Source organism: Anaerobiospirillum thomasii (assembly GCF_900445255.1).
Lineage (GTDB): Bacteria > Pseudomonadota > Gammaproteobacteria > Enterobacterales > Succinivibrionaceae > Anaerobiospirillum_A > Anaerobiospirillum_A thomasii.
The window spans coordinates 230,001-287,154 of the sequence record NZ_UAPU01000007.1 but is presented as its reverse complement, the minus strand read 5'-3'; the positions used below and the strand labels follow the sequence as shown (position 1 = coordinate 287,154).

The window sequence follows — 57,154 nt, the reverse complement described above, 5'->3', positions numbered from 1 at the left end:
GCTTCCCACGTTACTCGTATGCAGACGTGGAGACCGTGAGGGAGATTATCAGCAACCATGCAAGAGGCAAAATTTTTAACAATTAAGATTACCTTTAAACAGGACGATGCGACAGGTATGCGAGTGTTTTTTAACCACAAAATAAAGCCGAACACTCCATATGAGAAAAAGGAAATTGAAGTGCTAGGGTTGCCCTTGGTGCTAAAGGTAACGGCAGGCGCTGTCTATTTTAAAAGTCTAGGTGTCTGTATTGATTGCCAAATTAGAGAGGTTAAAAAATGGATTTACCATCATATATTGTGAGGCCTTATGTAAGAAGAGGGCGCTATAAGCAGACTAAAAGGGAGATGCAGGAGTGCAAACGTAACGAAGCTATTAAAAAGAAAATTGAAGAGTTGGAATTTAAGCTCAAGGCCAAGCGAGCTGACAACGGACTGTATGACTAAACATAAGGCTAAAGGCGCAGGCCCTTAGCCCTAACACTAAACAAACACTTGCATCTTAACAAACACTTAAGTGCAAGTAAAGGAAAATAAAATGAAGGGAATTACCATAAAAAACTTCATAAAGATACTTGGCAAGTATAACCAAGAGGCCCTTATCAGCCTAACAGCCCTCACCCCTGACGGCAATTATGAAGAGTGGTGTCTAGGTAAAGGCACAATCAAAGAGCACGACAACGGAGCAATCGTATCTTTACTGACCGTACGTTTAGCACGTGTAACCAACGAACGCATTTTAAGAAGCACCAAAATGGCCTGCGTGGAGTCTTTACGGTGCACCGTGGACGAGGTGCTAGACCGAGTAAAAGAGCGCTATGACCTAAAGGTTCTGCACGACACTTTTGGCACCGACAGCTTAACAGATGAGCAGGCATATGGCTTTTTAAAAACCATCATTGAACAAGACATAGAAGATCTAGTGATCTTGCTAGAGGATTTAAAGAGATTAAAGAGGGATTAATTATGAAACCAAATGAACATGACATTGCATTCAAATATGAGCTTATAAACGATACCACCGCCTATCTATACATAGGGAACGATAAAGAACCTTTTACATCTGTCAAGATAGACAAGGGGACATCACCAATAGGCATGATACTACAGGTGCTTATGTGTGCAAAAGAAGAACTTGATAATGCTGACATTACTATAAATGACAACAAGACCCCTAATCTTAGACTTGCATCTAATTTAAGGACGGTAGAATTTTACCTAAAACTAAAGGCTTTAAAAAACAAAAAAGATCCAATTGAGATAAGAATAGAAACTCCCTTATCTGACGAGGATAACGAAGTTATGTTGCCAAAATTCATGGAGTTAATTACAGATGAGGAGGGGAATGTATGTGCATGTTCCATATAATGGATATTTTTGCCGGCAAGATAAACGACATCATCAGTGAGCATATGTTGCATCAGGACGCAAGGCTAACCTATAGCATTGACAGTCAAGAATTTTATTTAGAGCTTAAAGCAAATACAAAAATTCAAGACGTAATAGATAGCACTGTTAAACAAAACAAGCTTGAGATGTTTGAATTTGAACTATTTACAGAGCGTCCTTACTCCCTAAGGATACACAAGCTCAAGTTTGACGATGAGGCCATCATTATGGGGCATCACTGTTTTACGAATGGCTTTTTTAAGATTGAGCTAACAATCTCAAAAGAGGATTTTATAGCAATAGAGGGCAAGATTAGGGACGCCATATACAAGTTTGTGTTAGAGCAGATGAACTACCACGAGGGAGCTAAGGTTGATTATGAGTAAGACAGACACGCTATACGAACAATTTTGCAATATCAGTGCTGAAATAGATAAGACAGGAGAAAAGCTTAACGAGCTATATCTTTACTACATGACGATTGTTGAGGAGCGTCTTAGCCCTAAAGACCGAATAGCTCACGAGGGGCTAAACGCTTTAGATGACGCTCTCACCAACCTAGAAAAATCTAGCGATTGTGTCAGCAGAATCCTAGAGCGTTGGACGCAAGATGAGGACGACATACACGAGCAAGATGAGGACGAGGGGCACGATAACCCTAATTTTATGAACAGATTTACAAAGATACAGTGAGGTAGCCAAATGAATATAACAACCGTACTTAATCTTATCAGATGCCATGTAGAGGACGATGAGCAAGGATTTAAAGAAAACGCTTTAGACCTCGCAAGGCATTTTGAACAAGAAGGACAAGAGGGCTTGTCAGCATACATTCTTACATTGATGCAGGCAGTGCCTACCCTAGCCCCACTTGATTGATAGATTTATAACCGAATTATAACCGTTTAACAGTTACTAAATCCGATGGATAAGCCATCTGTCGGATTTATAACCGAGGGTATAACCGATTTATAACCAAGGTTAATTAGATGACCTAGCGAAATACGAGGTCACCAAGGCGTAACGAGCCGTTACATCTTAGAACATGTAGCAAAACGCGACAGGTTGAATAAACATAAGGGTGAAGTTAATAGCAACACCCTTATCAAACTAAAGTCATTAAGGAGATAAATTATGACAGACATTATCGTACAGGACAAATTAAACGTGGCAGAAGTTGAAGTTAAAAATATAAACAATCGTCTTGTAACAACTTCTAGAAATATAGCTCAAGTGTTTAATAAAAGACACGCAGACGTTTTAAGAGACGTTAAGAATCTTATTGATAATCAAGGCAATTTTATTGAACGCAATTTTGCGTTGAATGAATATAAGGATCCTATAGGGCGTACATTGCCTGAATATCTTATAACCAAAGACGGCGTAACCCTTTTGGTCATGGGGTATACAGGTGAAAAGGCTATGCAATTTAAGATAGCCTACATTAATAAGTTTAATGATATGGAGAAAGCCTTAAATGGTGGCAGAGTACCAAACTTTGCAGACCCTATAGCCATGGCTAGAGAGTGGGCTGATCAACAGGAGAAACTTCTATTAGCTGAAAAGCAAAGAGACGATGCTATTAAGACTAAAGCATGGATAGGCTCCAAGCGTGAGGCAACTGCCATGAATACAGCATCAAGACTTTCAAGAGAGAATGAGATGTTACTAACCGAGATAGGCAACAGCAAGACCTATAAGACTGTAAAGGCCATACCGTGGCTTAAGAATTACTTTGCCTTGAGCAAGGGAACCTACATACAGATAGGTCGCAAGCTGTCTGCACTGTCCGAGCGTATGGGCGTTAAGACATTACAGATAGAGGATAGTAATTACGGCGAGGTTAAGGGCTACCATGTCTCTGTAATTAACAAGTTCAAAGAGCTTGTAGATAGCGACAACACCTATTTAAACAAATACAGATTAGCTGATTAGGAGATGATATGAGTTTACAAGAACACGAGATAAAAGAGCTAGATGAGCTATGTAAACAAATAACCTTAAAAAACTTTGAGATTAGGCTCTTACACAACAAGGTCAGAATGTTTATTCGTGACAGAGCGCTTGAGAACGATGCCAATATTTATAATGCCGAGTTGATGTTAAGGCAAGGGACAAGGCATATCAATAGAAGCAAAAACTTCTTTCAAGATTTTATTAACAGCAACACAGGAGCAAAAGATGATTAGTGCAGTAGAGGCAAAAGTTACAATTAACATAGACGGCGATCTTTTCTATCACAACTCATTCATAAAATACGATGATGGCGTTTACATAAGACTTGACGACCTGCCACGTATTGCCGAGCATTGGGGCTCAAATTTAGACCTAACCAAGCTTTTTGATTTTAGCCGTTACAGCGGAGGGGAGATATTGTTCTTTGAACTTGAGAACTATAATCAGGTTATCCCTTATCTTAATATCAAGCGAATAGCCATCACTTGTTTACGATGTAACGGTTTTCACCAAGCCTACGGTATAGCCGAGTCTTTTTTTTGGTCTAACTATAAAACAGCTTTTGAAAAGTACGGCAAGCCTGTAAAGCACGTATATTTGAACTAGGAGATGATATGGAGATATTAGGGCTTATCGCTGTATTGATAGGGATGTTCGGCGCCTTGGCTTGTGGAGCATATGGCTTTTATGTGCACTTTATCTCGCACGACTATGAGGTGCCTATAAATCTGCTGACATCATTCACCATGGGAGTAGGCTGTACTTTTATATCATTTATCCTATTTTACGGAGCGATAGCTATGATTTTAATTTTGTATAGCATTATTAAAGATAGTGTGAGATAATCAAGGCGGATTGCAAATTCATTTTTGTAATCCTCTATAATTTGGTTTCTCAAAGCCCCTTACCCTCTAGGGGGCTTTTTTATTTATAGTTGAAAAATAGTCCTTGAAATAAACGGATTGTAAACTATAATTATTCTAAGAATTTTAAAAATCCTATTGACATTTTATAAACAGCGTTCTATGCTCCTATACGACCCTAAGGCGTGGGTCGAGTGCCTGAAAAACACTTTTAACAGAACGCAACCTTTTCTACCCATAGTATAGCTGTAACTATACTGTGCGTCTATGGTAGGTGTCGTGTGATATACCTAAATAAACACGGCTGTCTGTTAGCAGTTTTTCAGCACCTACCACCACCTCTTAGATCTTTTAAAAACTGAAAAATAATCTAACAGGAGACTTTTATGTCTAACGTATCTATATTCAACTTTAATGCCAACAAAGTGCGCACCGCTATCATTAACAACCAAGTATGGTTTTGCAAAAAAGATGTCCTCACAGCACTTAATATATCGTATAAAAGTGACATTAATAAATCCCTAGATCCTAATGGGGTAGTTAATAACTCCCTCGTTACTTCGACAAGGGGTGTGCAGACATTAGCATTTGTTAATGAGCCGAACCTGTACCGTATTATTTTCAAGTCAAGGAAAGCAGAGGCTAGAGCTTTTCAGGATTGGGTATTCAACGAGGTGTTGCCACAAATACGCAAAACAGGGCAGTATGCTGTGCCTAAGATTGACAAGAGCCTGTCCTATGTTAAAAAGCTAGACGTTATCAAGCAGAGCTTGCCTAGTGAAATAGGTGCCACATTAGATGAGATTATAGACAAGGCTAAAAAGCAGGGCTTTATGATAGCGTCTAATCCAAACTGCAAAAACGCCACAAGACTTGATATGAATGTAAATGCCGAGGAGCGCTTGTTTGATATGTTTAACAAGTTGAATTTAAGTGTAGAGGCTAAGGCTGAATTAAAGAGAACCCTAGAGGAGATTAGGGATAACGAGGCTAGCCGTGTGAGAGCGAACGCCTTAGAGGAGCTCAAGCCTATTAAGAAATTCATTGATACGGTCGGTATGTACCAAGATGAACTAAGAGACTTTACTGCTAAATCCCTAAGGCAGTCCGACTGTCCACCCATCATGCCTTTTATATGTGCATCACTGCCACAATTAAGACACAAACTTGGCTAATATTATAACACAAGCCCTCGGAAAGTGAGGGCTTTATTTTTGTCATTAAAGGAAACTTAGCTTATTTGTGACATGTCTAGCAGTGACATTAGGATCAGGGTGAACATCTATATTAAAGATATGGCCACAATTCTTTTTATCAAAGACAGGATAGCCCTGATTAGCGTAAAAGTTATAAACACGGAGCTGATAGTCTAGACTGCTCTCAAAACGATCGCCCCCACCTTGAGCTTTTATAGCATCGTCAAAAGGTTTTTGCAGGATAAAGACATAATCAGCATAAGTCCATAGGCTCAAGTTTTTATGCATAGTCTCAACAAGTGCATAGTTTAGCCGACGCCCTGCGCACTGATAGGCTATTGTTGACATATAGTATCTATCAGATATGACAACCTTTCCATCGGCAAGGGCAGGGCGCACTACATCGTTAAAAAGCTGATGCCGAGCTGTGAGCATTAAGAGGAATTCGCTTGTGGCGTCCATAGGGCAGTTGGACTTGATAATGTCACGCAACCGTTCGCCTAAAGGTGTAGAGCCTATCTCTCGGACGGTTACCACCTCACGTCCCTTAGACTTGATATAGTCCTCTATGTACGGCATCACTGTGCTTTTGCCTACACCGTCCATACCTTCCAATGCTATATATATTCCTTTATTCATATAGTCCTCTAGTTTAATATAACAAACACGCCTGTAAAGGTCATGATAACAAGTGATAGGGCGATAACAGACAGCAGGCGATTAGCGCTATCGGCCTCGTCTTTGTCGCTAGAGAGCGCAGACATAATAAATTCTTTGAGTTTGTTTAGCATAAAAGCCTCCGTACTTAATCCACTTTGAGAAAATCCTGACCGTATTTGTTTATATAGAGCAGAGGGTCGTCATGTACAGCTATATTGCAATTAACGGCCATGAATGACGCATAAAACCCATAGCCTATAGTGCCAAATATAAGGATAAGGAACACTACCACATCTAGGACTTTAATTGCAGGAGCGAGGGCGTCTATAGCCTCTAGGTATGGGAATAGACATAAAAGACCTACAGCCACCAAGAAAGCCTTTATAGCTATGAGTGGTTTTGTCATATAGCACCACATACGGAACGCTACCACCGTCAGCACCACAACATCTTTACTTATCATATAAACTCCTATTTAATTTCCGTCCCACATATCTCGCCATGCCTTGGCTTGCTGTTCAAAAGAATTGTGATTAGAATGCAGTTTTCCTTTTATCCTGTCGTCACAAGCCCTAAAGAATAACCTGTCAGATACATACATAATAAGTCTAGGGATAACAATCAGACTTAAGAGAGTTATAAGCATCATGTCAAGTTACTCCTCTCACCAAAAACCAAAACAGAGACCCTAGGATCATAACAAGTACCATGTCACGCCCATAAGGAAGCCTAGGGTCAAAGTTTTGAAAATCAGAAAAATTTTGGGAGGGGTTATATAGAGTAGGCACCGTATCGCGTGGGGGCAAGGGGTCTAAAAGCGAATGGGGTACCTCTAATTTTTATACGCATTTGAAACCATACAGGTAGTACAGAAACTTGTCTGATTACTCTCAAGGTGACCCACATTTGACCCATACCACGCCCCTGCCCCTGATACTTAAGGCTTTAATCTGATTACCACAATCAGCCCCCAACCATTCAGCCCCATACCGTCACGCCGTGCATACCTATCACCAAAACCCTGCCTATTGGATCCCTTAGCCCTGTAATTCACTTAGTCCAAAGTTTCAAAGTTGTTTGTTTGTGGGTTTACTTATGGCATAATGGCATAACGTCATAAAGCTATATCAGCTTAACGGCGTATCAGGATAACGGCATAACCCTGTACACGTGACATGCATGTACCACCCCTGCCCCTCCCCTGATACTTGATACGATACTAAGATATGTTTGTGTGGTGTGGTGAGGAGGGGTGTGGTGGCGTTAGCCTAAGTTAAGTAGTAGCACTATGTACCGAACTGCAAAGCGCTGAATACGCTGATCGGTCTTTGTAGCACTTGATACTTGATATACTAGATACTAGATAACTATATAATATATATACTAGGACGCGCGCGTGAGATTGTTACCCCTTGAATACAATTAAAACCTTAAAATACAACGCTGTCAATACTTTTAAAACGCTTAGAACAATATCACGGCTTTACGCTACTTTATGCACTGAATAGCATCAAATAAACATACATATCACGCCACTTTGATAGCAGACATAAAAAAAAGGGCATTAAAGCCCCTAAAATCAAATATTTATCTTTAAAACCCTAACAATTCAAGGATCCACCAAACAAAAAACGATATACAAATACATGACGTTACAGGCACAATAATCCACCAAAATACCTGCCCATTAAAGAAATTATAAATTTTATGCTTTAATGTCAGCTTTTTAACCATGTATCTGCATCTATATTCACCAATTACACCAATTTTATAGGCCCATTTAGTAAACTCAATATTGCTCTTTAATTCTGTACCTAGCTTATTGTATTCATCTGTACTTAATGATGTATAGTATTCTAAGGGCTTATAATTCAAAGATGCGTCAAAGTCATACTCTTTATATGTTGGTATACTGTTCCAACGTGGCTTATATTTCATGAAGTCAGATGTCATTTTTAGATCCCCTATGTGTAAAGGGCCGTGAAGCCCTTTATTATTGTTATACTATCCTGATAGTACCACGCTTAAAAGCCAAATTGATCGCCTTAGTCATTTTTTTAGCGATTAGCCATTCATCATAATCTAGATCGCCGTCTATATTGTCAAATTCAACCCCTATACACATTTGTGTGCTTAAGTCATACGCCACAAAAACGATCGCCTCTTTATTTGCGTCAATGTCTTTTTTATCTTTGGTGATATCACTTAGTAGCATGTTTGTCCAAATATAGCGATCGTCACCGTCAGACGGCTCAAACTCATATCCTGCCACAATGTGGCTTAATGCGTTAACACTATACAATCTTTTATCTTTTAATATTGATTTAAATTCCATTTTTTGAGCCTCTTAAATTAAACCCTTTATAGCCCTGATATAAGCATTCTTTGATTTACATTCTTTGATAGTTTGAACGCCTATATACTCAAACAAATTTGAATAGCCCTCTTTAAACAGTTTGATATTTGCCATTTTTTTTAGTATTGATATACAGCTCTTCAATTTCAGCCATGTAGCGATCATTACCATGGTTAAATATTAAATTCATCTTATTAACCCTCTATCTTTTTTTTATTACCTTCAATGTACAGCCAAGCACTAACCAAACTTTGAAACTCAAATGTTTCATTATCGCTATAGTTGTAACTATATAATTCATCTATAAAGTCATTCAATTCTTGCTGTGTGCTTACATCATTGTGGATCATGTCCAAATAATCCAAATAACAAAATAAATCCATTTTTTGAATTTCATGGCTAAACCGTCTACAATCGGTTTCAATAGTTAAATATACAAAATCAAAATTTTTATATAAAAAGTTGTATAGATTATTGTCAGGATTTTGCAAATTCATTAAAACCTTAAGCCCCTCATAGCCGTATACAGTAACGGGCTCTAATCCATCAACCTCTAAATCTATTTTTACATTCATTGTTATACAATCCATTTTTAAAGTCTCCCCATTAATCCAACAGTAAAGGTCTTTTTACATTCATCTTTGACGGCATATATATCAAAGTCTAATTTTTTATATAAAGCTATCAAAATGGCGTCAAATGGGTTTAAATGCGTTTTTATACATAAAGAGCCGTCATTCATGGTTTTACAATCTATAATATGCGCAATTTGTTCAGAATTATAAATTTTTCCATCTAAGAAAAAAGACGCTTTAATTATGTAACGGCAAAATGTTATCTGTTTTATTAATTCAGCTTTTAAAATTGGTTTATCCATGGTACACCTCTATAAATGTGATACAGTTATGTCTTTATAATCAAGGTTAAAATTTTCAGTCAAGGCCTTTAATATCTCAACTTCAGGGGCGTTTGTGCCGTTTATGATTAGTAAAGAATCCTTCATTTTAAACTCACAAATTTCTGCAATTTCATAAGTACGATAGACCTCGCCATTATGGTAAAAATTAGCTTTTATGTATTTTCTAAATCCTGTTTTTGAATACCCACATAAACACCATAATAAAAGGGGTTTATTGTCTATAGGTTTTAAACAATTCATATTTTTATCCCTCTAAAAACTGACTTAAAACTAATATAAAATTTAAGATAAATGCCACTATAAAATATATAAATATCATTCTTATAATTCCTGCTAACATATTAAACCACCCCTGCCTTCCAAGCTCTCTCGGCATTTTCACGACCGTGAAGTCTAATATTCACATATCTAAATACCTGTTTAATCTCCTCTTTACTTTTTATAAAAGCACACTTGATAAAATCATCTTTACGCATGATTGATTTAAATTCAAAACCGTAACGAGGGCTGTAATAAACATCAAAGAAATGTGCGCCTAACTTGATATTGAATTCAACACTTCCACCTTGATATACAGCACTAACATATTGAAAGTCTGCCTTGCTTAACTGTTCTATTCTAAAAACCTCGGCGCTTTCATTTATTGATTTAAATTCTGTATCCAATTCAATTAATGCATCATTATCAAGTTCAATATTTTTGTTTTTTAGTAACTCAATAAAATCATCTAATTTAAAACTATTGTTATAAACCATATTTATATTTATCTCATTAAAATTAATGTCTGCAATAAAGCCATCACGGCTGATTTTAAAAGTTGTATTTAATTTGTTATTTTTCATTTTATAACCCCCTATATAAGTGGTTTCTTTTAAGTTTCTTAGGCGTTTGCCCTTAACATGTTTACAGTATAGCTCGCAAAATCAGGGAAGCAAGCATATTTTTCTAAAATTTATAAATAAATATCTAAGTAAATGAATTTAAAGAGATTTTGTTTTAAAAATTTTCTTGATTGACCGATATATACATCTAAATATATAAATAGTTCAAAAAATTTTTAAAAAAGATATTGACATAAGTTTTCTTATATTCTAATATTTAGACATGTTCAATACACGGAGGGGTGAATGCGAACGAGATTAGAACTATATGGATACAAATTTGATTCTATATCGCATTTATTAAGGGTTTTAGGATATAGCAAGCCTTTATCACTAAATCAAATAAAAAACTTGTATGGTGATATAGACAAATTAATTCAAGCAAAAACACGCGAGACCGATCCTGATAAGGTCAGATCTGAATTAGGGCGCCTGATTGCTAAATACAACGGTGTACCAATTCAGACGCCTGTAAATCAGAATGGGGATCAGGTGTTAAAAGCTGTAAAAAACTTAGCTTTAAATAGATTTATTTTTTCTGAAAGTGTTGATCGTGATATTGATAGTATATTAAAGATGTATGACGATCCACGCAGTGCAGATGAAATAAAAAGGGCTTTATTATCCGATATTTAAGGGGTTTTCTATGATTAAGGAAAATATAACAGACTTGCTCCATGATGGGCGAGCACGCATAAACATAGGCGTTACAGATATAGGCGTATATTTGGCTATTGGTGTGAACACGGTCCTTATAACAATGATTTAAAGGTTCTACAATTGCACACAGGGGATGCGTCTGATTTTCAGGTTGAATTTTACACGGATTTAAACGCTATAGACGATCCAATTATTGAGCGTATGGGCGTGTTTCAATCGTGGATTAAATTCTTGGACGATCAAGGATATACGGCTGATATTGATTTACAGGGCTATAAAGCGCATTTATTCAAGTGCCTGAACGATGAAGACCAAGGAGGGGACTATAGATACGTATTTGCCCTACTTAAGGATTAGGCCCCATAATATGGAATGTTCCATAATAAGGAAAATGTGAGATGTGCCCCATTGTTGACACGATGGGATATTTTGGCACAGGTTATGCTTAGGCAGGCTGTTGCTCCGAGCTAACTGTGACCACGCAGGTGCCCATCTCAAAGAACCTAAAAAAGGCCAAGTGAGTAGGTACGATTTTCAAACTGACGTCCTGCCCCTCTAGTGAGTAGGCACGATTTTAAAACTAAACCAAATTAAAGAGGAATAGGGGGCAGACCCCTAGTTTTGGAGAAATATCATGAGCGATTTTAACTTTACAGCTGACTATAGTTTTAATGACGGCGTTTTGATTGCTGAAACCACTGTTAAAATAAACGATCAGGAATATTATGACGAGATACCTTTCTTTTATGAATATGGATTTTTGCTTGAAAGTGTAACTAATACGATTGATGAAGTTCTAACCGATGAACAGGAATATCAGATACAACTGACTCTTAACAACCTGACAGCAAAAGTAAGAGATGATATTAAAATGGAGCGTGTCTTAGCTAGTATCAGTCTTATAAGCCACGACCATGGCGAGCTTAGGTTTAGATGGAACTTTATGGACTACAGCTTCGCATGCAAGCATTATGATGGTGAGGACAAATTCTACATCTTACAAGAGCAATTGAGCTTTACCAACAATACAGAGCTATGGACTGAATGTGAGTTCCTGACATGGGATGACTTGGTAATTTAATAAGTGAGTAGGCACAAATTAGGCGTCTAAATAAGGCGCCTTTTTTATTTGTGTGATAGAATTAAACTATAGCGTTTATTTGTGGAGCGTATCATGAAAGAGTATGACGGCATATATTATTTCAATTCAGACACATTTGTCCCTCACCAAATTAAAGTGCTATATGGTAGCGTTAGACGCTATGCAGACCTAAATGCAATCCCTTATGTTGACTTAGTTCTTATGTTAAAAGGCGAGGATTATATAACCCCTCGTTATAAGAATATCTTTATTGAGACCTTAGATTTAAAGCACGCAAATTCAAGAGCCAAGTTAAATAAATTCATAGATAGGGCTGATAAAAGGTGCCTGTTAAATAAGATGATGAGCTCGACAGATGTTATATCAAAGTACGAGCTCTTGGAGATGATGAGGTTTTTAAATGCTGATAAGGGCTAATAATTGGTGATGATTAAGGTGTCCTCACCTGCCTGCTTTCTTTTATTCTGATTGAAAGAGAGTGAACTAAAAACTGTGTAAACGAAGATAGATGATTTAAAATATAACCATTATCGGAGTTTACTTAATATGGCAAGAATTAAACATAGCCCAATGGCTGAAAAGATAGCTGACCTTATAATGGAGCACTACAACCCAAAAGATGCCCAGAGTGCTCAAGATGCTATTAAAGAAGCATTTGCACCTGTTTTTGAAAGGATCCTTAATACTGAGCTTGATGCTCATTTAGGCTATAGCAAGAGCAGCACTGATGAGAAGGAGACCACCAACAGGCGCAACGGCTATTCTAAGAAAACCATTCAAGGCTCATTTGGTGAGGCAGAGATCAACACTCCACGTGATCGTGAAGGAACCTTTGAGCCAGTAATTATCCCAAAAAGGGAAAAAGACGTATCTCAGATAGAGCAAAAGGTCCTGGCCATGTATGCAAGAGGCATGAGTCAGAGGGATATAAGCTCAACCATTGAGGAAATCTATGGTTTTAAGCTCTCTCAAGACAAGATCTCCACTATAACGGACCTTATCCTGTCGGATGTTAATGAGTGGCTTAACAGGCCGTTAAAGCCTCTGTATACCTTTGTCTTTGTAGACTGCATCTATGTCAAGATGAAGAATGACAAGGGCTCTACAGAGAATCATGCCGTATATGTAATATTAGGCTTAGATGCTGAGGGGTATAAAGAGGTTTTGGGGCTTTATATATCCCCAACAGAGTCAAAGTCATGTTGGATGAATATATTTGACAATATCAAGAGCAGAGGCGTTAAGGACATACTTTTCCTGTCTATGGACGGTGTCTCTGGTCTTGAAGACGGAGTAAAGTCTATATTCCCGCAGACAGTTGTACAAAGATGCATTGTGCACCTTATACGCAATGCCTGTAAATATGTCCCTTACAAGGATTTAAAGGCTTTCTGTGCCGACTGCAAGGCAATGTATGGAGCTATTAATGCAGAGGCAGCTGAGGAAGCTCTGCTGCACCTTATAGACAAATGGGGTGATAAATACCCTGGAGCTATAAGGGTGTGGGAGAACAATTTCAACCATGTAACACAGCTGTTTAACTATCCATCGGCAATACGCAAAATCATGTACACCACTAATGCTATAGAGGCCGTAAACTCCAGCTTACGTAAGGTCACTAAAATAGGTATGTTTGAGAACAAGAATGCCGTGTTTAAAGTCTTTTATTTAAGAATTACAGGCGACCTGGCCAAGAAATGGGGTGTGAGCAGAGTCAGGAACTGGACATCTGTCTTAAACCAGATGACATGCATTGATAGTCTGGCTGAACGTATAAGGCCATATATAAACTAGTTTTTAAGCGTATAGGAGCAAGCCCGCCGCGCGGATAGGTAATACTACGTATTACCTATGGGTTGTCGCATCCTGTAAAACATAGAGCCAAGGGAGACAAAACGTGATAAACATGGGATTCCTGCCCCCTCAGCCATTTATGGACAAGCCCCTACGGGGTTGGCTACGCCAATCCATAAAAGGCTTTCAGGGGCAGGAAGAGGCAAAATCATGAAATGAGGTATTGAATTGTTGAAAAAAACAAGATAGCATAAATTTAGATTCTAAAATTGCGCAATTAAAGAATAAGAGATCTTAGTTTACACAGATCTCCGTTCCCTCCCGATTGAAACAATAGTGTTTATAATACTTATCCTTAACCTGCCCACCAAACAAGTCCCTCGTTAATTCCGTGCTGTTAATTGTCATGATATATTTAAAAGGCGCAGTGGATAGGTACGATTTTAATCGTATGAAGTCCTGCTCTTTCCATTTTGCGCCGTTACCGTATTTGTTTTCTATACAATTGTACGGAGGATCTAAGAATACAAAATCGTTTTCAGTGGCTGTACTTAGGGCGTCCTGATAGTCAGCACATAAGATCTCGGTTGTCTTAAGGAGCTCTAGGTTCTCATCAAGTAAATAGGCGCCGTGAAACTTGCCTTTAAACCCATAGTGTGAATTAATATCTCCATTCTTTTTATATCTGACAATGCCATGGAAAGCCATTTTGTTTAATGTAAAGAATAGGGCCCACTTGTTAAGGCCTATGAATTGAGACTCAAGCCCATTGACAGCGTCTCTTACCTCATAATAGAAAGCTTTTTTAGCGTCCATGGTCTCAAGGCTATCGTGATATTCTTTTAAGACAGCTATGTCTGCACGAACCTGCTCGGCATTGTGTTTGAGCTCTAAATAAAAGTTAATAATGTTTTCATTAAGGTCGCTAATAACACTGTGAGGTCTTGCTAAGTGCCAAAACACAGCGCCACCACCAAAGAATGGCTCATAGTATCTGTCATAGTGAGTAGGTACTAAATGTTCAAAGTATCTTATCTCAAGTTTCTTTCCACCTAAGTGTTTGAGTATCGGTAGCATGTCGTGTTCCTGTGGTTAATCGTCTAGTTTCTGATGACAACTATTATACACATATTTACAACGCATTAATGAGCCCCTATAATAATCAAGTAAACTTTTCTAACCGTGGTATAAACATATGACAACTAATAATTCAAAAGAGTTTTATATAAACCTTAAAAACAAAGAGCTGTTTGAGATTTTAGGCAGACATGTAAGTGAAAACGACTTGTTACTGCTAAAGGCCGTGTTTAAATTTAACCCTGAAAAGCCTAAGACCGTAGTTAATCTTATGGTTGCCCTGATACCAATTGCAGAGGCTTTAGATGAGTTAGAGGAGACAGGGATTGGTTCAGGTGATGTAGGTTATATCTCTTTTATTAAGGGTAATGCGCTCGAGGCTTACTTTGCTTTAAATGAATTGCGTGCACGTGATGAAAAGCTAGCATTAATTACAACCCCTAATGGATATTTAAATGCCGAGGCTGTGTGTGACGTACACAAAGACAGTAACGAGGACTCCGTAAAAAATATTTTTTCTAAATAAAGTCTTAAAAGGTTGTATGTCTGACAGTGGGGACTGACGCATGCGACCTTTTTTATTTACATATCAGTTGGCAGATGTGCTTTATTAACCTCACTCTCCCATGCCTCTTTGCAGTGGTCTTTGCCAAAAGGCCTGAATAGCAAATCAATAAACCATCTTAACAACTTGCCATACCAATATCCTTTTTGATTTAAACGCCACGCATTAGCGCTGATTGTCATGTCTGCATAGCACTTGTAATCATGCTTAAAGATGCTGATTAGTAACCCTATAAAACACATCAAGACTTGGTCTATAGAGATTAATAACTGCTTTAAATTTCTAAAAAAGTTTCTCATAAATCCTCCTAATATTACTACATATTAACCAAATAAAAGAAAATTCCGTAAGGTATAAGAGCTAACCCTATTAACCCTAGAGCAATACAAATCCTTAAAATATTTGTCCAAAAGGCTCCATTAAAAAGCTTATGCCTCTGCTTGTCTAATTGTGAAATTGACTTATCATTCATTTATTAAACCTTCTCATAAAGCTAGCAATATCTTTAATTAGTTTAAAAATAAAATATAAACCAACCCCATAAGCACAAACAGCAATACCAAATAATAAGAATTGCCCTATAAAATTCATGTTATCCATAAACAGTACCACGTAAAACAACTCATTGACATCAAGAGTAATCTGCATTTATTATATCCTTATCTAACGTATTTTAAAAAGGCACTAAATCATGGTGCCTTTTGTTTTAGTTGATAATAAATCTGTATAAATCAATGGCCGAATAAATAGCAAACAGAACAGCTATAGTTACAATAGACCACTCTAAAATAATTTTAGGTACACCATTCATAAGTTTTAATAACACAAGCAATATCAACGCAATACTGCCTTGAGCCTCCGTATTGTTTGTAAAAACATTCATCATAAATTATAATGTCCTTATAGATGTTTATATATAATAAAAAAAGGCACTGAATTAAGGTGCCTTTTGTTTTATTTAATTGCTAGTCCTATACAAATAATCAAGAATGTAACTCCATTAATTAAGCCAAGAACTGATAAAGCATATAGGTATTTAAACCACTTAAATTGATTAAAAAACATATTCTATCCTTTAAATTTACTGAAAACTTTAGCATTAAATGCTATACTCCTTTTGTGGTCTTTATTGTGTAAATAAAAAAGGCACCTCTTGTGGGTGCCCTTTCTTTTTGTACCTAGCAACTAGGCTGTATAATCTTTCATCTCATATTCAATCTTGATTTTATTTAACTCATCAACTGATTGAGCATTATTAATCTTATCTTGTAATGCCCACTTTTGCTGATAAATGTTAAGACCATTACCAATGTGTTCTGCCAACAGCGTCTTAAGGTTTTCAAGGGTTACCTTTTGTACGTGGTTATCATAGTCACGATAATCAACTGAAGTTTGACCTTGAGAAACAAGGGCAAAAGTTGATATTAAATCCTCTAGGTTGGAGCGAGTACGTCTATCGCCATTACATTTAAAGCCAAGGCTTGATTTAAAGTACATGTTTTTGTTTAAGTTGTCCTCAAACTTAGCCGACCTTGTCTCAAGCTCAAGTAATTTATTCTGCTTAAGCTCGTCTAATGTAAGCAAGCAGTCGCCAATAGGCCAACCATAAAACTTAAGCACGCTGTCTTTTAATTCCTGTACAGTATAGCCATTGTTAATTGATAAGGGTTCATTACCTGCATCAATAAAGGCCTTATAATCTGCATCTGAATTGTCAACAAACTTAAGCTTGTCCTTGTCATACACCTTGCCGTTATCTAACTTGTAGTAAGGGGTGTATGCATTTTCAGTTTCAAAGTCTGTAATGTCGTTTAGGTCTGTCATGTTATCTCCTAAGATATTGATGATGTTTGATCTACCTCGGTAAGGTCGCCTAGATTTAGTGGCTTACCCCTGCCGTTAAATGAAAGGTGTGCTCCCATTCTTACCTCGTACGCTTTGGCTTGTGTTCTAACAGGTGCAGATAACACAGCTTTTCTATCAAAGAGTATTAAAGAATTTAAATGACATCTGAAAAATCCAATTGCATTTAAATTATTTTCAAGTGTAATGTTAGGGGAGCTGTGGAATATTATCTTTCCTTGATATGTACACAAGAATAAAAATATATTGTTAGGGGCTTCTGTCTTAGAGGTTAATGTAACACTGCTTCTATCGTCAAATGTTAGCGTACCATTCCACACTTGAATAATATCTTGTTTAGGACTGTCTGCTAACTCTATCTTGCTGTTCTCTATGATATATACATTAGCCAATGCTGATACGGTTAATACCTCTTGTGTTGCATCTGTCTGTTTAAAGTTAATCCCCTCAAAAGAAAAGTTTCCTAACTGACATAACACTCTACCTAATGTTACATTATGGCCATTAGATCTAAATATCAAGTAGCGACCACATTGTATATGTACTAGCTTAAGATATTCTGAATGCGTGAAGTCGGTTAGGAAATTAATAATCACATGAGTATTGGCTTTAATGTTTTGATAAGCATAAGATACAGCTCTTTGTAAGTCAGCAAAAGGCTTTTGCTCTGTGCCGTCTGCTGTGCTGTCATCGCCATTAGCTGATACGTTAATCGTTACGTTGTCTTTATTTTTCATATAGGTTTTATCTAATAACTTAGTAGCCAAGTCTTTAGATATTTGCTCGGCTACCAAGCCATTGATTTTAATATTACTCATAAAAATACCTCGCCGTTAAATGGTTCTACATATAATGTGTTAGGTTGTTTCTCGCTTGGAGCTGATGCTACAAATTCAACCTTGCCCTTGTTTAATGTCTCTTGAATATTATTAATCTGCTCTGACGGAACAGCTGTTTTAGGGTCAAGCTCATACTTCACCCCTTGTTTTTGCAGTACAATCTTTTTGATAAGTGGCATAACATCTCCTCATGCAATAACAAAATATAATCCGTCTTTGGTAATTTGATTTTCATCTGTGACTGACTGCCACACTACAGCATTTTGTAGCCCCTCGGTTACAGCTGTATCAATCAAGGATTGTGTGTCAGTCTTATTGAGTACAGCATCGGCTGTAGCATTAGCTAGGTCGGCTTGATTAGGTACAGCTACATTACCTGTAAATGTGCCACCTGCTTTTGGCATTAACTTAGATAGCTCCACATCTACATTATCTGCCCTTGTCTCAAGTGCTGTGACCTTGGGTTCAACAATATCAACACGTGCAGTAAGGGCTGTGACCTTATCGTCTACCTTTTCAATCTCCTTAGATGTGGCTGTTGCCTTGTCATCAAGTAATTGATGTAGCTGTTTAGTGTTAATAACTCTTGTATCCTTAACAGCCTTAAGCTCATCAAGGTTCTGTGTTGCAAGGTCGGCTACCTTAACTACGCCTGTAAATTCTGCACCATCTAATCTTGCATAATCCGATAGGTCTACATTAATTCTGTAGTCAGCATAAGTGACCTTGCCATTAGTGCCCTTGACATAGTAACGATAGTAGAATGGAACCTTAGTTGGATCTTCAGGTAAGTTTGTATCGGCGCTAATCTGAATGTACTCTTTAGCCTCGGTCAGCAAGGTGAGGTATCTAGTTCCTACAGTCATAGTGGCTTGATTAAGCTTGATAGAATAATCCACTAACGCAAAAACCACATCACCTTTCTCTTGAGCGTCAAGCCTATGAATCAGCTCCTCAATCTTTTCCTTAACGGACTTATCAAGGTCGGTAATATCCTTTTGAATATCAAGGATATTGTGTACGGTTGCAAGGGCTTTATCATTGTCAGCTGTGAGACTAGGGATACCGCCGTAAACCACTTCCTTAAATGTCTTTGTGCCTCGTATCTCTTGATTGTCTGTAGTATTAACAGCTGTCTTAAGTTTCTCTAAGGCCTCTTCAATCTGCTTGGCTATCTTTACATCAAGGCTACTTGTTATCTCCACAAAGTCTTGTATGCCTTGGTTATATACCCACATCTTATAAGACTTAGTGATGTACACTTTGGTTGTATCTCTAGGCTGTGGTAGCTCCTCTGTGTCTATGAACACAAGCTTGTCATAGATTGATAGGTTGTTCTCGCCTGCATCAAGTGAAGTAATTTCAATGTTCAAGGTGTTGCCAAGTACAGCACCGATACCGCTTGCCTTACCCTGCACTACAGCTTGTAGCAGTTTCTCCTCACGCTTTATGTAGCGTGCATCACCCTCTGCTATCGTCAGTTGGTCTTTAGGTATCTCTGTTTTCTTAGCGTAAAAGTCTTTGATAGATAAACCATCACAATCATACTGCGCTATCTCTGCTATGCCTGCACGGCTTGCATAATCAGCGCTTGGAACTACAGCATCAATGGCTAGCGAGTTTGCTGTTGTGGCTATGTCTGCAAAGTCTGCATTGATGGCTTTAGTTGCTGTGTCGGCTAGCTCTGCATGCTTAGCAAAGTCTGCATTAATAGCCTTGTCGGATAGGTCAGCCTTGTGAGATGTTAGAGCATGGCCTGCTTGGTCAGCTGTGGTAGCTACAGTTGCCTGTGCAGAAGTGCTAGCATGTCCTGCTGTTGTAGCATAGGTAGCATTACCACTAGTGTTTGCAAATGCCACACTGTCAGCTGTCTTTGCATGGTCTGCATTCTCTGCTGTGCGTGCACGGTTCACACTGATAGGAAGCTGTGTTGAATTGCCGTGAGTTGTGAACGAACCTGTAGCGTCTCCTGTTAAGGTCACTGAAAAATTATTTTGAAGTGCAGTTGCTGTATCAGCATTACCTTGTAGGTCGCCTTTAAAGGTTCCCTCAATAACTGTATTCTTATCAAGTAATTGCTGTGTGGATTTAGGTATGTTTGTTGCCATAGAGTCTCCTTACTCGGTTGCTTCTTTAGATGGTTTTGCTTGTGTTAAAGTCATGAATTTATCAAAAGGATCTTCAGGGTTTATATCGCCTTGTAGCCAATCAATCATTGTGCCGATCCACTTAAAAGCAAACGAGGCAGGTGGGATGCCTGATACAAGAGCAAAAGCATAGCCTAGGTCACGCCACTGTCTATGTGTCCACTCCATGTCGGTGCCCTCTGCCATAATGTCGGTTGCAAGTCTAAAGCCCTGTTGTGGGATTGTGATTGTGGCCACGTTGAAGTTAGAGCTTGTGTAAAAGTTTTCATCAAGGAAAGTCTCGTTGTACCATGTGGTCATAAATGCTCCAATGAATGGGATCATGGCTGATACGGTACGGAAAGGGGAGCCAAGGAGCGTGTCAAGTTTATTATCAAATACGGCGTCCTCGTCCTCTTCCTCTTTCCAAGCCTGTGTAAAGACTTTGTTAATAGCATCTGCGATCATGGCAGGGAGCCATATGGTAAAGAAAAACACTCCTAACTGCGCTTGGAATTTTTTCACAAGGTTAGCATCTTTTGTGTTTTTACTTGCCATGGCCGAACGGCTGATAAATAGATTAGCGATTGTCCAAAAGTAGTTTGAAAATTGTGTTAACACCTGCACCCAAGGATGGTCACGTTCAAGTGCAGATGTATCTACCAAGTCAAAACTACTTGAAGTTTCACGCACATTATCGTCAGCAAGTGCCACGGCCTCGGCATGAGCCCTGTCATATTCAGCTGTCCCCTCGACCCATATTTTATTGCCACTGTTCCGTTCAAATTCAGCCTGCCTTTTATTCATGACCTCTGAATATTTGGCGTCCCATGCTATCAAGTCAAGCTGTCTTTGTAATGCCTGCTGTGCAAAATAGGAGTGATTAACAGACAGCTCGGCTATTTGTTTTTTGCGAGCCGATACACTGTCAAGGGAGAATGGGTCAGTGGACGGTAGAATTACATCTCGGCCTATCAACAAGTCCACATTGACGGTGAAGTCCTCAAGTCTAGTTTTCATAAAAGCCGAGTGCTCTAATGCTCGTGCTTTCATGTCCGAGTGATTGGCCACTAAGTTAAATGCCGACTGCATTAACATGGCCTTGTCGGTTGTAGCCATAAGAGGGCCTAGCTGTGACGTGCCCTGTATAGCGTTGTTAAAGTTGCCAAACATAATCATAGCGCTTGACAGCTTTTTAAACTTTATAAGCGCCTCATAAAAGCCCTTCATGTTTTCAGGCTGTTTTGTTTTGGTGTTGTTAGAGATAGCTTTCAGCCAAGGCTCAAATATTTTTTTACGGAGTTCAGGGTGTTTTTTCTCTAGAAATACTCTCACGGCCTCATGGTTTAAAAGTTTCTGTATATGCTTAATGCTCGGCTGTACGTTTGCATAACGGATCACACGATCGGTGCTTGTAATTAACTTTGTAATGTCAGTGCTTATTGAATATGCAGTGTTCCATTTTTTGCGCTCATTCATAAAGCCATGGCTGACCATAGCTCCTACCTTGTCTCTCTCCTCTTCAATATCAAGTATCTGATATTCAGCGCCTGCAATAGCGTCCTCTTCTCTAAGCAGAGGCATGTAGCCACCCCTATAGGTCACGCCCCACGCTGTTTTAAAGCTGTTATGCTCCTGCTTGACGGCGGGGTAACCATTGAGATGGTAAAAAGTTTTCTGCGCCTTTTCAAAAGTCCCCTCATTTAAATCCCATAAGGCCTGTACTGTATCCATTAATGGCTTATCAATGTAGCCTTGTTTCTGCATGGTATCTAGGAAGTCATCAAGCATAGCCTCGTCAAACTTAGAATTACGAAGTCTGATCGTGTCTATTAAACACTGACGGTTGTAATTGTTTCCTACATGCGCAACAATTCCCATAAGCTCTACATAAGGATTGCCTTTATGTTCAGGGTGATTGCCTAGGTCATAGCCCAACCATTTAGCAGTGGCTATAGTTTTTTCTCGTGGCTTGGTTTTAAATTTTTCAGTTAAGGCCTTTCCATAGTTGGACATAATGTCGCTTACTGATTTTTTGTAGAGATTAAGATCGTTAATATAAGAGGTACAGGCCACACGAAGGGGTTGATATATGTACTTCCAAAAAGGCCCATATTCTTTTCCGTCAATGTACTTACATACAGAGCTTACTTTGCCTATATTCATAAGCACGCCCTCAAAAAATCTAGGGACAAGAGATTTAACTAGAGCTTCAGGAAGTTGCTCAAGATTGCCCTCTTTGTTTCGTGAAACATCTAACGAGGCAAGCATCTCCTCGGCTTGTTCGGCTACAGTAGTGTCTCCTAGCTCCTTGATTTTCTGATTGTAAGACGCCTGTGTCTGTAAAGCTGTAAGCTTATTCATGGTGTTGTTAAGGTCGCCTAGCGTCATGTTTCTGTAGAATGTGATGTCGTCAGTCAATAGCTCGGCTACAGAGTTAAAGGTGTCAGGATCATTTTTTTGCAAAAACTCCATTCTCTGTTTGTGCTTTAGTGTATTGCGAGACAGGCCTAAACGGACAAAAGCCTCGTGACCTATAGTGGTGTGCACCATGCTATATTGTTTTTTGTCATTGTTGCCCTTGCCTTTTTTAGAATAGCGATCAAAATAATTTTGTAGCCTTTTTGCCTCACCTCGGAACTTCTTTTCAATATCAACTACCTTTTGCGCCTTATGTATACAGAAGAGCTCCTGCTGTAAAAGCCTGCTAGCCCCTATAATGTCACCTTTTGTAATGGCTTTAGTGGACATGTCACGATACTTACTAGCTTGTCTTAATAAAGCTGTACTGTCTAAGTCAGAGAGTTTTGTATTCAGGACGTCTTTGACTGCCAACATGTTAAGATGAAAAGCAGAGACCTTGCTCTGTTTAGTCATTCGGAGTAACAGGTTAAATTCTTTGGTGGCTATCTTTGCACGCTTTTCTAGCATGTAAGTTTCTACAGGCGCATTAGCTAGCAGATATTTTCTAGCATCTGATTTTAAAAGCGAGATGGCTCTTGAGTTTATGTAAGCTTTTAATTGCTCTTCATTAAAGCTACTTAACAAAAAGTCCTCCATAACTCGCTTGTTAGTAGCTCGGTCGTGGTACACTTCAAAACGAACATCATTAACATCAAAACCATAGTCGGCCACAAGCCCTTGAGACTTTAAATGTCTTATGTTTGTCTTTGACATTCCCTTAGACAATAGGTCTCTTGCGTCCATAACAATGCCTAGCTCTTTAAAGGCGTGCAGTTCGGCTGATTGCAGACGCACTCTAAAGTCAGTGTCAAGCTCTTTGTACAGCTGATCGTATCTAGTAAGCAGTGTGACATCTGCTATGCCGTCACGAGCTCGTACTTTCTTTAATTCAGTTTCTTGTTTTTTCTTTAAATCATCACGGCTTTTAAGAATAGCAGGGTCAAGTGTTGTAAGTTTCTTTTCAATGTTTTGCTGTTCCTTGGTGCCGTCTACAGCAAGCGCATCATAAGAGGCCTGAATGTTTAAAAATTCCTTTACTAAAGTAGGGTCAAGGTTAGGGTTGTCTATAAGGCTAGTGAATATACCTCGGTTAAAACTCTCTCCATAATCAGGCACAGCTTCATCAACAGAAGTGATAGCATTGATAACGTTCCTAAACTGATCGTTTACACCGTCACTCTCAAAACCATAAGCCTCTTTTAATCCATAACGGACAGCCTCTTGGTCGGATAGCTCTTTAATGTTCTTAATAGCATCAGGGTCGCCCTGCGCTTTTGCCATCTCTGTTTGCATATAAAAGTTTTGATATGATGTTGCGATCCATCTTTTAAAATCTCTTTTGAAAGGCAACACTACATTAGGGTCGAGCACGGCCTCAAAGAATTTATTTACAAACAACTCCTGCGCTTTAGTCATGCGCTCTTTAGATATGTTTTTGAGCTCAAGATTTTTCATTCCAAGGCCTTGCTCAAGCTCCTTAAACAGACTTTGGAACCGAGCCACGTTTTCAGGGGCCATTAGCTTTTTGTTTTTATTTAGGTTGGTATTGACCTCAAGCAAGACATGCATAAAACCATGGGCTAATTCATGAATAATGCTCTGTGCGTTAGTGGTCTCCTTAATCAAAACCTCTTTTGTCTTGGAGTTGAACTGTGCGCTCACGTTGTCAGAATGTATTGTGCCTGCTGTGCCCTCGGTCTCGCTTCCTAAGTCACGAATAACAACCTCATGTTTTAATTTGAGAGCGTGATCGTTATAAAGAGTTTCAATATCAATACCTAAAATGTTTGATAGGTTGGCGTAAAAGTTTGTATACAAGTGTGAGATTTTATTTGCATTATTCGCATTAACATTCGGAGCGTTTTTTAATATCTCACTGTAAAGGTTTTTTCTGATATTGCCTTTCTTGGTCTCAAACTCATAGCGTTGTTTAATCTGCTCTCCAAGCTCTTTTATATCTACACTTTGAACAAATTGCCCTGCCTCTTCAATGGACTTGCCGTCTGCATATGGGCGTATCTTGCGTATCAAGTCCTCGGTCTTATTGCTGTTAAGGATTGTAAATACATCAACATCGTTAAATTCTATAATGTCATCAGGGTTAGTCTCGGCCTTTTGTTCTAAGTCTTTGAACTTGTCATATTTATCAAGGTCAATGTTATTAGCGCTGACATAATTCTGTAGATCCTTGTAGGTTGCGTACACCTTTTTGGAGCTTATCTTTGAGATAAGATCATTTAAGACAGTAGGGTCTTCCTTATTGAGTTTTATGCTATCTACAATAGTGGCACCTTCCACAAGATGCTTGCCCATCATAGTGCTCTCAAAAGCTTGTTTTGCCTCCTGCTGTAGTGTCTGCTGTTTTGATAGGGAGTAAAAGTCATAGCCACCTCGCATTGTAGCACCTACGCCTGCGATAACACCCATAACAGACATGGCCTCTACAGCATTTTTCCATCCCTCCTCGGCCACATTCTCCCAAGTGTCTTTATCTAGAGCCTTGTTTACGCCCATCTGTCCTATGCCACCTTGCATACCCTCGGTGATAACCTCGCCTGTCCATGATGTGCCAAAGTTAGCAAACACACCTTTAGAGGTCTTGGTAAACTTCTGCGCAAAAGTCATTGGCTCTATAGGGATATTAGCCTTAGATGCTCCCTTGAATATTCCTTTAAAGACATTCTTAGAACCTAACATCACGCCTTGCATTAAGAAGTCGGACATAAAATCAAGAGTGGTCATACCGATTGCTGATAGGGCAACATCATCTTTGACCTGTTCAAAATCTAGGTCAGGCTTTTCTGCCATGGCCTTTTGTATCAGCTGTGAGGAGTTCTGCTCGTATCTAGCCTTAGATGTAAACAGGGCAGAGCCTAACATAAAGCCTAAGTGAGGGTGTCCTGCCAAGGCGCCGAGTGCAGTTGTGGCAATAATAGGAGCAATAAGCCAAGGGTTATCTGCAATTGGCACAACCTGATCGCTTACAACACGAGCCACGTCAACAAATAAACCGTCATCATCACGCTTATACAGATAGTTATTAGCAAATTTTTTAGCATTTAATTCATTAAAGGTAATGTCCTGATTATAAAAGTCCTCATTAACTTCAAAGTCTGCAATACTAGCTTTATAGGCTCGGCTGATTGTATCTAATATGCCGTCCTCTCCGTTAGCCTGCTCATATAAATCACGGAGCCCCACCAAGTAATTATAAGTATCCTTGCCGACAAAGCGCATAAAATTAATGTCGGTCATAATATTGTCAGGCAAATAACCTCTTTCTTGAATAAGGTCTTGGTAATTCTTTTCAATAGCCCTTGACATAAAAAAAGGCTTATCATCATCTGATATTACAAGAGGATTGACGTTTAAAACATTGGCTATTTTTTCTTTGCTTAGCTCATTTTTTGGATCGTTATGTACTTGAAAAGCAGTAACAGCAAACATTGCGTCGGCGTTTAATTTAGCTCTTGACTTAATGTTATAGTCTATTATCTCTTCTACAGTAGAGTTGGCGTCAGGTTTATTTTTCTCAAGGTCATATAAGCTGTCCTCAAAAATAGTGTTCCTATATTTTTGCTTTTGTTCAAAATCTAAATATTTTTGAGAGACACCATGTCTAGAGATAATAGGCTTATCAGCAACCAACGGAGGGTAAATATAATTATCAGTCATTATTTCACCTTATCAAAAGTAACATTAGCAGGTATAGGTTTATAAGACTCTAAATATGGGCCTATAATAACTCCCACCTCATAAGAGCTAGGATAGGAGCCTGTCTCATCTTTGTGGTCTTGTATCTTATTTAAAATTTCCAACCGTTCCTTATGTGTTAAACTTCCTACGGAGCCCCATAAGTCCGTAAAATTAGTTTGCAATTCTAGCGCCTCTTCATAAACCCCTTTAATATCCATAACATCAGAGGCATTAGATGTAACGGCTTCTAATGCAAGGGTCGCACTCATGCCATCACGCTTTATTTTTTGGTTAATAAAATCTTGCGCAGTAATTAAAGCACGCTGATAAGCAAATTCATTAGATGCTACTTTTGCTTTTCCAATAACCCCTGTTAATTTTTTGTTTAAAAGTTTAGAGGCCTTTTCTATCTCTTGCCTATATGCATAATTCTTAGCTTTATTATATTCTTTACTAAGATCGGTCATTTGATCTTGTGATAGGTTTTTATCAACCATATATCCTTTAAGACTATTTAAAGTGGTGAACTCTTTATATATAGAGCCATCACTAATCCACGACATAATGTCCATATAAGCCATCTTATTTCCAATATTGCCGACACCATTTTTTCTCATATCTAAAATTTTTTGTGCAGTATCAATTTGCTCTGCTGTCGGCTCGCTAATTCCGATAGCTTTTATAATATCTCTGCCATTATCAGGGAGTTCATTGTTATCTAAATATTCACGAATAGAGGCTTTCAAATAACCATCTTGTGATGTCCTCTCCTCTACATAACGCTTGTGTTTGTTTAAACTCTCGTTCACAAAACCTCTTCGCACTTGGTTATATAAAATGGGGTTGTCCTTTAATGTAACTTTTGTAATCTTACTTTTCCCATTTTCCCCCTCTTCAACATGTTGGTGCAATATAGGATTATCATCAAAATACTTCTCAAAATATGCAATTAGATCTTCATCTGTCATTTTCTTTTTGCCACCACCTGCAACAGAGTTTCTTGCCACTGTTGATTGGTAGTTTATAAGTAATTTATTATAATCTTCTGCTGTCAATTCGTCTTTATATTGTTGTAAATGTTTCCAAGCGTTACCTAACTGATCACGATTAATCTCATTCATGATGCCATTAAAATGTAAACCTGACGTGGTCTGTAATTGGCCTAGCTTATAAGTTTCAGAGTTTCTATCTATACCTTGGGCGTCTGCAATATAATCGTATTGCTCTAAAGCTTTTCTTTTATTCTCCTCAAATAAAGGTTTTCCATAATTTGATAATGACTCATTCAATGTATTGTTTAAAGCAGAGTTAAGCTCCGACATTTTCCATGATGCGATCTGCTCCATCTGATAGGCCATAAGCGTGGCATTACTTCTAGTTTGTAATTGCATAGCCTTTTCTTTAAATAGCTTTTGAGTTAATGGCTGTGCTTTATCTGTAGGAGTGTACTTCTCAATAATCTTAGATATGTTCTGTTTATAGCTGTCGTAATTGTCTATAGCGTCCTTATTCTTAAGTTGGCTATATTCAAGTTGGTTCTTGTGTAGATCTTCATAGGCTCGGTTAGATAAGGATAGGGCCTCTGCCTCGGCTCGCTCCTTTTCTGCTTTAATCTGTAATTGCAGAATTTGCGCAGACAGCTGATCGATCTCGCCTGCGAGGTTTTGTCCGACAGCCTCTGCCGATTTAGCGATAGCCTCACTTCCATTCTCAAAAGGGCGTGCATACATACCCTCGTTTGACATACCCACAGTAGGAGTTTCAAGTGCCATATATTCACCTTAAGAAAAAAACTTTTGTTCAAATGGGGAGCGCAACCCCTCTTCACGATAAGACAGCATAGATGAGCCGACTGCTTGTATAGTGCCTAGCAGACCACTCAAGAATACATTGCCTTTCATAGCACGCTTAGCATCGGCATGAGCCTGCTCAAGTATTGCCTGCGCATTAGCATTTGCCTGTTCCATTCGAGCCTGATTAATAGCCTTAGTTGTATTCTTTTGTATAACTCTTTGATTTATCTGTGCATTAATCCACTGCGTTGTACTTATATCAGCATTAGAGCCTTGACCTATCTTTGTTCCACTAGACGCTTGACGCACAACCTCTTGAGACATCTTTTGTCTATCAGCCAAGCCCTGCACCATAGCTTCATAAGCGCCACTTTGATAAGCGCCCTCTATCTGCATCTTAGCTATCTCTGCATTTATGAGAGCCACATCACGCTGATACTCATGACCTTTCGCAGATGCATCAAGTCCTTTGTTGGTAGCGTGCTGTGCTATGCCACTAGCCAAGCCGTGCAATACGGCTGTGCCACCTTGTAAAGCCACTTGTCCGTCTAATGTGTTGTACCATTTTTTTGGTTCTTGCTGTGGAAAAGGAAGTGGTTTAGGGTTTTTGTATTGTGATGGTGAGAGTACAGGTATTCCAAAGTTATTACTCTTGGTCTGTGTGGGTGATTTAGCTGTAGTTCTGTTGGTTGGTTGTTTTAATATGGCTAAACCAAATAAAGGGCTTTTTATCATACTGCTCCCTCAAGTCTGACATTGCCAACAATGGCTTGAATTTCAATAGGTAAAGCGTCACGATGCTCTAAGATAATCTGACCTTGCACGTCCCACGAACCGCTAAGCGACAATTTAAGCATCTTGGAATTAGTGTCGGACAGGTCACTTACATCACGCTGTGCTTCAAACAAAATCTCATGTGGATAGTTGTTAGCGTAAAGGTCGCCATCTTTAGACACACGCACGTGCACTTCATTGATATTCTTGATTGAGCCCTGCAAATTGCCACGAGCTACAGATGATGCGAGGGGTAGTGTTATCAAGGTACACTTATAAGGCAGTCCGATAACAACCTCACGGCCACTGCGAGGCAAGGCCACGCTACCATTGGTTACGACTAAACCTGTAATCTCCTCACCATCTATCAAGGCTGATACAGTCTTACCCTCTAAATGAGCCAAGCCATTAACAGCTGTGCCCTCAAGGCTAGTGTGGTCTAAATAACAATCAAGGTTACGTGCATGAGAATTTTCTTTGACAGTTAAAGCACTAAAGCGCTCTATATATTTTTTCTTAACGCCTTTAATCTCACGCTCCACCACGACATACAAATGATCTTCCATGCCCTCTGATACAGCACAGCATGATTTATACAGGCCGTCAGTTACAAGGCGTGACCAACAAGAGATATTTTGGTCAGGATAAACTGTTAAGGCCAACAGCGAACCGTCATTAGATACAGCCCATACTGTTTGGATAGGAGCTTTAGACAGTGTCATATCCTTAATGTCTTTATAATCAAAGAGATGATTAGCTATAAGTGACAAGTCAGATGAAGTGTAGCCACCTTGATCGTACGCATACTGTACAGCCCTAACATGCCCACCACGAGATGCGACATAGAATATAGTGTTGTTCACAATTACAGGCTGAACCCCATTAGCGCCGATGTAGGATTGAGCCCTCACAGCTACAGAGCGTGGGGATAGTGCATCTGAATTTTGCGTGAACACTCTAAGCTCGCCACTTGACGTAAACAAGATTAAGCTATCAAGTGCAACAGCATGACGGATACGATCGGCATCTGCTGTGACGGCTGTAATCTCAATGCGATCATCATCTTGTATAGGTATGTGGTACATCATCAAGTCCTGCTGACCTGCATTAGTGAACCATACTTTAAGAGGGTTTTTGAATGAGCCTGCAAAAACACGGCGTTGGTCGTACTGTGTCACGGCGCTAGGATAATCAAGGTTCTCTTGTATTGTGTGCTCGTCTACATAGGCCTTGAGTACAGCACCCTTGCCACCACCACCGACAACCGTTAGCTGTGGTTTTGTGTAATTAGAACCACCATTAATAATTCTTACTGATTGAATAACGCCGTCTTTAATTATTGGTTCTAAAATTGCGCCTTGTCCTGTATCGTCCCTCACCTCAATTCTTGTCGGATTGATTAACTCTTCTGTAAATCCAATTTGATTGAGCTCGTATAAATCTTGTGGGGTTAAATAGCCTCTATATCCTGAAAACGCCTTACTGAATATCTGCATAGTTTTCAAAGAATAGCTATGATATATGCGTAAGAAGTCTTGCTTATTTGAGATCCATGTAAGACTAACCGACTCATTATAATCAGGACGATTTATAGGCTCGGCATAGATCTCTTCAATTAAATCAGAGTCGTTTAGAAGTGTTAAAGGGCTTTCTTGCATTATAGATGGCAGAATAAAGCGACCACTGCCTTTTCTTTGATTGTCAAAACGTGTAACGGCTCTAACCCTCAATCGTGGATTAGAAGTCTGTATGTCACCTATGTTTACGCTAATGTCAGTATTAATGCCTTCTGATACCAAATAAAAATGCCAATAGGTGCTAGGATAGGCTTCAGGTTTTTGAAACAAAATTCGACACACAGCCACAGGCGTTAGCTGAATGGACTTTACAATCTCGTATGATTTATTTGCATCAAGAATATCTATGTAAATTTCAGGAACAAAATCATTACGCTCCGAAAATTTTGTAAAAAGAATTATGTTAGGGATTGTTATTTGTTCAGGAAATTTAGATGCAGAGCCGACCACATTATTAAAGTAGCCACTGCCACCGTTTACAACCTCAACCCTTGTAATTGCCCTTGTGGCTGTGTACGGCTGATCGTATTTAGGGGGAGTTGTGGTGCCGTCAGGATTATCGCCTATATCAACAACCTCAAGCTTATCTGTCTCGCCTATAAATCCAAAGATGCCACACACATCTCGGTATACACGATAGCGTGTAGCACCTGCTACAGCTGACCATGAGATTTTTACACTTCCACCTGTAATGTAATAATTGCATTTAATTTCAATAGGTTTAGATGCCACACTCTCTTTACCGTTAGCATCAATAGCTGTAGCTACATAGCGTGCAGTTACCTTGTTACGGTCTGCGTCCTCTGTGCCACTAGGGTAATAAGCTGTAGCATAGATTGTAGGTGGGGTAATTGTAGGTGCAGTTGTTACAGCTTGAAAACGCCAATCTGTAGCCCCATAGCGCCTTAACTCCATAGGCGGATATTTCACACAAGTGATAGTGATGATGTCTGCATTTTGGCAGAAATCTAGCTCAAATAAATCTTGTGCGTCATATGGAGTTTTGATGCTGTATTCGCTACCGTCTTTGTTTAAAAGTATCTTACCCTGTGTGACAATGTGCAAAGTTTTGTGGCCAAAAACTAAAACCAAAGTCTGATCGCTAGCGAACCTAAAGGGGATTAAGCGCACATTCTTTGTACTGTCCTTAGCCTGCATCACAAACTGCGAGCCTTGACGGCTGATAATAGAGCCCTGTGGCTGAATTAAAAAGTTCTCAATCTTTGATGCGCCTATGGTGTATATGTCATTGTCAGTGCGACCGAACATGGCGGGGGAAATCTCGCCACCTAAAAAGCTGTTTTGTAAAACTCTCTGTGTCATTATTCACGAGCCTTTAAAATGCGTGGTAAATGCGTATCACGAATAGCATATGCGCCCTGCTGTAGGTCAGCATGTTTAGCCTTAACGAGGAAAAATTCAGCCTGCTGTAATAAGGCTTGTGAGATTTTTACGCCGTTCACGTCCTTGATAAGTGATGATGCAAGACGGCTAGCCAAGGCATATTCCAACACTTCAATAAATGACGGCGTGAAAAGGCTAGGGTCAGTGACATAAGCTTGATAATGCATAGCAAAACTTGGTGCCTCATCGGTGACAAACACCCTTTTGTTATTAAAGTTTCTAATATCAAAACGAATGAAATCATCAAAGCCGATTGTCTCGGTGTCAGAGGTGTAATGCATAGGGGCTAATCTTAGAATACGCATACAGTCTGTAGGGATTGAGTAGGTGTACTGCCACGGCAAGCTTAATGCTCTTTGTGTTTTCTCCTCGTCAACATATACAAGATAGTCAGCGTTGATAATCTCATCTTTGCGAGCAAATAAAAAATCGTTTTGGTCTAGCAGACGATCAACTGTATCTTGAAATAAACGGTTACACAGTTGGCTCTCACGGCTCTCGGTTTCATCAAAAGACTTGATATTGCGTCCTTGTCCGACTAGGTCAAGCGCATTGTTACAGATGTTTAAAATCTTTTTATCTGTCATACAAACCTCAAGAAAAAGCCCTCAATTAAGAGGGCCAAATGTGGGATTAAACATTAATGTGATAGACGGTGTCAAAGTCATCAACAGTAGAGATAAACGCAGATATTGCTTTTGCAATCTCCTTGTCCTCACGTAAGACAGGTTCGCTCGGACATATTGGCTCGTGTTTGTCGGTACTTTCTGTGACTGCGCCTGTAGGGGTGTATTTGACAGACAAGTAACGGAACTTTTTACCAATGGCAGGAACCTTAATGAAGTTATACCAACCTTTCTTCAAGTCAGTCTGCACAACCTCAAGAGCATTGACAGCCACGGCGTCTGTAAAGTCAGCCTTATTAGCCATGGCAAGTTCAATCTTAAGACCCTTGGTAAAGGCGCCGTGCGCTACAAACTTAACGTACAATGGATTGGCAGTCTGTCCGATGTCGGTAGAGGACTGAAAATCAATGTAACGCTGTGCATATGCGATCTTTGTTTCATCAAGCACCTGTTTACAGGATAGGTAATTACCAAAATCTGTTATAGCCATTTTATCTCCTTATGCTTTTAACTGTGACTCGGTAGTGGTGAGCTGATCTACTCGTCTTAACTTGGCGCCACTAAAGGTCTTCCACTGTGTATGTGTACCAAAAGAATTTTCGCCGTTTACAATTGAGATGATATTTTGGTTAGAACGCTGTGCCAATACGTTAAGGGCAGAATAAACCTGACCATTCATGTAAATAGCAGTGCTTCCTGATACGCCATTAGGCAGACGGTCTAAGCCCTCTTGCAGTTTCAAGATAAGGTTAGTACTGTCTGCATCATCACGGACATTAGCTTTGCCTATACCTTTATTGGTTCTAAGATCCTCTACATTAATATTGCAGAGGCGAACCACCTTGCGATAGTTGGCAACAGCAAGACCTAAATCCCACTGATATAAAGTACGATAGGCTAGGAACTCATTACCGTTCTCGTCTTGAGTGAGGCCTTGTCCTAAGTTGTCAATCTTAAGACCAAAAGTAGAGCCTTTAGGAAAAATGCCGAAAACGTCATCACCCCAATCAACAATATAAATAGAAGCTAGATTGTTGCCTGTGCCACCACAATCAATAATCTGCTCGGAGATAGGGTTCTTTTTATCAAGGGTATTGTAGCGAGTCTGTAGACCACGAATTTCGGCAGGATCGTTTGATGGGTCGCCATAGAATAACACACGTGTTGCACTCTGACCCATAGCCTCTACGAATGCTTTACCCTCACCCCACACAGCAGATGCCTTGCCCTCGGCGCCACCACCTTGGCCTGCCAATTCCACAAGCTTGGCATCAACTTTAGATAAAACAGCCATCATAGCGAGGCTTTCCTTTACCTGTGCAGTGCTTGATTTACTTGCTTTAATACCCTCATTGATACGGCGCATGTAAGTGGTCGGCAGTGAGGTTCTAAGTGTGGTTAGGTTGCCGTCATTCATGTTTGCCATTTTCCAAGGTATGTCCTCTAAAATCGCATTCTGCTGTGCAAGACATTCTACGATTTTGTCTGTACCTCCGTTGCCGTCAAGACGTTTATAAACCTCCGCAAGGGTCAGCATCTCGTCTGCTCTTGCAAAAGCATTAGGTGCCATAATTGCCATATTTTTATTTACCTCTCAAGTTTTAAAAGTTATTCGTCAAATAATTCAGGGCTGTTTTTGCCGTACATCTCACGTAAAAAAGATTGTTTCTGTGAGTTAGGTTTAGCCCCATTGATAAATTTGTCATCTGCACTTGTGGCTTTTCCAACACGTGACAGGAACCTTACAATTTCAGGGTGCTCTATAATGCCTGTATTAATCAGCAGTTCCTTAAATTCATTAGAGCCAAAAGAGCGAATGGCCTTAAGAGCATTAGTTCTGCTCTCGGTTAGATGCTGTCCACCAATCTCCTCGTCGGCCAAGGTTTGATTAATCCATTCGGCCTTAGCATTCTCAAGGGCTTGAGTGTTAATCTCATTGACCTTGTCCTGCGCCTGCTCATAGAATTTTTGAGCCTGCTCTTTGCTTAGGCCTAAGTCCTTTGCAATACCCTTAACGTGGCCTATGTACTCGCCCTCGGTTACATCGTTACCGTCTTTGTCTTTAAAGGTATACTCAATCTCTTGTGGCTGATTAGGGACAGGCTCATTGTCATTCTGTAATGCCTCGGCCATTGAGTTAGGGGAGTTATCATTCTGTAGAGCCTCGGTCATACTGTCAGCGTTAGGTGTAGGCTCCTGCTGTACGGTGTCTACATTCTGCTCAACATTCTGCTCTGTAGTCTCAACTGTATCGGACATGTGAATTACCTCTGATTGTCTGTAATTGCTCGTTAGTAAATAAGTTTAAAATCTGTAGCATTAAGTCACGCTTGGCACAAAAGGCGAGGGCCATGTTAGGATCGGTTGTGCATGTCGGAGCGCTCAAATTCAGCGTATCTAGGATAGCCTTTAGTACAGCCTTGCCCTCATTCGTTTTTAAAACCAAGTCTATGTTTATGCTTAATTCGTTAAAGTCGGTCATAGCATCACGTCCTCAATAGGTTCTAACTGCTGTGTAGCTAGTGAGGCGTTAGCTCCACTCTGCTGTGCCTGTGCTAAGGACTGCATAGTAGAACCCATTTTTTGCATCTGCTCTGCCTCAAGCATAGCCTGCTGTTGCTGTGCTCTTGCATCTCGTATCTCTTGAGCTTCCTTCTCGGTCTTAAGGATCTTGTATGAGACACCTAAACGCTCGGCATATTCATCTACAGTGCCGTCAATATTGATACGATCAATAACTTCAGGCTGTGTGGCTGATAGGGTCTGAATAGTGCTAAAGAACCTGTCATATGCGTTAATGTCTACAGCTCTTTGAGCCTGTGCAAATACGGATTGGATCTCTACCTCAAAATCCATACCCTCAAGGGCTTGTGGCAGTTCGCCAAATATGCCTAACTCTTGGCACTTATAAAAAGTATATTTAACAAGGGGTTGCTGTACTTCTTTTGATAGTCGTTCGGTTACCTGTCCTAAGATTAATCTTTGCTCTTCCTGTAGGCCGTATACCTCAATCGTGGTCTTGCGATTGTTCTGTGCTCCTTGTAGCATCAAGAATAAAGACACATAGAACTTCTGATTTAGTTTCTCCTCTAAATCCTTGACCATGTTAATAAGGTACTGAAAACTATCATCTTGATTGTAGATAGGTCTAACAGCATTGTCTGAATTAACACTAGGTAAAAAGTTTTTGCCACCTGCTGATATGTTTAAAGGACTCATGCGTGCACTGTCAGGCGCCTGAATTGGTGGGTCAGCTATACGATCGGCAATACGTGATAGACGCTCAACCAAGAATTGCAACTGTTTAATGTCAGGCAAGGCTCTTGTGCATGGACTTGTTCCATAGCAATTAAGGCCGACCACATTCCACCTAGCGACCAAGGCAGGAAAATGTTTAAAGCCACTTTCTCTTAAAATCTTGGTACCGTCTTTTTGAAAATAAAACGACGCATACGGCATATCTACAGCTAGGCTAGACTTGAGATCACGGTCTGCTCGTGGTTCAATAGCATGAATAAAAGGATGCTTCTTTTCTAGCTGTCCGTGCTTATACTGCTCCTTGATTGTGTTGTTTAACTTGTCAAAGTCAAAGAATTTAACAGCCTGCGCTACAGTCAGTTCAAACTCACGATAGACCGTATCTATCTCTCCCTTAGTGTTTGATGCTATGCAGTATTCGCCTGCTGTTAAGACGTGATGTGTAATAACATTCTCAAGGTCATCATAGATTAAATCTACAGCCACACCAAACAAACACAGCTCTTGATAAAAGACGTGTAAGGAGTTGTAAGTATTTGAGCGCTGAAAAATCTTATTTAAAATCTCCTGCGCCTGTCCAAAGTAGCGTTGCACTTCCTTGTCTTTAGCTAGCTCCTCATTAGGAGGCAGAAGTCTAAACCATGGTCTTAACGGTGATGTAGAGCCACTAGCTAGACCACTGACAAGAATATCTAAACAGTAAGAGGCGTGGTCGTTAAAGATAAATTTATATGACCTATCTATATTTAAAGCTCCACTGAATGGACTGATATATTTGCAGACGTCTCTATACCACTTAATCCAAGGAGCACGCTCGCTTACAAGGCTGTCATAGCGTCTCTTTAGAGCCTTGATTTTCTCCTCGTCCGTTTTAAACATTTACTTCACCTTTTGCTTAGTTGTCAGTGCAGATGCAATTGCAAGTGGGCTTGTGGAGTTAAGACTTGACGAGGTGCCTAGGTTTAAAGAATTGCTGTTAACGCCTAATCCACTAGTGAGGTTGCCATAATTGCTATCAATCTTTTGTGTATTAATCGTATTAATCTGCTGTTTGTTCTGCCTGTTGGTTTCCTGCTCGGCCTGCGACTGCGCTTTTTTCTGCTGTTCAAGTGCAAGACGCTGACCCTCTGCTTGACGTGCAGATGCTTTCTTTTGTGCGTTTGATTGTATCTGTGCATTTATTACCGATGCGCCGGTAGCTATTGCGCCTGCGATTAATCCACCTGCTACTCCACCACTCATATTATCTCCTCGTTAAAAGCTGTTTATAGTCGTCTGTAAATTCCTGCTCGGCCTCCTCAACCGTTTTAACGTCCGAGGCATAAAGCATTGTTAAGTTGGTATCTTGGTTCGCATATATCATCTGCTGTCTAGGATTTAGGGCTCTGATTATGTGGTAGCCACAAAAGCGCCTTGACGAGCCATTCATGTTGATAACAACATCTCCACTAATAATTAGGACTGTATCTACCTTGATTTTTGCGCCAACCAAGAAGCTATGCTGACGTAAAAAGACATTACGCACATAACAGCCTGCGTGCAGAAAATGCTCTGTAGGAAAATCACAAGGAATTACCACGTCATCATCGGCACAAAGTTCAATAGCCTTATCAATGCGCTTAAATTCATCTGCGCCTGTGGGCTGTAGAGTGTCGGACAATACGGTTAAAGCTTGCACCAAAACACCTCATTTACATGCTCATACAGGTGTGCGTACTGTTTGGACAAGGCACTGCCCTTAGGGGCGCCGTAGAACAAGCCCTTTAAACCGTCTTGTCCTGCTAAGCCCTCAAGTACAGTACGCATCATAGTGCCTAACCAAGTGTTGCGATAAGGTCTTAAAAGAAAATAAGGATCTACTGTTCCGACCTTGTCACCTGTAAGAGGGTAGATATAAGACGTGTAGCCGATAGTCCCTATGACTTTATCGTTATCAAAAACACCGACCACTTTAAAAAGTCCCAACTCCTCAAGTTTTAACCAAGCGTCAATTTGTGGGTTAGGTGCCATTAAGTCTTTATTCCTAATTGACGGCTCGGTACTGTAGGCCTTTACAAGCTCATCAAAACCTTTAGCATTAATAATCTGTTTAAAATCACACTGTAAAACTTCTGCCATTACAGCTCTCCTAACATCTGCATAATTTCAAATTCACGCTGTAATCTTTGCTCACGGTCTGAATGTGTAATGCGATCTTCAAAACGCATGAAAGGGTTAGAGTTTGCATTATTCATCAGGGACGACATAAGCTCCTGCCGAGGGCTTGCCTTAACCTCCTCTTCATACCCTGCAAAAGTCAGGGCTATAGAGTCGGCTAGGTCAGGAGACCAACCTAAGCGCTTTTTAATAGCCTTTTTACTCTCAAGCTTATACTTTGAATTGTCATCTTTAATGTAGGTCGGAGCCGATAATTCATTCTTAAGCTCGTTAATCTGTGGTAATGCCCCACCACCCTCAAGCCATTTAGCCATTTTGAACCACATCTCTGTACGCTTATCCATATACTCGCTTAATGTGGAACGTTGGCCAAAGTTAATATCAAAGATAGGTAAAGTTGTATTCATGCGCCTTAGAATATCTACAGCGCCACCACCGACACCTGTACCGTCCACAAACATTCGGTCGGCTTTAAACTGATTTTGTAAATTCATTATGCGATCGCAGGTCTCCACAATTGACGCTCCATTCCAAGAGATGACATCAAGAACCTTTACGCCTCGCCTTATGCACACAGCTGTTTTATCGTTACCGTATCGTGCAATATCGCAACCCATAAACACCTTGTATTGGCCTAATACGGACGGCTTGTAATCAGTGCCCATAGCTGTGTTTACCATGTCAATGTTAATGAGCTGATCCTCTGCTGACGCATTGAAGTCGCACAAAAATTCACGTGCAAATGTATTGTTATCAAGGTCTCGTTTTAACATCTCAATGTCATGTGGATTGAGTGCCTCGGTCTGATAGACGGTATACTTGCGTGAACTCCACTGTGGTTTAAACTGTGGGTCTTGCCCCTTAAAATAAAGTTCTGAAAAAAGATTAATGCCTTTAGGGGTTCCAATAAATAAAGCCCACCCTTGGCTGTCAATCAAGGCAGGGTATACAACCTCTGTCCATAACTCATTTGGTATCTGTGCCACCTCGTCAATGATAGTGCCACTGATTTTTGAGCCACGGATACTGTCAGGATTATCGGAGCCTAGCAGACGGATCTCACTGCCATTCATAAAACGCACACTGTGATCGCTCTCATAGACCTCAACAAAATTCATCTTTTTGCCACCGCCGACATCAACATTCATAAACTGCTGTACAAATTGCTTAAGTGGCTTCCATGCAACAAGTGAGGCCTGCTTAAGTGTAGGGGCAATATACACATACAGACCTTTTTTCTTGAGCGCATACATGATGAGCTCGGCCAAGGCGAGAGTAGTTTTGCCTGCACGTCTGTGTAATGCGAGCACTGTAAATCTAGTCTGATTTTGCATACATTCTTTTTGCCAACTGCGTGGCACAAAATCAAACTCTAAATTTAGCTCGGCCATTACAGCTCCTTAATGTCCATAGGGGTCTGCACATTAATCTGAATGTTAGTATCGCCGTTACCCTCACGCTTGCCACTAAATTCAGGATTTAACATGCACGCATACTGCATCTCATACTTGGCCAATACTTCACTTGACTTTAAAAGCTGTGGAGGTACTTCCTCTCCACTTGAGATACGCTGATGCGTGTTTTTTAAAGTGGCCAAGCCGTCCTGTACAAGCATATGAGCACGTGCCACCTTGGCGCTGTTCATCTCATCCTTGTACTTTTCACTGTGCAGAAGTTTACGTAATGAGCTCTGACTGATGCTAAAAAACTGCCTAATGTTCTCAAGGTGATAGTCAGGATCAGTGGCATAACGATTTAGTTGAGATAAGACATGCTCTTCATCACATCTGCTCTCAACTGTACCGTGTTTGTTCATAAGAGCATAATCGCTAGCGTCCTCAAGCAGTTCGGCAGGGAGTGGTTTAGTGTACTTGCCCTTTTGGAACTCACGCTTTACAGGTTCACTTTTTATCACTTCCATTTATCACCTTGCATTGTTCGTACAAACTGTTGTAATTAATGGCTATCTCGTCTCGCTCTTTGATAAGCCTAGTAGCCTGCTCAATAAGTTCTGCCACCGTATCAGTCCGTCCACCTGATACATCTGTGGTAGGGACGGATCGATCATGACTGTTGGACACTGCTCCACCGAGGGAGGCCTGTAATTGCTTGACGTGCACGAGCAGAGCATCATTGCGCTTGTTAAGAGCATCAAGCTGTGCCATGCGATCTTTTGTTTGCTCTTCAATTTGCCTTGCCTTGTTTTGTTCCTGTGCCAAAACGTACTTTAAGTGTGTGACTTCTTTTTGATGAGCCTTGATAATGCCCTCTTGATAGTGGGCTTTTTGATAGTGAGTCGCACTAAGAAAACCGATGTTGAATGCAACTGCCATTAAAATTAATGTCTTTACCATGACGAACAACTCATTACAGCCAATATTAGGGCAAATACTGAAAATAGAACTAGCGAGCCAATAAGCATTACTCTGCCTCTTTTTATTATCTAAATGCCAAGGAGTAGGCTATTGAAAACAAAATCGCACTAAACCCTAAAAACAATCCACAAATTAGAATAAAAAAGATCCATGCTCTCGCTGTTATAGTTTCAGTAAACAGTAGCATTTTCATAAACCCTTTTAACCCTTTAATTGTGTATTAAAAAAAGTGAATTATCTTTTCTGTCAACAACAATAAACAATAAAAAAATAATATTACTGCTATGCCCGCTAGTGATAATTGTGTTATTTTTTCAGCTAAACCTTTCATATTCTTAAGTATCACCAAAATTAAGCAAGCTATTGATGTTATCAATTCACTTGCAGAAACATCAAATTCCAATTAAAATGTCTCCTATATCACATGTAAAAACCCCTAGGGACTGCAATCCAACTAGGGGTTTAATTTTTTTATTTAATAAAACTTATGCCTAAACATACAATAGTAAAAGGCACGCTAAGGATCGTTAATAAGATCGCCACCTTATAACAGCCACTCCAAAAAGCACCTTTAAACAGCATAGATAATTCCCTAAATTGTTTTATATCTACCTTAAAAATCATGTTATAATTAACCTATCGTTGATATGAATAAGGCACCTCAAAAGGGTGCCTATTTTTTTATGCTATTCTTTGTAGTCTAAATCTTGTCTTGCTATCAGGGATTAGTTTGTAGCCGAATGTGTCAATTAGATCGTTTAAAGGTTTAATGTTTCTTGAAGTGGCCACACACTTATTCGGCGTGAATATGGTGTAGTCCTCTCCGATGTAATACATGTAACGGCCAAAACATCTTTTGACCAAGCCCACATTGACAACATGGCTACCACCACTTGAAACATAAATCCATCTTAAAAGTTGGTCACGTGCTCCGTCCAAGTCACCCTCGTTAAGTTTCTGTAGATAGGTGCGAGGTCTGCCCACATTGAATATGAGATCAACCGTCATATCAAAGATGTGATAGTCAAAAGCATGTGGATTATTAAGCCACTTGTTTGCTTTTGTCACTGCATCGTTTAAGTCATGCTTCCATACCTGCTCGACCATCTCCATGCTATACACAGTATTCTCATCAAAAGGGTAGGTAGGATCGCTTGTATGACCTCGGCCTATGGTCAAGATGCCTGCACTGTCTTTATACGGTGTCAGTGATACACCCTCATAAGCATCACAAAAGTTAGCATAATTTTCTGATACATCTCTCATCTTATCTATCCCTCATGTCATCAGGCATTGGTGGCTCATCGTCCACTGTCTTAAACTGCCGTTCGCTTTTCCTTGGTTTTGTGTTGTCGTATCTTACATGTGAGCCGTTTATCGCTTGCTCATAAGGTTCGTATGGAGTTTGTCGTGGCAGGAACTTGTCAAGTACTCGCTGTAAGATATCCTGAATGCCGTGCGTACCAAATGAGCCACAAAATCCACCAATTAAAAGAGCTATGCTCGGAGGCAGTTGTGGATAAAAATCAAGCAGTGGCAAGGAGAAACAGACCACAAAAAAAGCTTGATACTATAGAATTTAAAAATCGTTCAATCCACTTTAAATTCTTGTAGCGAGTCTTATAAAACTGAATGATTGATGCGAGAGACATTCCGAGCAGAATGTGCACAATGATAGCAGTATGAGCTACTCCGTCAAAAATATCTTTCACAATATCGGTCTCTGAAAATAAAAAACCCTCATCAAAAGACGAGGGCCGAAAAACACATGGAGAAAATTCTGTCAATATAAACTAGCTGAAACTAAAAAACGGACGCTTTTATAACAGCATACGGAAAAAGTATAAACTTTTTACAGTAAATATGCAACATCTATTTTAAAATGTGACACCAAGATAAACTAAATAGTTGCTCCACTTAGTCATTGCAATACGACGCTCCTCTAAAAACATGTCACGCATATAGGCTCTGTCAGTACGATCGCCTGCCACGTGAGATAAGCAAAGTTTAGCTATACTCTCTTTAATGTCGTCCTGTAGGCGCAACCACTCCTCGCCTATTGTCCTAATTCCGTGGATTGATAGATCTGCAAAACCCATTGTTTTTAATTCGTTTATTGCGTACATATCCCCAACCTTATGTGAGCCAATTAAAAACAAGTAATCGTCATGGCCTTTACCTTTAGAAAAATATGTTATGATTTTCTGCATCTCGCTAGTAATCGGAACATCAAAAGACTTTAATGTTTTAGTAGGGACACTAAAATAATCCCCTTTAATATGGCTCATCTTTAGTGAACGCACTTCATTGTTTCTTAAAAGCGAATGGAAATAAAAAACTATTAACGCCCTTAAGACAAGTGGCTTGTCCTGTAGGCTCTGCATTAACTCCTTAATTCGTTGTTCTCTATCTCTGACATCAAAAGTGGCCCTATGTGTTGTCTCATGACTTGGCAGAAAGCCTCTGATATTTTGTAAAGGATTATGTGTTAACCATTGGTAAAAGCATGCTGTCTTTAAGCATGATGTTAGTAAATTTGCTAAAGACATGGTTAAATTGTTTTGGCCTTTATTTATGTACGGAGATAACATGTTTTCAATTACAAACTGTGGTGTTAGTTTGTTTAAAGGAGTTTTACCAAAAGACTTTAAGTGATTATACAAACTATTGTATTTTTGAATTGAGCTTAATTTTAACTTGGATATTTTCATCTCTTTATGTTTATCCCATGCATCTGCCAAGGTGTAATAAGTTACTGTAGGTTCAACACGTTCTAACTCATTCCTGCGCCCTAATATTATTTCTTGTTTAGACAGTTGATTAAGCTCGGCTTTTCTATGTAGCTCAATAAACTTAGAACGAGCCTCGTCTAAAGGCATTGTGGGATATTTGCCTATTGTTAGCTTAATGTTACAGTTTTTTCTTTTTGTTCTAAAAATAAAATAAATTGTCGTCCTACCACCACTGTTCCGAGACCTAACATTAAGCCCTGTACTATCTGTTATCATCTTGTCGTGAGGCTTGGTGTTAGACAGCAATTTGTCTAACTTTGCTGTAGTTAAATTTATCATATATTTCCCCTGCGAGAGTTTGTTTAGTAGTTTCTATTATAAACTATATTCCTCTCATGGGTCACATATGGGTCACATTTTTTTAAAATTTTATAAAATATTTTAAACTTTCATTAAAAAATCCTTTAAAAATTAAGCAAGTATATGATTTTATATGACGTTTCTTGTGAAATAAGATATCTCCTTGGTTACTCAATATAAGTAAATGTATTATCCGTGTTATTAATTATTTAATATAAATTTAATATAGTATTAAAATAAATAAAATAATTGCCCTTTGTAAGTCTAACTGATAACTATATGCAACAAGATCTCTAAAAAGTGTGTTTTTTATACACTTATCACAATTATGATGGAGTGTATCGGTATTGTATAAATAAATAAAAAAACCGCAGAAATTCTGCGGTTTATAGATTGCACTTGTTTGATATTAAATTCTACAGGAAGAAGAAGTAAGCTCCTGTAGCTATCACAAAGGAGCAGATCACATTGAGGACAAGACCTACTCTGACCATTTCCTGCTGCTTGATATAACCTGTACCAAAGACGATGGCATTTGGCGGTGTTGCCACCGGCAGCATGAACGCACACGATGCACCAAGACCGATGATAAGAGCCAGACCTAAAGGTGGGGCACCAATACTCTCGGCAATGGAGATAAACAGAGGTACAAGCAGAGCTGCAGAGGCTGTATTTGAGGTGAACTCAGTTAAAAATACAATGAAGAAGGCAACAAGCAGACCTAGAACAAAGTAGTGAGAACCCTCTACCATAAATACAATACCGTCAGCCATGATCTTTGAGGCACCTGAGTCCTTAAGTACGGCAGAGAGTGTAATACCGCCGCCAAAGAGCATGAGCACACCCCAGTCGGTATTGTCCTGAACCTCTTTCCAGGAAATAAGCTTTAGGACAACTACGATGATGGCAGCTGCAATAGCAATCACACTGTCAAAGGCACCGATTGATTCGGCAAGGCCAAGCATACCTGACAGGGCAGGGTTTATCTTAGCTGAGAAGATCCAGCACAGAGCTACTATAACGAATACAGCTAAGGTAGTAATTCTCTTTGGAGTTAACTCAATATTCTCCTCCTGGAAGTTAACCTCAATCTTAAGGTTTGGCTTGAAGACGAAGTAGAGAGTTAAAATCATAACAGGCATCAGCACCACCATGAATGGGAAGCCGATTACAAACCAGTCAGCAAAGGTCATACCGATGTTTGAGGCTACGATGGCATTAGGAGGTGAACCTACTAATGTACCCATGCCGCCAATACTTGCAGAGAAGGCAATACCTAAGAGCACAAATACAAAGACATTTCTGTTTTCTTTGGCATCTACATTGGCCAGCATACCTATTGCAAGTGGCAGCATCATGGCGGCAGTAGCTGTATTACTCATCCACATTGACAGGAAGGCAGTAATGGTGAACAGTAAAATTACAGACATGAAGAAACTGCCTCTGGCCATGGCCATAATTCTCTGGGCAATAAGTTTGTCAAGCTTCTGCACATGCATGGCAGCGGCCAGAGCAAAACCACCAAAGAAGAGGTAGATGTTTGAATCGGAGAAGCCGTTTAAAGCCTTGGCGGTTGGCACCAGACCCAGGATAGCGGCTAAAACCGGAATTGTAATTGCAGTAATAGTTACATGCACTGCCTCGCTCAGCCACAGTACGGCTACAAACACGAGCATGGCCAGACCCTTGTTTTCAGTATCTGAAAACGGCAGGAATGACAGCAGCAGCACAAATAATATTATGTCGGCAATGACTATATAAGATTTTGTCATAGATGACATAAGTTAACTCCTTAATGTAATACCTAAATATTATGTTGTGTGAACAATATATTTACACGCTATATATAAAATAATAAATGACATAAAAATACAACTGAATTTTTTTGACGCAGCGCGCTAAAAGCGCATGAGGTCCAAAAAAATTAGCACACAATCACAAAAATTGAGCAAAAAAGGGCTAAAAAAGCCACTTTCTGCTAATCTTTATCATGAGTTAAAAATATATTTAAAATCAGTGGTTTATTATAAAATGCGCAATTTTAATGCATAATATAAAATTTAGATTAATTTTTTTTAAACTCTTAATTTTTAGCCTATTGCTAAATCTGTGTTAAGTTTTGATTAAAGCAGTATGAAATAAAAGTTTAAATAATATTTACTAAATGATATAAAATGTAAGATAGGATTATTTTTTATCTATAAAGGGACAATTTTATACTACACAGGAGAGCTATAGACATTGCAGCCTGTAAGATTACTCTAAGATCAAAGGCCTGTTTACCATAGCGCAGCTTTTAGCCTTCATACATACAAAAGACAATATTTTGTATCTTATCGCACTTGTGATGACAGATGATGCAAACTGCACGGCATACTGCTGTGCAGCAGGTAGAATTTAGCGCAGATCCTTTTGATGACGCTCAAAGGCACTGATGAAGCTGTGCAGTGATGCCGACAGCTCTTTTGTGTGAATAAGGCCAAAGGACATGGTATCGTTAAGATCAAGATCGAGTTTTTTAAGCTGCGGATAGATATTGACTATATTAGGAAAGCACAAAAGCAGATCATTGCAGGTATCAATCTCTTTTAACAGATCTATATTGTAGGATTCAAATTCAACTATATCAGCACCAAGTTCAATAAAGTTTCTGTAGACATTATCAAGGGTGGAACCAATGCCTGCCTGCTTTTTTAACATATGTACCCTCTGACCTTTAAGATCTGAGAGTGTAAGATGCTCCTTTGAGCTTAGATAATTGCTCTCAGAGGCACAAAGACACAGAGGCAGTGAACAGATTGTGATACCGCTGCAGTTGAAAAAATCAAGCATACTCTGGTCAAAGGAGCCTAACATGGCATCTAAAGAATCTGTATGGGAGCTGAAGGTGGAACAGTTGCTGCCAAGCACATAGTCAATAGGCACCAGCTCAAGATTAAGATCAGGACAGTACTGACTGATAAAAGGCCAGACGTCCATAAAGTAATTGGTAGGGGTCAGCTGAGTTACGCCTATTTTTAAAGTCTTTTCACTCTTTTCAATTTGCTGTGCCCTGACTATGGAATCTTCAATATGGCGTTTTATATACTGCGCATCCTGAAAAAAAGATTTGCCGGCCTGCGTCAGTGTCACGCCGTTGTTGTCACGCACAAGCAGTTTAGCACCAACCTCGCTCTCTAGTTTGTTGATGCGCTTCATTATAGCTGTAGTAGTAAGATTAAGCTCTTCTGCTGCTTTATTGAAACTACCAAGATCTGCAACAGTAATAAAGGCTTTTAAATACGTAAACAGCATGTTGTCTCCGCTATGTTTGTTGTAATTTTGTATGTTATGAGGCCTTACATTGTTTATCTTATTTATTTTTATTATGTATTTAATGGACTGGGCATGCCTAGATGATTAACATTATCAGACACTTATGCCCAAAGTACTATATTTAAGTACAATAGCCTATATTTATAACATATTTAACGCAGGAAAAAAAATGCAGATATCATTAGTATCGTGGAATGTGAACGGCATCAGAGCTGTAAGTGCCAAGGATGAGTTTAAAGAGTGGTTTGCACAGGATAAATATGATGTTATATCCATGCAGGAGACCAAGGCTTCAGTTGATCAGATACCAGAGCATATTGCAAGTAAAGATGGCTATAGCTCCTACTTTTCCTCATCTGTAGTTAAAAAAGGCTACTCAGGTACTGCTGTCTATTCAAAGATACAGCCTTTAAATGTAGAGATTGAGCTGCCTGATCCTGCCTATCAGGGAGAGGGACGCATTGTGCACCTTGAGTTTGAGCAGTTTCATTTCTTCAACGGCTATTTTCCAAACGGCGGTGCCGAGATTGAGGATGAAAACGGCAAGGGTACAGGTGAGTTCAAGCGTGTACCTTACAAGATGGGCTTTTTTGACTCCTTTTTCAATTATGTTCAGGAGCTGCGCAAGAGCAAGCCTATAGTAGTCTGCGGTGATTTTAATATTGCCCATAAGGAAATAGATCTGGCCCGTCCTAAGACCAATACTAAAAATACAGGCTTTTTACCACTTGAAAGAGCCTTTTTAGACAAGTTTACCCAGGCAGGTTATATAGATACCTTCCGCCATGTGCATGGTGACAAGCCTGACAACTATACCTGGTGGTCATACAAGAGCAGAGCCAGAGCCAAGAACGTAGGGTGGAGAATTGACTACTTCTTTGTTTCAGAAGAACTTAAGGACAATATTGCCGATGCCTATATTGAAAATGAGGTCTATGGTTCAGATCACTGCCCTGTAGCACTGGTGCTTGATTTTAAATAAAAGAGTGATGTGCAGTTTTGGTGCTGTAATGGGGCTTTTAACTTAAAAACTGCACATACTTTGTGCAAATGCTGTAATTTTTAAATACTTTTTGCATAAAGCTTGATACATAAATCCATTAACTTATAATGAATTTACTTTAAATATTTCAAAGGTGAGACGTAAAGTCTCATTGTTTTTTTAAGGAAAAGAAAAGTGAAAACGCTAAATATAATTTGTCCCTTAGAAGGGGAACTAAATTTAAATGTCAAAGTCCCAAGTGCCACTGTCTTTGCCCCATCTAGCTTCTATTACTTTTCCTATTATTATCTCTAATTTCTATTTTTTTCTAAAAAAGGGCGGTTTATATGAACCTAAAGAATAACAGGATGATTCCTCCGCCGCCAAATTCGCGGCACGGTATCGTCGATACAAGAATAAGTGATATATTTCAATTGTTACCACCAGTTGCCGTTATAGAAAAGTTTCCGACTACGGATGCTATAGATGCATTAGTGCTCAATACACGTAATGCCATACACAATATTATGGATGGAAGTGATGACCGTCTGGTTGTTATCACTGGCCCATGTTCTATTCATGATCCAAAGGCTGCTTTAGATTATGCACAGCGTCTTTTACCGCTGCGTGAAAAATACAAGGACAGTCTTGAGATTATTATGCGTGTCTACTTTGAAAAGCCACGCACCACTGTAGGCTGGAAGGGTCTTATCAATGATCCTGAGCTTAACAATTCTTATGACATCAACAATGGTCTTAGAATTGCAAGAAGTCTTTTGCGTGATGTAAATGCCATGGGTGTACCTGCAGCCACAGAGTTTTTAGATCTCATCTCACCACAGTATATAGATGAGTTCATCTCCTGGGGTGCAGTAGGTGCCAGAACCACAGAGTCACAGGTGCACAGAGAGCTTGCCTCTGGTCTGTCATGTCCTGTGGGCTTTAAAAATGCCACCGACGGCAATGTCAAGATTGCAGTTGATGCCATTGTGGCTGCAAGGCATGAGCATACCTTTATGACTGTAACCAAGCTAGGTCACGTAGCCATTGCCCACACCAGGGGTAATGACGACTGCCACGTAATTCTGCGCGGCGGCAAGGTGCCAAACTTTGAGGCAGAACATGTGGCATCAGCCTCTGAGCTTCTGTCTGTTAACAATCTGCGTCAGAAGGTTATGATTGATTTTTCTCATTCAAACAGCTCCAAGCAGTTTAAGAAACAGCTTGATGTGGCTTATAATGTTGGATCACAGATAGCCAATGGAGATGACAGAATCTTTGGTGTTATGATAGAGTCCAATATTGTAGAGGGCAGGCAGGATCTGTGTGAGGATCTATCAAAGCTTACCTATGGGCAGAGCGTAACTGATGCCTGTGTCGGATTTGAGGATACAGAGGTCATTCTTGAGACCCTGTGCAATGCTGTAAAATCACGACGCAAAGCTGCATAGACAGATTTATACCAGAAGCCCCGGCTAAGGGGCTTTAACTATTTTAAGAGGTTAGACATGCACCCATCATTATCACTTGAAAAGAGCAAAATCAGAATCTTACTGCTTGAGGGCGTAGATCCTAGTGCTGTAGAGACACTGAAAAAGGCAGGTTATACCAATATTGAGTACAGCAAAAAGGCCCTTGACGGCCAGGAGCTGCTCGAGAAGATCGAAAATGTGCACTTTTTAGGTATAAGATCACGTACTTTCTTAACCCGTGAGGTTCTCTCACATGCAAGAAAGCTCGTGGGCGTCGGCTGTTTCTGCATAGGCACCAATCAGGTTGATCTTGAAGCTGCAGCCCAGCTTGGTATCCCTGTATTCAATGCTCCATTTTCAAACACAAGATCTGTAGCCGAACTGGTAACCGGCGAGTATCTGCAGCTTCTGCGCGATGTACCTGCAAGAAATGCTCTTTTACACAGAGGTGGCTGGAAGAAGGCAGCCACAGGCTGCTTTGAGGCTCGCGGCAAAACTTTAGGTATTGTAGGCTATGGCCATATTGGCACACAGGTTGGCATTATTGCCGAAAGCCTGGGCCTTAGCGTTATATTCTATGATCTTGAGCACAAGCTCTCCCTTGGCAATGCCCGTCAGGTTGATACACTTGAGGAGCTTTTAGCCTCATCTGATATTATCTCCATGCATGTACCAGAGACTGATATGACCTGCAATATGATTGGCGCCAAGGAATTTGAGGCCATGAAGGATGGTGTCTTCTTTATCAATGCCTCACGCGGTACTGTAGTTGATATCAATGCCCTGACCGAGGCTCTTGAGAGCAAGAAGGTGGCAGGTGCCGCTGTTGACGTGTTCCCAACCGAGCCTGCTTCAAATCAGGAGGAGTTTGTAACTCCACTGCGTAATTTTGACAATGTTATCCTAACACCGCATATTGGTGCCTCAACTGAGGAGGCTCAGTGCAATATCGGTATTGAGGTGGCTCAGAAGCTTGCTTTATACTCAGACAACGGTTCAACTCTTACTGCTGTAAACTTCCCTGAAGTATCACTGCCAGAAAAGAGAGCCAATGTTTCAAGACTTCTGCACATTCACACCAATGTGCCAGGTATTATGCGCCAGATCAATGATGTCTTTGCAAGTCAGGATATCAACGTGGCAGCTCAGTATCTGCAGACTACAGCTGATGTGGGTTATGTGGTTATGGATATTCACTCAGACAAGCCTGAGGCCATAGTGCCGCTGTTAAAAGAAATTCCTGGTACTCTCAAGTGCCGTATTCTTTACTAATATAAAAAGACCCCGCCCTGCGGGGGTTTTTACAGATCCTGCTGCAATATCGCATATAGTGCTTTTTGGCACACATAGTTTATCATTATATTTTTATATAAAATTGGCTCTGCTATAATACCTATAACGAATTTACCAAGGTTTTATTATGAAAAGGACAGCATTAGCCTCATTTGTGGCACTTTCTTTGACATGTATCTGTGCAGCCAATGCCAATGACAGGAACAGCTGGCAGATTGGATCTGAAGGTACATGGACATTGAATGAAGATTATGCCTATGAATCAAACAAAGGCTCAGCCTCACATCTTTTAACTCTATCTGAGAGCATAGAGCACAGAGAGGCTAAAATCAGAATACAGAGAAATATGGTTGACAGCTATACCTTCTCTGTAGGCTGTATGATGCAGTCTAAAACCCCGGTGCTGACACTCAAGGTACCGCCTCTTGATATTGGCATTATGGATCAGTCAAACGGCTATGCCTTTGCCAGATTTATTGTCGATAACAATGAAGAATTTGCCCTGCGCGGACAGGTGCAGAAAAACGGCGGCATTGTCTTTGCTCCAATGACAGCCGATCAGGATCAGAAACTCTCCAACCTCTTTTTGCAGCTGCGCGAGGGGGCCATTCTCAAGGTAGCCCTGCTGCAGGGCAAGGGACAGGCTCCGCGTCAGTATGAAATTGCTCTAGACGGTTTTATGGCCTTTTCAGAAACTGTGCTCAAAGACTGTGAGCGCTTAAATCAGATAGCGCTGACAACAGGCAGAAAATTCACTCCTCTGCCAGATTACATTACCAAGGAGCCAGCCGGCCTTGCTCCTAAATTCTTTACTTTAAAGAAGGGCGGACTTTTAGTTAACAATCAGCCTGTAGTTGAAGAAGAGAAAAAAGAGGAAGAGGTTAAAATTGAACCTGCAGTTGAGAGCAAGGAAAAGCCAGAGCCGCTTGAGTTTGTACCAGATGGTTCAGCTGCAAGCATTGGCCCTGATGGCAAGCCTATTATCACCAAGAGCCCTGAGGAAAAGGGTGATGATAATATAGGCGATCTCAAGGCCCCAAGTCTTGAGTTTGACAAAGATGGCAATCCAGTTTTCAACTAGGAGCTGCAATGAGTTTTGTTTTTACAAGAGCAGATGTAAGCGCCGAGTATAAGGCCTCATTCCGTCATGAGCTTTTAACTCTGATTCATGAGCATGGCCGCTCCCTTGACAGACATGATCCTCTGGTCAATCCTTTTGAATATGACAGCAGGGAGTATAATTTAGATGAGCTTCCTGCAAAGAGCAGAGATCTGGCTTTATTCTATTTTGACTATCTGCAGCATCATGTCTTCTCTGAGCTCTTTGATGAGCTTGAAGATGATCTCTATGAAATGACAGCAGCCCATCATGGCTGATATCAATCAGGCTGAATAATCAGGCATTATTATTGGCAAGGATATAAAAAAAGAAACCCTCATCTGAGGGTTTCTTTTTAAGCCTGATTAGAAGTCAGCATTTTTTGGTGTACGTGGGAATGGAATGGCGTCACGTACGTTGCCAACACCTGTGATATAGACAATAAGACGCTCAAAACCAAGGCCAAAGCCTGAGTGTGGTACAGAGCCATAGCGGCGCAGATCGCGATACCACCAGTAGGCATCCTTGTTAAGACCCATCTCTTCAATACGCTTGTCTAAAAGCTCAAGTCTGTCCTCACGCTGTGAGCCGCCTATAATCTCACCAATACCAGGAGCCAGCACGTCCATGGCTGCAACAGTCTTGCCATCATCATTCATACGCATGTAGAAGGCCTTGATATCCTTTGGATAGTTCTTAACAACTACAGGTGATTTAAAGTGCTCTTCGGCAAGATATCTTTCATGCTCTGACTGCAGATCAATACCCCAGGCTACAGGATATTCAAACTTTTTGTCGCATTTTAAGAGAATATCTATAGCATCAGTGTAGTCAACCTTGGCAAAGTCTGAGTTTATAAACTTCTCAAGACGGTTGATGGCATCGCTGTCAACACGCTGTACTATAAATTCCATATCATCACGGCGCAGCTCAAGTACCTTCTTAAAGACATACTTTAACAACTTCTCGGCAACTTCTGCACAGCCGTCTAGATCGGTAAAGGCCATCTCAGGCTCACACATCCAGAACTCTGAGAGGTGACGTGAGGTGTTTGAATCCTCGGCTCTGAAGGTAGGACCGAAGGTATAAACCTTGGAGAAGGCACAGGCATAGGTCTCAACGTTAAGCTGACCTGATACAGTAAGATAAGCATGACGGCCAAAGAAGTCCTGTGAATAGTCAACACCACCCTTATCATCCTTTGGCACGTTGTTAAGATCAAGTGAGGTTACAGTAAACATCTCACCTGCACCTTCACAGTCAGAGGCTGTTATAAGTGGAGTTGAGACCCACATAAAACCGTTTTCCTGGAAGAAGGAGTGAATGGCATAGGCCAGAGTATTGCGGATGCGCATTACAGCACCCATAAGATTTGTGCGTGGACGCAGGTGGGCATACTGACGCAGATACTCAACGCTGTGGCGCTTGGCTGACATTGGATAGGTATCTGGATCTTCAACAAAGCCTAAAACCTTGACGGCGCTGGCCTGAATTTCACAGCTCTGGCCCTGACCCTGTGACTCTACAAGAGTACCCTCAACTACAACTGAACATGATGTTGTCAGTTTTAATACTTCGTTCTCGTAATTTTCCAGATCTTTGCTGACAACTGCCTGAACATTGTTAAAGCATGAACCATCATTGATGGCCAGAAAGGAAAAACCGGCTTTTGAATCACGGCGGGTTCTGACCCAGCCGGCTAATGTCACTGCCGAGCCGATGGCAACCTTGCCATCAAGAATTTCCTTGGCGCTTACAAGACTCATATTTTCTCCTAAACTTTAAGTTAGTCTTCAATCTTTATGGTTTTTTCATCAAGGTGACCGCCTATGGTACGGACCAGTATCATGCCACGCGGATGCTTGCCTTTGGCATCTACAATAAGGGCAGGTACAAGCTGCGGTCTGTCTTTTAAATATCTTTTAATTTCATGACTTGCTGTCTCACCTGCAAGTCTGGTCTGAATTTCAATTGGACCATAGCCTTCAACATCGTAGACGGCTTTCATGATGGTAATGCCGCGCACTCCCTCACAGGAGACTAGTCTGGCAGTAACTCTGGTACCATACTTGAGCATCTTTTTTATTCCGAAATAAATAAAAAAGCTCTTGGCTGCCAGCACTAAAAACAGTGTGAGCATGAAGTACTGAATCTTAGGATCGCCGCCCTCGCTTTGTACATAAAGAGCAAGAGTCAGAGCTGTTGCAGATATAAGGACATAAATAATGCCAAATACCAGCTGTGCAGTACCGATACGCGGTTCAAAAGAGTGATCCTTAGTCAGCATGTGAAACTATTCCTTTAAAATTGGCTACAGGATTGTATGTATCAAGATCCTCATCATCAACTACAGTGACTTTGAGCTCCACATCGGCATTGACCTTGAGCATAGGCGACATTAAAAGTGAATCTGACTGCGCTGGCTGTGCCAGATTAGCCTCAACAAACCTTGTATAGTTGTTCTTGACTGATGGCTTTAGAATAATGTCCTCAGGCTCTTCATGATAGGAGGCAACCTTTTTTGAGTTGACCATGATGTCAATATCAAGAGCGGCAAATGGGAGATCCTCAAGCGATCTGTGAAATACAGAAAAATCTATATCAAAACCTGACTGCTGCCCTGAGGCAAGCTTTATGCTCTCAATTGTGGCCACAGGCTCTTTGGATCCGTCAGGTACACCCTGACAGGCACAGAGCACAAATACAGACAGTGCAGAAATAAGTGGTAGGGCTTTTTTCATATCAGTATTTTTAAACTCAAAATTAAATCTAAAGTGCGATTTTACCACTTATGGGCAAAAATATGAAAAGAAAAAGGCAGGCAGGAGCTCATTGTGAGCAATTTTTTTTATTTTGTGTGGATATGCACGGACTGTGGTGTGCACAAATGAAAAAAGCGCATGTTTAGGCATGCGCTTTTATCAAAGTTTTATTACTGCATATTGCTCTGCATAAATTCCATAATCTCATTTGGCTGCATGCCGGCCACCATCTTGGCCACAACAAGCTGACCACCTTTGAAAATAGCCAGAGTCGGAATGGTCTGTACATTGTACTTGTTGGAGATTTCCTCACACTTGTCTACATCTACACGGCAGATCTTTAAGTCAGGGAAGTTCTGAGCCATTCCCTGAATGTGTGGGGCAAGAACTTTGCAGTGTGGGCACCAGTCTGCAGTGAAACCTGCAATGACAAGACCCTGATCCTGTTCCACTTCACGTACGAATTCTTCATTTGAATTAACTGCTACTAAAGCCATTTGAAGCTCCTTATGTAAGATATATTTTTAAAACTGAATTCATTGTAAATCATAAAAAATTAAAAAAGATGCTTTTGAATATTTTTAATCAATAAATATTATTTTTACTATGTAGTGAAAAAAGTTGTAAAAGGACTAATTTTAATGGAAAAATATATTAAAGCATTGATCTAATATATTTTTGTAGCAAAAAGTTAAAAAGACTGCAAGGTGTTCTTTGTACAATTTTTTTACCTACACTTAAAAAACAATTAATGTATAATAATTATTTACTTTCAAATATTGAATTTTTGTCAGTAAAGTAAAAAATATATGTTAAAAACAGGCGTCGGTCCAGCTCCTGCTGCATGGCATAATACCTTAAAACTAAACTGTGGCTCACCAAGATTAAAGCATGCGGCATAAAGAGCGTCTATAGATAACAAGATCCTGATTTATCGTATGAAATATAGTCTTAATAGAGCTTTCTTTTAATAAAAGCTGTTCTATACTTTACAGAGTGGCACAAGTATTTTTACTGACTCAGAGTACGCATTAGAGCGATATTTTTGCCGTGCAGCAGCTTTTACTATTGTCTTTAATTTTGAATGATATAGAATGGTTGCCGAACTTTTTAGGCAGTGTTTGTTTTCACACTTGCAGGTGTAAAGAGTCTTATATCCGACGCTTATGATTGAGTTTGAAAAGTACCTAGGTGAGAGTGTAATTGAGGAGTTTCTTGACTGCCTTAATGTTGAGGCTCACGATCTTAGTGCTTTAGATCTTGATTTTGTAATCTTAAAGGCCAAGGAATTTGGCTTTATTGAATCCTACGAGCTAAGCCGTCTTGATGAGTCAGACATTGTCTATCTATTTATAGCAGAGATGATCTGTGCCTTTGACAATAATAAAGAGGCCTTGATTCCGCTTAGGGCCAACTTTGTTAACATCAAGAATTTCACCACCACCAAAAAAGCCAAGCAGGAGCTTTTGTACGCTCTGTACAATCTGCAAAACGGTGTTATAGGTGGCCGGGACAGAACTTTAATTATAAAATGGCGCAATCAAGGCCTTAGTGCTCTGTGGCACAATCATGTTGACAGATTAATCACACATTTAAAGAGCATACATGAGACTGATGATTATTTCAGCTCTGACCGAAACTATCTGCAAAGTGTGATAGATGATGTGTCAAATCCAAATTCATCATTAGATGACGGTAAAAAACATGTCTTTACCAGACGCTCACTGTTTATCTCCATTGCTCTTTTATGCTCATTTTTCATCTGTATTGCGCTTTTGGCCTCAATACAGAAACTTTCAGTGCAGTCACAACGCTTTTATTTAAACTTTATAGGATCAGATGCCATAGCCGTGGTGACGCATACAAGAATGCTGCACAATAATATGGTGTTAAGCCCAAATGAACATCTTTACCGTCATATTGTCACCTTTATTACTGCAAGTGGTCAGGAGGTTATAGGTAGTATTGATCATGTTTATGACTACAGGCAGGTACCGGCTGTAGGCTCTCAGATCTGGGTGGTTTATGAAAGGGAGAATCCTTACAATCTGACACTGAGATCGCCATATGTAAATGCCTACAAGGTTATAGCCTATCTTGTGATCTGTCTTGTAGTCCTTGGCTTTGTTATGCTGGTGCTCAGGTTTTTTGTGCTCAACTATGTAAAATCGCAGACCATTAAAAGTGTCATGTCCTTTTGTGTGCTGACCATTGCAATCTTTGCCGCCACCTATATCTTTATTTTTGAAAATAGATATATTTTCTATCGCTTTGTAGGTGCAAGACCGCTTAGTGAGTTTAGCTATGTTGAATCAAGACTGGTTAAAAAAAGCAATGGACGTGCCTATACCGGCCTTGTCAAAACTCAGTATGGTGCTCAGACACTGATAAGCTCCTATCGCAGTGGCAGACTTGAGGGGCTGTCTGTCAGTTATGAAAAGGACATTTTAAGAATGCTTGGCAATTATACAGACGGTTATCTCAACGGTATGTACATACGTTATGACAGCACAGGTTCACCTCTTGAATATGCTCTGTATGAGCATGGCAGAAAAAATGGTTTTTACCGCGAGTATGATGAGTTTAGTGACAAGATTGTCTATGAGGGTATATATCAAAAAGGTCTTAAAGAGGGAGCCTTTAGAACTTTTTATACCGATGGCAAGATAAGAAAGGTTGAGCGCTATAAACATGATATGCTAAATGGCACAGTGCTTGAGTTTTACCGCAACGGCCAGGTTAAAAACGAACTTAACTATGATAATGGCGTT

General features: G+C 39.9%; 62 protein-coding genes (2 of these 62 only partly in view). 23 read left to right on the top strand and 39 right to left on the bottom strand.

Annotated features, from left to right (window positions below; genetic code table 11):
* The 11 genes from DRZ93_RS08515 to DRZ93_RS08465 form a co-directional block, all read left to right on the top strand.
* Positions 1-86: the end of a hypothetical protein gene (locus DRZ93_RS08515; RefSeq protein WP_113746345.1), read on the top strand. Its footprint begins 190 nt before the window's first position; the window shows 86 of its 276 coding nt (coding positions 191-276); its start codon lies off the left edge, out of view; its stop codon occupies positions 84-86.
* Between the two features lie 192 nt (positions 87-278).
* Entirely contained in the window at positions 279-446 is a 168-nt protein-coding gene (locus DRZ93_RS13565) for a hypothetical protein (protein WP_172458141.1), read from the top strand.
* 91 nt (positions 447-537) lie between these two features.
* A complete protein-coding gene (locus DRZ93_RS08505) occupies positions 538-963 on the top strand; it encodes a hypothetical protein (RefSeq protein ID WP_113746343.1) in 426 nt (141 codons plus the stop codon).
* Positions 964-965: 2 nt separating this feature from the next.
* Positions 966-1,367, top strand: coding sequence for a hypothetical protein (locus DRZ93_RS08500; RefSeq protein ID WP_113746342.1), 402 nt, complete (start codon positions 966-968; stop codon positions 1,365-1,367).
* Positions 1,355-1,774 carry a hypothetical protein gene (locus DRZ93_RS08495; protein ID WP_146741109.1) on the top strand — a complete coding sequence of 140 codons (420 nt, stop codon included), beginning with the start codon at positions 1,355-1,357 and terminating at the stop codon, positions 1,772-1,774. The genes DRZ93_RS08500 and DRZ93_RS08495 overlap by 13 nt, the downstream gene beginning before the upstream one ends.
* Positions 1,767-2,081 (top strand): hypothetical protein, encoded by a 315-nt coding sequence (locus DRZ93_RS08490; RefSeq protein WP_113746340.1) that lies wholly within the window; start codon positions 1,767-1,769, stop codon positions 2,079-2,081. Before DRZ93_RS08495 ends, DRZ93_RS08490 begins: the two co-directional genes overlap by 8 nt.
* A 9-nt stretch (positions 2,082-2,090) precedes the next feature.
* Positions 2,091-2,267: a hypothetical protein gene (locus DRZ93_RS13560; protein ID WP_172458139.1), complete on the top strand. Its 177-nt coding sequence runs from the start codon at positions 2,091-2,093 to the stop codon at positions 2,265-2,267.
* 255 nt (positions 2,268-2,522) lie between these two features.
* A complete protein-coding gene (locus tag DRZ93_RS08485; RefSeq protein WP_113746339.1) occupies positions 2,523-3,323 on the top strand; it encodes a Rha family transcriptional regulator in 801 nt (266 codons plus the stop codon).
* A gap of 8 nt (positions 3,324-3,331) precedes the next feature.
* A complete protein-coding gene (locus DRZ93_RS08480) occupies positions 3,332-3,577 on the top strand; it encodes a hypothetical protein (RefSeq protein ID WP_113746338.1) in 246 nt (81 codons plus the stop codon).
* Complete coding sequence (locus tag DRZ93_RS08475) at positions 3,570-3,950, top strand: hypothetical protein (RefSeq protein ID WP_113746337.1); 381 nt, start codon at positions 3,570-3,572, stop codon at positions 3,948-3,950. The genes DRZ93_RS08480 and DRZ93_RS08475 overlap by 8 nt, the downstream gene beginning before the upstream one ends.
* A gap of 643 nt (positions 3,951-4,593) precedes the next feature.
* Positions 4,594-5,382 (top strand): BRO-N domain-containing protein, encoded by a 789-nt coding sequence (locus DRZ93_RS08465; protein WP_113746335.1) that lies wholly within the window; start codon positions 4,594-4,596, stop codon positions 5,380-5,382.
* Between the two features lie 45 nt (positions 5,383-5,427).
* Here DRZ93_RS08465 and tmk read toward each other — a convergent pair whose 3' ends face one another.
* The 9 genes from tmk to DRZ93_RS08420 form a co-directional block, all read right to left on the bottom strand.
* Complete coding sequence (gene tmk, locus DRZ93_RS08460) at positions 5,428-6,042, bottom strand: dTMP kinase (protein WP_113746334.1); 615 nt, start codon at positions 6,040-6,042, stop codon at positions 5,428-5,430.
* An 8-nt stretch (positions 6,043-6,050) separates the two neighbouring features.
* Positions 6,051-6,194 carry a hypothetical protein gene (locus DRZ93_RS13555; protein ID WP_172458138.1) on the bottom strand — a complete coding sequence of 48 codons (144 nt, stop codon included), beginning with the start codon at positions 6,192-6,194 and terminating at the stop codon, positions 6,051-6,053.
* 14 nt (positions 6,195-6,208) lie between these two features.
* The gene (locus DRZ93_RS08455; protein ID WP_113746333.1) at positions 6,209-6,526 is read right to left on the bottom strand and encodes a hypothetical protein; all 318 of its coding nucleotides are present in this window, start codon (positions 6,524-6,526) and stop codon (positions 6,209-6,211) included.
* Between the two features lie 1,130 nt (positions 6,527-7,656).
* Positions 7,657-8,016, bottom strand: coding sequence for a hypothetical protein (locus tag DRZ93_RS08450; protein WP_113746332.1), 360 nt, complete (start codon positions 8,014-8,016; stop codon positions 7,657-7,659).
* Between the two features lie 46 nt (positions 8,017-8,062).
* Positions 8,063-8,398 (bottom strand): hypothetical protein, encoded by a 336-nt coding sequence (locus tag DRZ93_RS08445; protein ID WP_113746331.1) that lies wholly within the window; start codon positions 8,396-8,398, stop codon positions 8,063-8,065.
* Between the two features lie 215 nt (positions 8,399-8,613).
* A complete protein-coding gene (locus tag DRZ93_RS08435; protein WP_172458136.1) occupies positions 8,614-8,994 on the bottom strand; it encodes a hypothetical protein in 381 nt (126 codons plus the stop codon).
* Positions 8,995-9,011: 17 nt separating this feature from the next.
* Entirely contained in the window at positions 9,012-9,296 is a 285-nt protein-coding gene (locus DRZ93_RS08430) for a hypothetical protein (protein ID WP_113746328.1), read from the bottom strand.
* Between the two features lie 9 nt (positions 9,297-9,305).
* The gene (locus DRZ93_RS08425; protein ID WP_113746327.1) at positions 9,306-9,578 is read right to left on the bottom strand and encodes a hypothetical protein; all 273 of its coding nucleotides are present in this window, start codon (positions 9,576-9,578) and stop codon (positions 9,306-9,308) included.
* Positions 9,579-9,679: 101 nt separating this feature from the next.
* The gene (locus tag DRZ93_RS08420) at positions 9,680-10,180 is read right to left on the bottom strand and encodes a hypothetical protein (RefSeq protein ID WP_113746326.1); all 501 of its coding nucleotides are present in this window, start codon (positions 10,178-10,180) and stop codon (positions 9,680-9,682) included.
* Between the two features lie 285 nt (positions 10,181-10,465).
* On the opposite strand from DRZ93_RS08420, the gene DRZ93_RS08415 reads away from it, so the two are divergent.
* The 5 genes from DRZ93_RS08415 to DRZ93_RS08395 all read left to right on the top strand — a co-directional run bounded on the left by DRZ93_RS08415 (position 10,466) and on the right by DRZ93_RS08395 (position 13,775).
* Positions 10,466-10,855, top strand: a complete 390-nt coding sequence (locus DRZ93_RS08415; RefSeq protein WP_113746325.1) for a hypothetical protein — start codon at positions 10,466-10,468, stop codon at positions 10,853-10,855.
* Between the two features lie 144 nt (positions 10,856-10,999).
* A complete protein-coding gene (locus tag DRZ93_RS08410) occupies positions 11,000-11,236 on the top strand; it encodes a hypothetical protein (RefSeq protein ID WP_113746324.1) in 237 nt (78 codons plus the stop codon).
* A 277-nt stretch (positions 11,237-11,513) separates the two neighbouring features.
* Positions 11,514-11,960 (top strand): hypothetical protein, encoded by a 447-nt coding sequence (locus tag DRZ93_RS08405; protein WP_113746323.1) that lies wholly within the window; start codon positions 11,514-11,516, stop codon positions 11,958-11,960.
* Between the two features lie 93 nt (positions 11,961-12,053).
* Positions 12,054-12,398: a hypothetical protein gene (locus tag DRZ93_RS08400; RefSeq protein WP_113746322.1), complete on the top strand. Its 345-nt coding sequence runs from the start codon at positions 12,054-12,056 to the stop codon at positions 12,396-12,398.
* Positions 12,399-12,527: 129 nt separating this feature from the next.
* Positions 12,528-13,775 (top strand): IS256 family transposase, encoded by a 1,248-nt coding sequence (locus DRZ93_RS08395; RefSeq protein WP_113743108.1) that lies wholly within the window; start codon positions 12,528-12,530, stop codon positions 13,773-13,775.
* A 294-nt stretch (positions 13,776-14,069) separates the two neighbouring features.
* On the opposite strand, the gene DRZ93_RS08390 is transcribed toward DRZ93_RS08395, so the two are convergent.
* Positions 14,070-14,852: a DNA adenine methylase gene (locus DRZ93_RS08390; protein ID WP_113746321.1), complete on the bottom strand. Its 783-nt coding sequence runs from the start codon at positions 14,850-14,852 to the stop codon at positions 14,070-14,072.
* A 118-nt stretch (positions 14,853-14,970) separates the two neighbouring features.
* On the opposite strand from DRZ93_RS08390, the gene DRZ93_RS08385 reads away from it, so the two are divergent.
* The gene (locus tag DRZ93_RS08385; protein ID WP_113746320.1) at positions 14,971-15,378 is read left to right on the top strand and encodes a hypothetical protein; all 408 of its coding nucleotides are present in this window, start codon (positions 14,971-14,973) and stop codon (positions 15,376-15,378) included.
* A 56-nt stretch (positions 15,379-15,434) separates the two neighbouring features.
* Here the strand turns inward: DRZ93_RS08385 and DRZ93_RS08380 are convergent, their stop codons facing one another.
* From DRZ93_RS08380 to DRZ93_RS08245, 25 genes are all read right to left on the bottom strand, one after another.
* Positions 15,435-15,716, bottom strand: coding sequence for a hypothetical protein (locus tag DRZ93_RS08380; protein WP_113746319.1), 282 nt, complete (start codon positions 15,714-15,716; stop codon positions 15,435-15,437).
* 169 nt (positions 15,717-15,885) lie between these two features.
* On the bottom strand, positions 15,886-16,065 hold the full coding sequence (locus tag DRZ93_RS08375) for a hypothetical protein (protein ID WP_113746318.1): 180 nt from the start codon (positions 16,063-16,065) through the stop codon (positions 15,886-15,888).
* 537 nt (positions 16,066-16,602) lie between these two features.
* Positions 16,603-17,241: a DUF4376 domain-containing protein gene (locus DRZ93_RS08365; protein WP_113746316.1), complete on the bottom strand. Its 639-nt coding sequence runs from the start codon at positions 17,239-17,241 to the stop codon at positions 16,603-16,605.
* Positions 17,242-17,249: 8 nt separating this feature from the next.
* On the bottom strand, positions 17,250-18,098 hold the full coding sequence (locus tag DRZ93_RS08360; RefSeq protein ID WP_113746315.1) for a hypothetical protein: 849 nt from the start codon (positions 18,096-18,098) through the stop codon (positions 17,250-17,252).
* Positions 18,095-18,298 carry a hypothetical protein gene (locus DRZ93_RS08355; RefSeq protein ID WP_113746314.1) on the bottom strand — a complete coding sequence of 68 codons (204 nt, stop codon included), beginning with the start codon at positions 18,296-18,298 and terminating at the stop codon, positions 18,095-18,097. Before DRZ93_RS08355 ends, DRZ93_RS08360 begins: the two co-directional genes overlap by 4 nt.
* A gap of 9 nt (positions 18,299-18,307) precedes the next feature.
* A complete protein-coding gene (locus DRZ93_RS08350) occupies positions 18,308-20,227 on the bottom strand; it encodes a hypothetical protein (protein WP_113746313.1) in 1,920 nt (639 codons plus the stop codon).
* 9 nt (positions 20,228-20,236) lie between these two features.
* Positions 20,237-26,383, bottom strand: coding sequence for a hypothetical protein (locus DRZ93_RS08345; protein ID WP_113746312.1), 6,147 nt, complete (start codon positions 26,381-26,383; stop codon positions 20,237-20,239).
* Positions 26,383-28,176 carry a hypothetical protein gene (locus DRZ93_RS08340; protein WP_113746311.1) on the bottom strand — a complete coding sequence of 598 codons (1,794 nt, stop codon included), beginning with the start codon at positions 28,174-28,176 and terminating at the stop codon, positions 26,383-26,385. The genes DRZ93_RS08345 and DRZ93_RS08340 overlap by 1 nt, the downstream gene beginning before the upstream one ends.
* A 9-nt stretch (positions 28,177-28,185) precedes the next feature.
* On the bottom strand, positions 28,186-28,932 hold the full coding sequence (locus DRZ93_RS08335) for a hypothetical protein (protein WP_113746310.1): 747 nt from the start codon (positions 28,930-28,932) through the stop codon (positions 28,186-28,188).
* The gene (locus tag DRZ93_RS08330) at positions 28,929-31,871 is read right to left on the bottom strand and encodes a phage tail protein (protein WP_113746309.1); all 2,943 of its coding nucleotides are present in this window, start codon (positions 31,869-31,871) and stop codon (positions 28,929-28,931) included. The genes DRZ93_RS08335 and DRZ93_RS08330 overlap by 4 nt, the downstream gene beginning before the upstream one ends.
* A complete protein-coding gene (locus tag DRZ93_RS08325) occupies positions 31,871-32,539 on the bottom strand; it encodes a phage connector family protein (RefSeq protein WP_113746308.1) in 669 nt (222 codons plus the stop codon). The genes DRZ93_RS08330 and DRZ93_RS08325 overlap by 1 nt, the downstream gene beginning before the upstream one ends.
* 46 nt (positions 32,540-32,585) lie before the next feature.
* Complete coding sequence (locus DRZ93_RS08320) at positions 32,586-33,068, bottom strand: hypothetical protein (RefSeq protein ID WP_113746307.1); 483 nt, start codon at positions 33,066-33,068, stop codon at positions 32,586-32,588.
* Between the two features lie 9 nt (positions 33,069-33,077).
* A complete protein-coding gene (locus DRZ93_RS08315; RefSeq protein ID WP_113746306.1) occupies positions 33,078-34,157 on the bottom strand; it encodes a major capsid protein in 1,080 nt (359 codons plus the stop codon).
* Between the two features lie 29 nt (positions 34,158-34,186).
* Entirely contained in the window at positions 34,187-34,837 is a 651-nt protein-coding gene (locus DRZ93_RS08310) for a hypothetical protein (protein ID WP_113746305.1), read from the bottom strand.
* Positions 34,838-35,056: 219 nt separating this feature from the next.
* Positions 35,057-36,715 (bottom strand): portal protein, encoded by a 1,659-nt coding sequence (locus tag DRZ93_RS08300; protein ID WP_113746303.1) that lies wholly within the window; start codon positions 36,713-36,715, stop codon positions 35,057-35,059.
* Positions 36,716-37,078: a hypothetical protein gene (locus DRZ93_RS08295; RefSeq protein ID WP_113746302.1), complete on the bottom strand. Its 363-nt coding sequence runs from the start codon at positions 37,076-37,078 to the stop codon at positions 36,716-36,718. It abuts the gene before it with no gap.
* A gap of 1 nt (position 37,079) precedes the next feature.
* Positions 37,080-37,514, bottom strand: a complete 435-nt coding sequence (locus DRZ93_RS08290; RefSeq protein ID WP_113746301.1) for a hypothetical protein — start codon at positions 37,512-37,514, stop codon at positions 37,080-37,082.
* Entirely contained in the window at positions 37,502-37,954 is a 453-nt protein-coding gene (locus DRZ93_RS08285; RefSeq protein WP_113746300.1) for a GNAT family protein, read from the bottom strand. Before DRZ93_RS08285 ends, DRZ93_RS08290 begins: the two co-directional genes overlap by 13 nt.
* Complete coding sequence (locus DRZ93_RS08280) at positions 37,954-39,384, bottom strand: terminase large subunit domain-containing protein (RefSeq protein ID WP_113746299.1); 1,431 nt, start codon at positions 39,382-39,384, stop codon at positions 37,954-37,956. The genes DRZ93_RS08285 and DRZ93_RS08280 overlap by 1 nt, the downstream gene beginning before the upstream one ends.
* A complete protein-coding gene (locus DRZ93_RS08275; protein ID WP_113746298.1) occupies positions 39,384-39,914 on the bottom strand; it encodes a hypothetical protein in 531 nt (176 codons plus the stop codon). Before DRZ93_RS08275 ends, DRZ93_RS08280 begins: the two co-directional genes overlap by 1 nt.
* The gene (locus DRZ93_RS08270) at positions 39,895-40,347 is read right to left on the bottom strand and encodes a hypothetical protein (protein ID WP_146741108.1); all 453 of its coding nucleotides are present in this window, start codon (positions 40,345-40,347) and stop codon (positions 39,895-39,897) included. The genes DRZ93_RS08275 and DRZ93_RS08270 overlap by 20 nt, the downstream gene beginning before the upstream one ends.
* A gap of 702 nt (positions 40,348-41,049) precedes the next feature.
* Complete coding sequence (locus DRZ93_RS08265; RefSeq protein ID WP_113746296.1) at positions 41,050-41,634, bottom strand: lysozyme; 585 nt, start codon at positions 41,632-41,634, stop codon at positions 41,050-41,052.
* A 611-nt stretch (positions 41,635-42,245) separates the two neighbouring features.
* Positions 42,246-43,439 (bottom strand): tyrosine-type recombinase/integrase, encoded by a 1,194-nt coding sequence (locus DRZ93_RS08255; RefSeq protein WP_113746294.1) that lies wholly within the window; start codon positions 43,437-43,439, stop codon positions 42,246-42,248.
* Between the two features lie 437 nt (positions 43,440-43,876).
* Positions 43,877-45,241: an SLC13 family permease gene (locus DRZ93_RS08250; RefSeq protein ID WP_113743975.1), complete on the bottom strand. Its 1,365-nt coding sequence runs from the start codon at positions 45,239-45,241 to the stop codon at positions 43,877-43,879.
* 616 nt (positions 45,242-45,857) lie between these two features.
* Positions 45,858-46,754, bottom strand: coding sequence for a LysR family transcriptional regulator (locus DRZ93_RS08245; protein WP_113746293.1), 897 nt, complete (start codon positions 46,752-46,754; stop codon positions 45,858-45,860).
* Between the two features lie 190 nt (positions 46,755-46,944).
* Between DRZ93_RS08245 and DRZ93_RS08240 the strand changes: the two genes are divergently transcribed.
* The 5 genes from DRZ93_RS08240 to DRZ93_RS08220 all read left to right on the top strand — a co-directional run bounded on the left by DRZ93_RS08240 (position 46,945) and on the right by DRZ93_RS08220 (position 51,899).
* Positions 46,945-47,757 carry an exodeoxyribonuclease III gene (locus tag DRZ93_RS08240; protein WP_113746292.1) on the top strand — a complete coding sequence of 271 codons (813 nt, stop codon included), beginning with the start codon at positions 46,945-46,947 and terminating at the stop codon, positions 47,755-47,757.
* Between the two features lie 347 nt (positions 47,758-48,104).
* Positions 48,105-49,208 (top strand): 3-deoxy-7-phosphoheptulonate synthase AroG, encoded by a 1,104-nt coding sequence (gene aroG / locus DRZ93_RS08235; RefSeq protein WP_113743978.1) that lies wholly within the window; start codon positions 48,105-48,107, stop codon positions 49,206-49,208.
* 57 nt (positions 49,209-49,265) lie between these two features.
* On the top strand, positions 49,266-50,501 hold the full coding sequence (gene serA / locus DRZ93_RS08230; RefSeq protein WP_113743979.1) for a phosphoglycerate dehydrogenase: 1,236 nt from the start codon (positions 49,266-49,268) through the stop codon (positions 50,499-50,501).
* A gap of 148 nt (positions 50,502-50,649) precedes the next feature.
* Complete coding sequence (locus DRZ93_RS08225; RefSeq protein WP_113746291.1) at positions 50,650-51,603, top strand: hypothetical protein; 954 nt, start codon at positions 50,650-50,652, stop codon at positions 51,601-51,603.
* A gap of 8 nt (positions 51,604-51,611) precedes the next feature.
* On the top strand, positions 51,612-51,899 hold the full coding sequence (locus tag DRZ93_RS08220) for a hypothetical protein (protein ID WP_113743981.1): 288 nt from the start codon (positions 51,612-51,614) through the stop codon (positions 51,897-51,899).
* Positions 51,900-51,986: 87 nt separating this feature from the next.
* On the opposite strand, the gene asnS is transcribed toward DRZ93_RS08220, so the two are convergent.
* The 4 genes from asnS to DRZ93_RS08200 all read right to left on the bottom strand — a co-directional run bounded on the left by asnS (position 51,987) and on the right by DRZ93_RS08200 (position 54,880).
* Positions 51,987-53,387 carry an asparagine--tRNA ligase gene (asnS, locus tag DRZ93_RS08215; RefSeq protein WP_113743982.1) on the bottom strand — a complete coding sequence of 467 codons (1,401 nt, stop codon included), beginning with the start codon at positions 53,385-53,387 and terminating at the stop codon, positions 51,987-51,989.
* A 20-nt stretch (positions 53,388-53,407) separates the two neighbouring features.
* Positions 53,408-53,908 carry a hypothetical protein gene (locus DRZ93_RS08210; RefSeq protein WP_113746290.1) on the bottom strand — a complete coding sequence of 167 codons (501 nt, stop codon included), beginning with the start codon at positions 53,906-53,908 and terminating at the stop codon, positions 53,408-53,410.
* Positions 53,898-54,362, bottom strand: coding sequence for a hypothetical protein (locus DRZ93_RS08205; RefSeq protein WP_146741107.1), 465 nt, complete (start codon positions 54,360-54,362; stop codon positions 53,898-53,900). Before DRZ93_RS08205 ends, DRZ93_RS08210 begins: the two co-directional genes overlap by 11 nt.
* Positions 54,363-54,553: 191 nt before the next feature.
* Positions 54,554-54,880 (bottom strand): thioredoxin family protein, encoded by a 327-nt coding sequence (locus DRZ93_RS08200; protein WP_113743985.1) that lies wholly within the window; start codon positions 54,878-54,880, stop codon positions 54,554-54,556.
* A gap of 669 nt (positions 54,881-55,549) precedes the next feature.
* Here DRZ93_RS08200 and DRZ93_RS08195 point away from each other — a divergent pair.
* Positions 55,550-57,154 carry the 5' portion of a toxin-antitoxin system YwqK family antitoxin gene (locus DRZ93_RS08195; RefSeq protein WP_113746288.1) on the top strand. The gene runs 144 nt beyond the window's last position, so only the first 1,605 of its 1,749 coding nucleotides appear in the window; it begins with the start codon at positions 55,550-55,552; the stop codon falls past the right edge of the window.

What these genes read in the sequence shown, in the direction of transcription:
- DRZ93_RS08325 (WP_113746308.1), bottom strand. Translation starts at nt 32,539, where the DNA reads ATGACAGATAAAAAGATTTTAAACATCTGTAACAATGCGCTTGACCTA.
- DRZ93_RS08385 (WP_113746320.1), top strand. Translation starts at nt 14,971, where the DNA reads ATGACAACTAATAATTCAAAAGAGTTTTATATAAACCTTAAAAACAAA.
- DRZ93_RS13565 (WP_172458141.1), top strand. Translation starts at nt 279, where the DNA reads ATGGATTTACCATCATATATTGTGAGGCCTTATGTAAGAAGAGGGCGC.
- DRZ93_RS08505 (WP_113746343.1), top strand. Translation starts at nt 538, where the DNA reads ATGAAGGGAATTACCATAAAAAACTTCATAAAGATACTTGGCAAGTAT.
- DRZ93_RS08390 (WP_113746321.1), bottom strand. Translation starts at nt 14,852, where the DNA reads ATGCTACCGATACTCAAACACTTAGGTGGAAAGAAACTTGAGATAAGA.
- DRZ93_RS08485 (WP_113746339.1), top strand. Translation starts at nt 2,523, where the DNA reads ATGACAGACATTATCGTACAGGACAAATTAAACGTGGCAGAAGTTGAA.
- asnS (WP_113743982.1), bottom strand. Translation starts at nt 53,387, where the DNA reads ATGAGTCTTGTAAGCGCCAAGGAAATTCTTGATGGCAAGGTTGCCATC.
- DRZ93_RS08225 (WP_113746291.1), top strand. Translation starts at nt 50,650, where the DNA reads ATGAAAAGGACAGCATTAGCCTCATTTGTGGCACTTTCTTTGACATGT.
- DRZ93_RS08480 (WP_113746338.1), top strand. Translation starts at nt 3,332, where the DNA reads ATGAGTTTACAAGAACACGAGATAAAAGAGCTAGATGAGCTATGTAAA.
- DRZ93_RS13560 (WP_172458139.1), top strand. Translation starts at nt 2,091, where the DNA reads ATGAATATAACAACCGTACTTAATCTTATCAGATGCCATGTAGAGGAC.
- serA (WP_113743979.1), top strand. Translation starts at nt 49,266, where the DNA reads ATGCACCCATCATTATCACTTGAAAAGAGCAAAATCAGAATCTTACTG.
- DRZ93_RS08400 (WP_113746322.1), top strand. Translation starts at nt 12,054, where the DNA reads ATGAAAGAGTATGACGGCATATATTATTTCAATTCAGACACATTTGTC.
- DRZ93_RS08255 (WP_113746294.1), bottom strand. Translation starts at nt 43,439, where the DNA reads ATGATAAATTTAACTACAGCAAAGTTAGACAAATTGCTGTCTAACACC.
- DRZ93_RS08500 (WP_113746342.1), top strand. Translation starts at nt 966, where the DNA reads ATGAAACCAAATGAACATGACATTGCATTCAAATATGAGCTTATAAAC.
- DRZ93_RS08455 (WP_113746333.1), bottom strand. Translation starts at nt 6,526, where the DNA reads ATGATAAGTAAAGATGTTGTGGTGCTGACGGTGGTAGCGTTCCGTATG.
- DRZ93_RS08415 (WP_113746325.1), top strand. Translation starts at nt 10,466, where the DNA reads ATGCGAACGAGATTAGAACTATATGGATACAAATTTGATTCTATATCG.
- DRZ93_RS08205 (WP_146741107.1), bottom strand. Translation starts at nt 54,362, where the DNA reads ATGAAAAAAGCCCTACCACTTATTTCTGCACTGTCTGTATTTGTGCTC.
- DRZ93_RS08355 (WP_113746314.1), bottom strand. Translation starts at nt 18,298, where the DNA reads ATGCCACTTATCAAAAAGATTGTACTGCAAAAACAAGGGGTGAAGTAT.
- DRZ93_RS08275 (WP_113746298.1), bottom strand. Translation starts at nt 39,914, where the DNA reads ATGGAAGTGATAAAAAGTGAACCTGTAAAGCGTGAGTTCCAAAAGGGC.
- DRZ93_RS08350 (WP_113746313.1), bottom strand. Translation starts at nt 20,227, where the DNA reads ATGGCAACAAACATACCTAAATCCACACAGCAATTACTTGATAAGAAT.
- DRZ93_RS08405 (WP_113746323.1), top strand. Translation starts at nt 11,514, where the DNA reads ATGAGCGATTTTAACTTTACAGCTGACTATAGTTTTAATGACGGCGTT.
- DRZ93_RS08360 (WP_113746315.1), bottom strand. Translation starts at nt 18,098, where the DNA reads ATGAGTAATATTAAAATCAATGGCTTGGTAGCCGAGCAAATATCTAAA.
- DRZ93_RS08490 (WP_113746340.1), top strand. Translation starts at nt 1,767, where the DNA reads ATGAGTAAGACAGACACGCTATACGAACAATTTTGCAATATCAGTGCT.
- DRZ93_RS08210 (WP_113746290.1), bottom strand. Translation starts at nt 53,908, where the DNA reads ATGCTGACTAAGGATCACTCTTTTGAACCGCGTATCGGTACTGCACAG.
- DRZ93_RS08435 (WP_172458136.1), bottom strand. Translation starts at nt 8,994, where the DNA reads ATGAATGTAAAAATAGATTTAGAGGTTGATGGATTAGAGCCCGTTACT.
- DRZ93_RS08380 (WP_113746319.1), bottom strand. Translation starts at nt 15,716, where the DNA reads ATGAGAAACTTTTTTAGAAATTTAAAGCAGTTATTAATCTCTATAGAC.
- DRZ93_RS08285 (WP_113746300.1), bottom strand. Translation starts at nt 37,954, where the DNA reads ATGGCAGAAGTTTTACAGTGTGATTTTAAACAGATTATTAATGCTAAA.
- DRZ93_RS08445 (WP_113746331.1), bottom strand. Translation starts at nt 8,398, where the DNA reads ATGGAATTTAAATCAATATTAAAAGATAAAAGATTGTATAGTGTTAAC.
- DRZ93_RS08280 (WP_113746299.1), bottom strand. Translation starts at nt 39,384, where the DNA reads ATGGCCGAGCTAAATTTAGAGTTTGATTTTGTGCCACGCAGTTGGCAA.
- DRZ93_RS08365 (WP_113746316.1), bottom strand. Translation starts at nt 17,241, where the DNA reads ATGACAGACCTAAACGACATTACAGACTTTGAAACTGAAAATGCATAC.
- DRZ93_RS08270 (WP_146741108.1), bottom strand. Translation starts at nt 40,347, where the DNA reads ATGGTAAAGACATTAATTTTAATGGCAGTTGCATTCAACATCGGTTTT.
- DRZ93_RS08475 (WP_113746337.1), top strand. Translation starts at nt 3,570, where the DNA reads ATGATTAGTGCAGTAGAGGCAAAAGTTACAATTAACATAGACGGCGAT.
- DRZ93_RS08430 (WP_113746328.1), bottom strand. Translation starts at nt 9,296, where the DNA reads ATGGATAAACCAATTTTAAAAGCTGAATTAATAAAACAGATAACATTT.
- DRZ93_RS08300 (WP_113746303.1), bottom strand. Translation starts at nt 36,715, where the DNA reads ATGTTTAAAACGGACGAGGAGAAAATCAAGGCTCTAAAGAGACGCTAT.
- DRZ93_RS08245 (WP_113746293.1), bottom strand. Translation starts at nt 46,754, where the DNA reads ATGCTGTTTACGTATTTAAAAGCCTTTATTACTGTTGCAGATCTTGGT.
- DRZ93_RS08425 (WP_113746327.1), bottom strand. Translation starts at nt 9,578, where the DNA reads ATGAATTGTTTAAAACCTATAGACAATAAACCCCTTTTATTATGGTGT.
- DRZ93_RS08465 (WP_113746335.1), top strand. Translation starts at nt 4,594, where the DNA reads ATGTCTAACGTATCTATATTCAACTTTAATGCCAACAAAGTGCGCACC.
- DRZ93_RS08265 (WP_113746296.1), bottom strand. Translation starts at nt 41,634, where the DNA reads ATGAGAGATGTATCAGAAAATTATGCTAACTTTTGTGATGCTTATGAG.
- DRZ93_RS08420 (WP_113746326.1), bottom strand. Translation starts at nt 10,180, where the DNA reads ATGAAAAATAACAAATTAAATACAACTTTTAAAATCAGCCGTGATGGC.
- DRZ93_RS08335 (WP_113746310.1), bottom strand. Translation starts at nt 28,932, where the DNA reads ATGATAAAAAGCCCTTTATTTGGTTTAGCCATATTAAAACAACCAACC.
- DRZ93_RS08310 (WP_113746305.1), bottom strand. Translation starts at nt 34,837, where the DNA reads ATGTCCGATACAGTTGAGACTACAGAGCAGAATGTTGAGCAGAATGTA.
- DRZ93_RS08330 (WP_113746309.1), bottom strand. Translation starts at nt 31,871, where the DNA reads ATGACACAGAGAGTTTTACAAAACAGCTTTTTAGGTGGCGAGATTTCC.
- DRZ93_RS08395 (WP_113743108.1), top strand. Translation starts at nt 12,528, where the DNA reads ATGGCAAGAATTAAACATAGCCCAATGGCTGAAAAGATAGCTGACCTT.
- DRZ93_RS08220 (WP_113743981.1), top strand. Translation starts at nt 51,612, where the DNA reads ATGAGTTTTGTTTTTACAAGAGCAGATGTAAGCGCCGAGTATAAGGCC.
- DRZ93_RS08295 (WP_113746302.1), bottom strand. Translation starts at nt 37,078, where the DNA reads ATGAGTGGTGGAGTAGCAGGTGGATTAATCGCAGGCGCAATAGCTACC.
- DRZ93_RS08250 (WP_113743975.1), bottom strand. Translation starts at nt 45,241, where the DNA reads ATGTCATCTATGACAAAATCTTATATAGTCATTGCCGACATAATATTA.
- aroG (WP_113743978.1), top strand. Translation starts at nt 48,105, where the DNA reads ATGAACCTAAAGAATAACAGGATGATTCCTCCGCCGCCAAATTCGCGG.
- DRZ93_RS08375 (WP_113746318.1), bottom strand. Translation starts at nt 16,065, where the DNA reads ATGCAGATTACTCTTGATGTCAATGAGTTGTTTTACGTGGTACTGTTT.
- DRZ93_RS13555 (WP_172458138.1), bottom strand. Translation starts at nt 6,194, where the DNA reads ATGCTAAACAAACTCAAAGAATTTATTATGTCTGCGCTCTCTAGCGAC.
- tmk (WP_113746334.1), bottom strand. Translation starts at nt 6,042, where the DNA reads ATGAATAAAGGAATATATATAGCATTGGAAGGTATGGACGGTGTAGGC.
- DRZ93_RS08345 (WP_113746312.1), bottom strand. Translation starts at nt 26,383, where the DNA reads ATGACTGATAATTATATTTACCCTCCGTTGGTTGCTGATAAGCCTATT.
- DRZ93_RS08200 (WP_113743985.1), bottom strand. Translation starts at nt 54,880, where the DNA reads ATGGCTTTAGTAGCAGTTAATTCAAATGAAGAATTCGTACGTGAAGTG.
- DRZ93_RS08340 (WP_113746311.1), bottom strand. Translation starts at nt 28,176, where the DNA reads ATGGCACTTGAAACTCCTACTGTGGGTATGTCAAACGAGGGTATGTAT.
- DRZ93_RS08450 (WP_113746332.1), bottom strand. Translation starts at nt 8,016, where the DNA reads ATGACATCTGACTTCATGAAATATAAGCCACGTTGGAACAGTATACCA.
- DRZ93_RS08240 (WP_113746292.1), top strand. Translation starts at nt 46,945, where the DNA reads ATGCAGATATCATTAGTATCGTGGAATGTGAACGGCATCAGAGCTGTA.
- DRZ93_RS08320 (WP_113746307.1), bottom strand. Translation starts at nt 33,068, where the DNA reads ATGGCTATAACAGATTTTGGTAATTACCTATCCTGTAAACAGGTGCTT.
- DRZ93_RS08315 (WP_113746306.1), bottom strand. Translation starts at nt 34,157, where the DNA reads ATGGCAATTATGGCACCTAATGCTTTTGCAAGAGCAGACGAGATGCTG.
- DRZ93_RS08495 (WP_146741109.1), top strand. Translation starts at nt 1,355, where the DNA reads ATGTTCCATATAATGGATATTTTTGCCGGCAAGATAAACGACATCATC.